The 57671-nt window shown below is 38.7% G+C and carries 53 protein-coding genes (2 of these 53 running past the window's edge); 33 read left to right on the forward strand and 20 right to left on the reverse strand.

Going from position 1 to position 57671, the window contains the following annotated elements; translation table 11 throughout:
* A protein-coding gene (locus tag MED217_RS10130; RefSeq protein WP_262494761.1) for a lysophospholipid acyltransferase family protein crosses the window boundary here: on the forward strand, positions 1–435 show its 3' portion. The gene continues 453 nt to the left of window position 1, outside the view; the window shows 435 of its 888 coding nt (coding positions 454–888); its start codon lies off the left edge, out of view; it ends in the stop codon at positions 433–435.
* A 3-nt stretch (positions 436–438) separates the two neighbouring features.
* On the opposite strand, the gene glmM is transcribed toward MED217_RS10130, so the two are convergent.
* Complete coding sequence (glmM, locus tag MED217_RS10135) at positions 439–1827, reverse strand: phosphoglucosamine mutase (protein WP_009780422.1); 1389 nt, start codon at positions 1825–1827, stop codon at positions 439–441.
* 156 nt (positions 1828–1983) lie between these two features.
* Between glmM and MED217_RS10140 the strand changes: the two genes are divergently transcribed.
* From MED217_RS10140 to MED217_RS10160, 5 genes are all read left to right on the forward strand, one after another.
* Positions 1984–2613 carry an acyloxyacyl hydrolase gene (locus tag MED217_RS10140; protein ID WP_009780423.1) on the forward strand — a complete coding sequence of 210 codons (630 nt, stop codon included), beginning with the start codon at positions 1984–1986 and terminating at the stop codon, positions 2611–2613.
* A 53-nt stretch (positions 2614–2666) separates the two neighbouring features.
* Positions 2667–3278, forward strand: a complete 612-nt coding sequence (locus MED217_RS10145; RefSeq protein ID WP_040532739.1) for an acyl carrier protein phosphodiesterase — start codon at positions 2667–2669, stop codon at positions 3276–3278.
* A 4-nt stretch (positions 3279–3282) separates the two neighbouring features.
* On the forward strand, positions 3283–5037 hold the full coding sequence (gene ggt / locus MED217_RS10150; protein ID WP_009780425.1) for a gamma-glutamyltransferase: 1755 nt from the start codon (positions 3283–3285) through the stop codon (positions 5035–5037).
* 104 nt (positions 5038–5141) lie between these two features.
* Positions 5142–5735, forward strand: coding sequence for a SatD family protein (locus MED217_RS10155; RefSeq protein WP_009780426.1), 594 nt, complete (start codon positions 5142–5144; stop codon positions 5733–5735).
* On the forward strand, positions 5732–6481 hold the full coding sequence (locus MED217_RS10160; protein ID WP_009780427.1) for a DUF3307 domain-containing protein: 750 nt from the start codon (positions 5732–5734) through the stop codon (positions 6479–6481). The genes MED217_RS10155 and MED217_RS10160 overlap by 4 nt, the downstream gene beginning before the upstream one ends.
* On the opposite strand, the gene MED217_RS10165 is transcribed toward MED217_RS10160, so the two are convergent.
* Complete coding sequence (locus tag MED217_RS10165) at positions 6478–9024, reverse strand: ABC transporter permease (protein ID WP_009780428.1); 2547 nt, start codon at positions 9022–9024, stop codon at positions 6478–6480. The two genes, MED217_RS10160 and MED217_RS10165, sit on opposite strands and share 4 nt — an antisense overlap.
* Positions 9021–9707: an ABC transporter ATP-binding protein gene (locus MED217_RS10170; protein WP_009780429.1), complete on the reverse strand. Its 687-nt coding sequence runs from the start codon at positions 9705–9707 to the stop codon at positions 9021–9023. The genes MED217_RS10165 and MED217_RS10170 overlap by 4 nt, the downstream gene beginning before the upstream one ends.
* Positions 9708–9825: 118 nt before the next feature.
* Between MED217_RS10170 and MED217_RS10175 the strand changes: the two genes are divergently transcribed.
* From MED217_RS10175 to MED217_RS10195, 5 genes are all read left to right on the forward strand, one after another.
* On the forward strand, positions 9826–10524 hold the full coding sequence (locus MED217_RS10175; protein WP_009780430.1) for an arylesterase: 699 nt from the start codon (positions 9826–9828) through the stop codon (positions 10522–10524).
* A 2-nt stretch (positions 10525–10526) separates the two neighbouring features.
* Complete coding sequence (locus MED217_RS10180) at positions 10527–11840, forward strand: MFS transporter (protein WP_009780431.1); 1314 nt, start codon at positions 10527–10529, stop codon at positions 11838–11840.
* A 354-nt stretch (positions 11841–12194) separates the two neighbouring features.
* Positions 12195–12794 carry a YdeI/OmpD-associated family protein gene (locus MED217_RS10185; protein ID WP_009780433.1) on the forward strand — a complete coding sequence of 200 codons (600 nt, stop codon included), beginning with the start codon at positions 12195–12197 and terminating at the stop codon, positions 12792–12794.
* A gap of 1 nt (position 12795) precedes the next feature.
* Entirely contained in the window at positions 12796–13215 is a 420-nt protein-coding gene (locus MED217_RS10190) for a DUF1801 domain-containing protein (protein ID WP_009780434.1), read from the forward strand.
* 84 nt (positions 13216–13299) lie between these two features.
* Positions 13300–14127: an alpha/beta hydrolase gene (locus MED217_RS10195; RefSeq protein ID WP_009780435.1), complete on the forward strand. Its 828-nt coding sequence runs from the start codon at positions 13300–13302 to the stop codon at positions 14125–14127.
* Between the two features lie 150 nt (positions 14128–14277).
* Here the strand turns inward: MED217_RS10195 and MED217_RS10200 are convergent, their stop codons facing one another.
* Positions 14278–15573: an NAD(P)/FAD-dependent oxidoreductase gene (locus tag MED217_RS10200; protein WP_009780436.1), complete on the reverse strand. Its 1296-nt coding sequence runs from the start codon at positions 15571–15573 to the stop codon at positions 14278–14280.
* A gap of 124 nt (positions 15574–15697) precedes the next feature.
* Here MED217_RS10200 and MED217_RS10205 point away from each other — a divergent pair, with 124 nt between their 5' ends.
* The 7 genes from MED217_RS10205 (at position 15698) to MED217_RS10235 (ending at position 22748) form a co-directional block, all read left to right on the forward strand.
* Entirely contained in the window at positions 15698–16192 is a 495-nt protein-coding gene (locus tag MED217_RS10205; RefSeq protein ID WP_009780437.1) for an RNA polymerase sigma factor, read from the forward strand.
* A gap of 4 nt (positions 16193–16196) precedes the next feature.
* Positions 16197–16838: a hypothetical protein gene (locus MED217_RS10210; protein WP_009780438.1), complete on the forward strand. Its 642-nt coding sequence runs from the start codon at positions 16197–16199 to the stop codon at positions 16836–16838.
* 183 nt (positions 16839–17021) lie between these two features.
* Complete coding sequence (locus tag MED217_RS10215) at positions 17022–19931, forward strand: PEP/pyruvate-binding domain-containing protein (RefSeq protein ID WP_009780439.1); 2910 nt, start codon at positions 17022–17024, stop codon at positions 19929–19931.
* 41 nt (positions 19932–19972) lie between these two features.
* Positions 19973–21265, forward strand: coding sequence for a serine hydrolase (locus tag MED217_RS10220; RefSeq protein WP_009780440.1), 1293 nt, complete (start codon positions 19973–19975; stop codon positions 21263–21265).
* A 131-nt stretch (positions 21266–21396) separates the two neighbouring features.
* Positions 21397–21822: a DoxX family protein gene (locus MED217_RS10225; protein ID WP_009780441.1), complete on the forward strand. Its 426-nt coding sequence runs from the start codon at positions 21397–21399 to the stop codon at positions 21820–21822.
* The gene (locus MED217_RS10230) at positions 21822–22295 is read left to right on the forward strand and encodes a glutathione peroxidase (protein WP_009780442.1); all 474 of its coding nucleotides are present in this window, start codon (positions 21822–21824) and stop codon (positions 22293–22295) included. Before MED217_RS10225 ends, MED217_RS10230 begins: the two co-directional genes overlap by 1 nt.
* Positions 22296–22748 (forward strand): MarR family winged helix-turn-helix transcriptional regulator, encoded by a 453-nt coding sequence (locus MED217_RS10235; RefSeq protein ID WP_009780443.1) that lies wholly within the window; start codon positions 22296–22298, stop codon positions 22746–22748.
* Here MED217_RS10235 and MED217_RS10240 read toward each other — a convergent pair.
* The 4 genes from MED217_RS10240 to MED217_RS10255 form a co-directional block, all read right to left on the reverse strand.
* The gene (locus MED217_RS10240) at positions 22745–25516 is read right to left on the reverse strand and encodes an NTP/NDP exchange transporter (protein ID WP_050759325.1); all 2772 of its coding nucleotides are present in this window, start codon (positions 25514–25516) and stop codon (positions 22745–22747) included. The two genes, MED217_RS10235 and MED217_RS10240, sit on opposite strands and share 4 nt — an antisense overlap.
* 58 nt (positions 25517–25574) lie before the next feature.
* On the reverse strand, positions 25575–26513 hold the full coding sequence (locus tag MED217_RS10245; RefSeq protein WP_009780445.1) for a serine hydrolase: 939 nt from the start codon (positions 26511–26513) through the stop codon (positions 25575–25577).
* Positions 26514–26691: 178 nt separating this feature from the next.
* Positions 26692–27507, reverse strand: a complete 816-nt coding sequence (locus MED217_RS10250; protein WP_009780446.1) for a lysophospholipid acyltransferase family protein — start codon at positions 27505–27507, stop codon at positions 26692–26694.
* A gap of 70 nt (positions 27508–27577) precedes the next feature.
* Positions 27578–28219, reverse strand: a complete 642-nt coding sequence (locus MED217_RS10255) for an NUDIX hydrolase (protein WP_009780447.1) — start codon at positions 28217–28219, stop codon at positions 27578–27580.
* 2 nt (positions 28220–28221) lie between these two features.
* Between MED217_RS10255 and MED217_RS10260 the strand changes: the two genes are divergently transcribed.
* Positions 28222–28947, forward strand: coding sequence for a peptidylprolyl isomerase (locus MED217_RS10260; protein ID WP_009780448.1), 726 nt, complete (start codon positions 28222–28224; stop codon positions 28945–28947).
* On the opposite strand, the gene MED217_RS10265 is transcribed toward MED217_RS10260, so the two are convergent.
* The 3 genes from MED217_RS10265 to MED217_RS10275 are packed head-to-tail and all read right to left on the reverse strand — an operon-like array spanning position 28944 to position 30875.
* Positions 28944–29489 carry a pyridoxamine 5'-phosphate oxidase family protein gene (locus tag MED217_RS10265; protein WP_009780449.1) on the reverse strand — a complete coding sequence of 182 codons (546 nt, stop codon included), beginning with the start codon at positions 29487–29489 and terminating at the stop codon, positions 28944–28946. The genes MED217_RS10260 and MED217_RS10265 overlap by 4 nt on opposite strands.
* A 43-nt stretch (positions 29490–29532) precedes the next feature.
* Positions 29533–30153, reverse strand: a complete 621-nt coding sequence (locus tag MED217_RS10270) for a trimeric intracellular cation channel family protein (RefSeq protein WP_009780450.1) — start codon at positions 30151–30153, stop codon at positions 29533–29535.
* Complete coding sequence (locus MED217_RS10275) at positions 30153–30875, reverse strand: RDD family protein (RefSeq protein ID WP_009780451.1); 723 nt, start codon at positions 30873–30875, stop codon at positions 30153–30155. Before MED217_RS10275 ends, MED217_RS10270 begins: the two co-directional genes overlap by 1 nt.
* Before the next feature lie 174 nt (positions 30876–31049).
* Here MED217_RS10275 and MED217_RS10280 point away from each other — a divergent pair, with 174 nt between their 5' ends.
* The 10 genes from MED217_RS10280 to rplT all read left to right on the forward strand — a co-directional run bounded on the left by MED217_RS10280 (position 31050) and on the right by rplT (position 40647).
* The gene (locus tag MED217_RS10280) at positions 31050–32039 is read left to right on the forward strand and encodes a stage II sporulation protein M (protein ID WP_009780452.1); all 990 of its coding nucleotides are present in this window, start codon (positions 31050–31052) and stop codon (positions 32037–32039) included.
* The gene (locus MED217_RS10285) at positions 32017–32874 is read left to right on the forward strand and encodes a YciC family protein (RefSeq protein WP_009780453.1); all 858 of its coding nucleotides are present in this window, start codon (positions 32017–32019) and stop codon (positions 32872–32874) included. The genes MED217_RS10280 and MED217_RS10285 overlap by 23 nt, the downstream gene beginning before the upstream one ends.
* The gene (locus MED217_RS10290; protein WP_009780454.1) at positions 32874–33617 is read left to right on the forward strand and encodes a DUF4129 domain-containing protein; all 744 of its coding nucleotides are present in this window, start codon (positions 32874–32876) and stop codon (positions 33615–33617) included. Before MED217_RS10285 ends, MED217_RS10290 begins: the two co-directional genes overlap by 1 nt.
* Positions 33614–34834, forward strand: a complete 1221-nt coding sequence (locus MED217_RS10295) for a DUF4350 domain-containing protein (protein ID WP_009780455.1) — start codon at positions 33614–33616, stop codon at positions 34832–34834. The genes MED217_RS10290 and MED217_RS10295 overlap by 4 nt, the downstream gene beginning before the upstream one ends.
* A gap of 2 nt (positions 34835–34836) precedes the next feature.
* The gene (locus tag MED217_RS10300; protein WP_009780456.1) at positions 34837–35880 is read left to right on the forward strand and encodes an AAA family ATPase; all 1044 of its coding nucleotides are present in this window, start codon (positions 34837–34839) and stop codon (positions 35878–35880) included.
* Positions 35880–37220 (forward strand): DUF58 domain-containing protein, encoded by a 1341-nt coding sequence (locus MED217_RS10305; protein WP_009780457.1) that lies wholly within the window; start codon positions 35880–35882, stop codon positions 37218–37220. The genes MED217_RS10300 and MED217_RS10305 overlap by 1 nt, the downstream gene beginning before the upstream one ends.
* 136 nt (positions 37221–37356) lie before the next feature.
* The gene (gene thrS, locus MED217_RS10310) at positions 37357–39303 is read left to right on the forward strand and encodes a threonine--tRNA ligase (RefSeq protein WP_009780458.1); all 1947 of its coding nucleotides are present in this window, start codon (positions 37357–37359) and stop codon (positions 39301–39303) included.
* Between the two features lie 22 nt (positions 39304–39325).
* Positions 39326–39877 carry a translation initiation factor IF-3 gene (gene infC / locus MED217_RS10315; RefSeq protein WP_088124385.1) on the forward strand — a complete coding sequence of 184 codons (552 nt, stop codon included), beginning with the start codon at positions 39326–39328 and terminating at the stop codon, positions 39875–39877.
* A gap of 117 nt (positions 39878–39994) precedes the next feature.
* Entirely contained in the window at positions 39995–40192 is a 198-nt protein-coding gene (rpmI, locus tag MED217_RS10320; protein WP_009780460.1) for a 50S ribosomal protein L35, read from the forward strand.
* Between the two features lie 110 nt (positions 40193–40302).
* Positions 40303–40647, forward strand: coding sequence for a 50S ribosomal protein L20 (gene rplT / locus MED217_RS10325; protein ID WP_009780461.1), 345 nt, complete (start codon positions 40303–40305; stop codon positions 40645–40647).
* 114 nt (positions 40648–40761) lie between these two features.
* Here the strand turns inward: rplT and MED217_RS10330 are convergent, their stop codons facing one another.
* The 3 genes from MED217_RS10330 to guaA form a co-directional block, all read right to left on the reverse strand.
* Positions 40762–41166: an OsmC family protein gene (locus MED217_RS10330; RefSeq protein ID WP_009780462.1), complete on the reverse strand. Its 405-nt coding sequence runs from the start codon at positions 41164–41166 to the stop codon at positions 40762–40764.
* A 4-nt stretch (positions 41167–41170) separates the two neighbouring features.
* A complete protein-coding gene (locus tag MED217_RS10335; protein ID WP_009780463.1) occupies positions 41171–43147 on the reverse strand; it encodes a LysM peptidoglycan-binding domain-containing protein in 1977 nt (658 codons plus the stop codon).
* An 81-nt stretch (positions 43148–43228) separates the two neighbouring features.
* Entirely contained in the window at positions 43229–44761 is a 1533-nt protein-coding gene (gene guaA, locus MED217_RS10340; RefSeq protein WP_040533464.1) for a glutamine-hydrolyzing GMP synthase, read from the reverse strand.
* 393 nt (positions 44762–45154) lie between these two features.
* Between guaA and MED217_RS10345 the strand changes: the two genes are divergently transcribed.
* Positions 45155–45889 (forward strand): XRE family transcriptional regulator, encoded by a 735-nt coding sequence (locus tag MED217_RS10345; RefSeq protein ID WP_009780465.1) that lies wholly within the window; start codon positions 45155–45157, stop codon positions 45887–45889.
* A gap of 75 nt (positions 45890–45964) precedes the next feature.
* On the opposite strand, the gene MED217_RS10350 is transcribed toward MED217_RS10345, so the two are convergent.
* From MED217_RS10350 to MED217_RS10370, 5 genes are all read right to left on the reverse strand, one after another.
* Positions 45965–46807, reverse strand: a complete 843-nt coding sequence (locus tag MED217_RS10350) for an anti-sigma factor (protein ID WP_195891560.1) — start codon at positions 46805–46807, stop codon at positions 45965–45967.
* Positions 46808–47129: 322 nt separating this feature from the next.
* Positions 47130–49394, reverse strand: a complete 2265-nt coding sequence (locus MED217_RS10355) for an aconitate hydratase (protein ID WP_009780467.1) — start codon at positions 49392–49394, stop codon at positions 47130–47132.
* 247 nt (positions 49395–49641) lie between these two features.
* Positions 49642–50595: an AAA family ATPase gene (locus MED217_RS10360; protein ID WP_009780468.1), complete on the reverse strand. Its 954-nt coding sequence runs from the start codon at positions 50593–50595 to the stop codon at positions 49642–49644.
* 3 nt (positions 50596–50598) lie between these two features.
* Positions 50599–52023 carry a peptidylprolyl isomerase gene (locus tag MED217_RS10365; protein WP_230199258.1) on the reverse strand — a complete coding sequence of 475 codons (1425 nt, stop codon included), beginning with the start codon at positions 52021–52023 and terminating at the stop codon, positions 50599–50601.
* Positions 52007–52840 carry a peptidyl-prolyl cis-trans isomerase gene (locus MED217_RS10370; RefSeq protein ID WP_230199259.1) on the reverse strand — a complete coding sequence of 278 codons (834 nt, stop codon included), beginning with the start codon at positions 52838–52840 and terminating at the stop codon, positions 52007–52009. Before MED217_RS10370 ends, MED217_RS10365 begins: the two co-directional genes overlap by 17 nt.
* Positions 52841–53100: 260 nt before the next feature.
* Here MED217_RS10370 and MED217_RS10375 point away from each other — a divergent pair, with 260 nt between their 5' ends.
* Both MED217_RS10375 and MED217_RS10380 read left to right on the forward strand, forming a co-directional pair.
* Positions 53101–53337, forward strand: coding sequence for a hypothetical protein (locus MED217_RS10375; RefSeq protein WP_009780471.1), 237 nt, complete (start codon positions 53101–53103; stop codon positions 53335–53337).
* A gap of 182 nt (positions 53338–53519) precedes the next feature.
* Entirely contained in the window at positions 53520–54065 is a 546-nt protein-coding gene (locus MED217_RS10380; protein ID WP_009780472.1) for an OmpH/Skp family outer membrane protein, read from the forward strand.
* A gap of 169 nt (positions 54066–54234) precedes the next feature.
* Here the strand turns inward: MED217_RS10380 and guaB are convergent, their stop codons facing one another.
* Positions 54235–55707, reverse strand: coding sequence for an IMP dehydrogenase (gene guaB, locus MED217_RS10385; RefSeq protein ID WP_009780473.1), 1473 nt, complete (start codon positions 55705–55707; stop codon positions 54235–54237).
* 180 nt (positions 55708–55887) lie between these two features.
* On the opposite strand from guaB, the gene MED217_RS10390 reads away from it, so the two are divergent.
* A protein-coding gene (locus tag MED217_RS10390; protein ID WP_009780474.1) for a TonB-dependent receptor family protein crosses the window boundary here: on the forward strand, positions 55888–57671 show its 5' portion. 445 nt of this gene lie beyond the right edge of the window; 1784 of the gene's 2229 nt are visible here — the first part of the coding sequence; its start codon is at positions 55888–55890; the stop codon falls past the right edge of the window.

Raw genomic sequence — 57671 nt, forward strand, 5'->3', positions numbered from 1 at the left:
AACCCATATTTTGATAAACTCATTCACGAAATCAGAGAAAAATGGAATTCAAAATTAATCGCCAATAAAGAAGCTACCTTCATTATTAGAAAACAACAACGCGCCGGTAAAATGGCAACCTATGCATTTATAGCAGATCAATCGCCAAAGACTAGAAAACATTATCACTGCACAGATTTTTTAGGACAGAATGTACCGTTCTTTTCGGGAGTTGAACGCCTGGCAAAATCTGAAGATATGCCGGTTATCTATCTTGCTGTAAACAAAATAAAAAGAGGCTATTACACAGCCTCTTTTAAAGTAATCACCGAAGATCCTAACACACTCCCTGATCATAAAATCACAGACGTTTTTGCTAAACTTCTCGAAGCTCAGATCAAAGAAAATCCGGAGTATTATTTATGGACGCATAAACGCTTTAAACATGCGCTTTAAAATTTAGATACCTGCTATCGTTTTGATCGCTGCGATCATACCATCAGCAACTTGATCTGCTTCAGATTGACTTCCTGCTTCGGTATAGATTCGAATGATAGGTTCTGTATTTGATTTTCTGAGATGTACCCAATGGTTTTCAAAATCAATTTTCACTCCATCAATGGTGTTTACTTCTTCCTCCTGATAGCGCTTTTCAATTTCTTTTAGAATACCATCAACATCTAAAGTTGGTGTTAATTCTATTTTCTTTTTACTCATAAAATAAGCGGGATAGCTTGCACGCAACTCACTTACTTTAATCTTCTTTTTTGCCAAGTGTGTTAAAAATAGTGCGACGCCAACTAATGCATCTCTTCCGTAGTGTGATTCAGGAAAAATGATTCCGCCATTACCTTCTCCTCCAATCACCGCGTTCACCTCTTTCATTTTGGTCACTACATTCACCTCTCCAACTGCAGCTGCGTGATACGTGCCGCCGTGCTTTTGAGTGACGTCGCGTAAGGCTCTAGATGAACTTAAATTAGAAACGGTGTCTCCGGGGTTTTCACTCAACACATAATCTGCACAAGCGACAAGCGTATATTCTTCACCAAACATTTCGCCGGTTTCATCAATAAAAGCAAGACGGTCAACATCTGGATCAACTACAATTCCTAAATCGGCATTTTCTTCAGGAACCAATTTACAGATATCAGAAAGATGTTCTTTTAAAGGCTCTGGATTGTGCGGAAAGTTTCCAGTAGGCTCACAATATAATTTTTCTACATAAACACCCAAACGTTCCAGAAGCATTGGGATCGCAATACCTCCGGTAGAATTTACACCATCTACTACAATTTTAAAATTTGCTGCCTTAATTGCATCTTCATCAACCAATTCAAGGTCGAGCACTTCGTCAATATGAATGTCGATATACGCATCATTTTTATGTATCGCTCCCAATTGATCTACTTCTGCAAAGGAAACCGAAGCCTCACTTGCTATTTTTAGAATTTCGGCACCGGCTTCAGCATTGAGAAATTCGCCATTCTTATCAAGAAGTTTTAAAGCATTCCACTGTTTAGGATTGTGAGATGCGGTTAGGATAATTCCACCATCGGCGTGTTCTAGCTTTACTGCCAGTTCAACGGTTGGTGTAGTTGAAAGGTCAAGGTCTACAACGTCTATACCTAAACCTACTAAGGTTTGCATCACCAACTGTTGCAGCATCTCACCACTCAAGCGCGCATCGCGCCCCACGACAATTTTATACTCGTCCTTATTTCGTTGCTTTTTGATAAAAGTACCGTAAGCTGCTGCAAATTTAACCGCATCAATAGGTGTCAAATTATCTTCGGGCGTTCCTCCTATGGTACCACGTATTCCTGAAATAGATTTTATTAGGGTCATTTCTTTATTTCATTTTAATTAGACAGAATTACACTTTGCAGATGCATCCTGTATTACTTTATGCAAATATAGCATTAAACTATCTCCTAAGATTTTTTAAACTTTACACCTCCCAACACACCCCTATTAAATTGAATAACAACGCAATATCAGTTTATGTGGAGGTATTTTACACTTATTTTTCTTCTTTTCGGTCTTACTTTTGATACTTGCGCTCAAGAAAATGTACAAGGTCGGTTTTATCAACTAGGCTTCAATTTTGGATATGCTTCGGTAGACAATTTTATTTTTAAAGACGACGATTATTATTACGAAGTCTACCTGCACAAAATTCAAATACTCTACCGAATTAAATCAGGAAAAATAGACTATGACTTTATCTTTCAGCCTGAGATTAATAGAGCGCACCATAAGCTTTACAATCCTTGGTTTGCCGGTCATCCCGATGTTTTTAGTGCGTACAGAACGCAATTGATGACCCTCAAAACCATCAACGAATACATCATGAATTGTGGTGTGATCTTACGAACATCAATTACAGAAAATCTAAATATGTATGGTTTGGCCAGTATTGGTCCGGGTTATTTTGACAAAGGTTCAGAGCGTATGGCTAAAGGTATTGGCTTTTCTGATAATCTTGCTTTAGGATTGAATTATAACTTTTTAAAAGAACTTGTGCTGGATTTACGACTTGGTTTTAGGCATGTTTCTAATGCCGAAATCAAACAACCTAACGAAGGTTATGATGCTATAGAGTTCAATATAGGCTTAGCATACAGGCTTTAATTTTTCAGAAAATCTATAGGCAGGCTTATCCTGATAATTTGTAATTTAAGCCTGTGAATTTTTTAGCCCATATATACCTCTCCGGCAATGATACGCTTTTAAAGCTTGGCAATTTTATGGCAGATGGTATCAAAGGAAAGCAGTACCAGACCTATAGACCACAACTTCAAAAAGGTATTTTACTGCACCGTAGTATTGATAGCTTTACTGACTCGCACCCCATCGTAAAGCAAAGCACAAAAAGACTGCATCCTAAATACAGTCATTATAGCGGTGTCATAGTAGACATTCTTTATGATCATTTTTTAGCTAAAAACTGGAAAAAATACCATCGCAAACCACTGGCGCCATATGTAGAAGACTTTTACGATTTACTCGATGAACATTTTGAGTTGCTTACGCCTTCAATTCAACGTATGGTACCACATATGATCGCAGACAATTGGTTATTGAGTTATGCCGAAATCAGTGGAATTGCCACCGTATTATACAATATGAATCGACGGACCAAAAATATAAGTGGAATGGATCGTGCGGTTGAAGATTTACAATTACATTACCACGACTTTGAAAATGAATTCACCTTGTTTTTTGACGAATTAAAAGCTTTTTGCTCCAATCGAATCAAAGAACTCGATATTCAATTTAGAATTAAAAACACCTGACCATATGCTTTTAAAAAATTACACCTCTCATATTTTGGCTTTTTCAAAATGTTTGATCCTGAGTTTTTTTATCGTCTTAACAGCCTGTAAAACTGAAACTCCGCATGAACGCACTATTGAACGTGGCAAAATCGCCGATAGTATTATGGTGGTTTCTGCCCGCGAAGAAGCCTCAAGAATTGGTGCCGAAATTATGCGTAAAGGTGGAAATGCTTTTGACGCTTTAATTGCTGTAGATATGGCGCTTAACGTGGCATATCCTTTTGCAGGAAGTTTAGGCGGTGGTGGTTTTATGGTGTATCGCAAAGCAAATGGTGAAGTTGGTAGTATTGATTATAGAGAAAAAGCTCCTATAGCCGCTACTCACGATATGTATCTTGATGCTGAAGGAAATCCTGTTGATTCCTTAAGCCGCCAAGGACCTTTAGCTGTAGGGGTTCCCGGGAGCATCGCCGGTATGTTTGCTATTCACGAGAAATTGGGATCCTTACCTATGGCAGAAATTCTACAACCCGTGATTGAGTTGGCAGAAAACGGATACCAGATTACCGATAATCAATTGGCACGCTTTCAATATTATGCTTCGGTTTTTGATAAAGTAAACGAAAAGGAAACCTTGTATTCTATTGGGTTTCGTGAGAGCGATTCTACTAAAATTAAGTCTGGAGATTTGGTTAAAAATCCGCAATTGGCTGAAACCTTAAAGCGAATTGCTGCAAATGGAAAACAGGAATTTTACGAGGGAGAAACTGCCCAAAAGCTTGTTGAATTCATTCAAAACCACGGTGGAATAATCACACTTGATGATTTAAAAAGTTACGAAGCGGTATGGCGAAAACCAATTATCTCAAACTATAAAAATTTACGTGTGATCGGGATGCCTCCTCCATCGAGTGGTGGCGTGTGTCTTGCTGAAATTTTAAAAATGATCGAGCCTTACGATCTTAAATCTTTCGGTCACAATTCTGTAAAAAGCATTCAAGTAATTACAGAAGCAGAACGTCGCGCGTATGCAGATCGTAGTTTCTTTTTGGGCGATCCTGATTTTAATGACATTCCAATTGATTCACTTACTAGCAAAGATTATGCGGTGAAGCGTATGACAAACTTTAGTTTTGATAAGGCTACACCTTCTTCAGAAGTTAAACACGGAGTGATCTCCGGTTATGAGTCTATGGAGACTACGCATTTTTCGCTAATTGATCAATATGGTAATGCTGTGGCGCTTACCACAACTTTAAATGGTGCCTACGGCTCAAAATTGTATGTTGATGAATTGGGCTTCTTTTTAAATAATGAGATGGATGATTTTAGCGTAAAACCTGGCGAGCCGAATATGTTTGGACTTATTGGTGCTGAAGCGAATAAAATTGAACCTCAAAAACGAATGTTGAGTTCTATGACTCCCACCATTGTTGAAAAAGAAGGCAAGCTTTGGATGACTGTAGGTACTCCGGGAGGATCAACTATTATTACTTCGGTTTTACAGACGATTCTTAATGTCGCTGTTTTTGACTACGGAATGCAAGAAGCAGTTGACGCGCCTCGTTTTCATCACCAATGGCTACCTGATGTAGTTACTTTTGAACCTGATGCTTTTGGTAAAGAGCTTTTAGACACCTTAAGTAATAAAGGATATGAAATCCGTCAAGAGAACAGTGTCATATTAGGGAAAGTAGATGGTGTGCTTGTTTTACCTGATGGCTCTCTAGAAGGTGGCGCAGACCGAAGAGGTGATGATACTGCTGTTGGATTTTAACAGCTATAACCTTATGAGTATATATTTAAGATTATAGCTCATTTAATATATATTTCACTTTATACTCTTTTTAATATATATTTACTATACGTATTTGAGTTTATATGAAAGCAGTACTTACAGGCGATATCATAAATTCTAGAGCAGCTACGGGATGGCAAGAACAACTCGTTTCGGTTCTCGAGATGTATGGCACAACCCCAGAAAACTGGGAAATTTATCGTGGTGATAGTTTTCAGCTTTTACTGGATGCCAGCCACGCCCTAAAAGCTGCATTGCATATTAAAGCCACAATAAAGACCAATAGCGCTCTTGATGTACGTATCGCTATCGGGATTGGTGACTATACTTACAAAGCTAACCATGTAACACAAGCAAACGGAAGCGCTTTTGTACACTCGGGAACTGCTTTTGATGCTATTAAAACAAACACGCTCGTCATACAATCTGACTTTAAATCGGTTGATGAAACGCTCAATATTATGTTTTCTCTAGCTTCCCTAACGATGGATAATTGGCCGGCGGTAACTGCACAAATTGTAAAAGCGCGTTTTGAAGAACCTCATCTCAATCAAACCGAACTCAGTCAAAAACTAGACAAAGCACAAAGTGCTATAAGCAAAGCGCTATCTCGAGCCGGTTATGATGAAATCTCAAAAATGCTCAACTTTTACACCGACCAAATCAATAAGCTATGATCGTACTTGCGCTTAAATTAATACTCGCCCACATTTTAGGTGATTTTGTGTTACAACCCACAAAATGGGTGAACCATAAGCTCAAGCACGGCTGGAAATCCAAGTACTTAGTGACGCACGTAGGCGTTCACCTCTTAGCTTTACTGTTCTTGCTTCAGTTTGAGTCTAAATATTTCTTGGGGATTTTGGTCATCATTCTAACACACTATGCGATAGATGCGCTCAAGATCAAGTACACGACTAAGAAGAACAGTCGTAAACTTTTTATCGCAGACCAAATTGCGCATCTGCTCGTCCTTAATCTCGTGTTGTTTTACTACACGCCTTATCAAATTGATTTCAATGAAATCTTTCATCCGAAGGCACTTTTACTCATCACCTTACTATTTTTTGTGACTTACGTTGCCGGAATTCTTATGCGTATCGCGCTTCAACCTTGGCAAAACGCCATTGAACCTAAATCTAAAAAAGAAGGATCTAAAAGCACTTCTCTTGCGGGCGCAGGCAAAATAATAGGAATTTTGGAACGTCTTTTCGTTTTTACATTCATCCTACTCAATACCTGGTCTGCCATCGGTTTTCTCATCACTGCAAAATCAGTATTCAGATTTGGAGACTTAACCGAAGGCAAAAACAGACAACTCACAGAATATGTACTCATTGGTACCTTATTGAGTTTCGGGATTGCAATAGGAACAGGCTTACTCTTTCAGTATTTAAAAACACTAGACATCTTTAATATCTAAACGCCTTCTTTGCGTAATACTTCTAGCGGCGAACTTTTAATCACACTGCGACTGTTGCTCAATCCAATGGCTAAAACAAGCGCTGTAATTCCCGGAAGTAGAACCAAAAATGGAATTGCCGATGGAACAAAAGCGGTATCAAACGCAAAATAAGCGAGTAGTAAACTGCCCAAGAGGGATAGCAAAATACCAGACAGCGTCCCCAAAAGTCCTAGATACAGATATTCTAAACCTTGAATGCGCAATATTTGCTTGCTCTTAGCTCCCATCGTACGCAACAATACACTCTCTCTTATACGTTGAAATTTACTCGTGCGTACCGCTCCTAACAATACAATAATCCCAATAAGAATACTAAAAAACGCCATGAAGTTGATGATGTAGCTTATTTTGGTAAGCAACTCTTCAACAACGCTAAGCACCTGTCTTAGATCAAGGATCGAAATATTTGGAAATGCTTTCACCAAAACCTGCTGAATGGCTGCCGAAGTTTTTGCATCAGGAACCTGCGTGGTGATCACACCAAATTGTGGCGCACGCTCTAAAACACCTGCCGGAAATACAATTGAAAAATTCAGTTGCATTCTACTCCAGTCTACGGTGCGTATGCTTCCTATTTCGGTTTCTAGAAGTCGGCCCTGTACATTAAAAGTCACCCGGTCTCCTACTCCTACCTTTGCATCTTCAGCAAAATTGTTGCTTACAGATATTGGAACAACCTCAGCTTCTTCAATAAGGTTTCCTGTAAATGTTCCTGCTTGTAAAACTTCCGAAGCAATTAAAGAATCCCTATAGGTCGTTCTAAATTCGTGGTTTAAGATCCATCGATTTATATGCACTGTGGTGTCTTTCTTCAAATCGGCATTATCGCGACCGTTAATGCTTTGCACGCGCATCGTCACAATTGGAATTTGATCTAGCGGTGGTAATTCATTTGAAGATAGTGTTTGTGCAACTTCAGTCATTTGATCCTTTTGCACGTCGAGCAAGATCATATTGGCTTGATTGGCTTCACTATCTAAATTGGCCTGAGCGAGCAAAATATCCTTAGTAAAGTAAAGCGTACTTATCAAAAATGAACCAACGCCTATCGCAAGAATCAACACCACCGTTTGATTCTGAGGCCGGAACAAATTACGTAAGCTTTGCCGCGAGGTAAAACTCCAACTCTCGGGAAAATATTTCCGAAGCATACGCATAAATGCGCGCGCGATTCCACCTAGTATACTAAAAACAACGAGAATCCCGCCTAAGAATGATGCGGCATATTTCCAATCTTCTAACAGCCAAAACGCGAATAAAAACACAAAAGTGAGTATCGCAAACGAAACTGCTATCGCTGTTTTTGATGACTGTTGATTGTCTGAAGCACTTACGCGCAAGGTTTGTAGAGGAGAAACCTGCAACGTACTCAACAGCGGATAGAGCGCAAATAAAACCGACATAAAAGCGCCAATGAAGATTCCTAAAAAGATAACCGGCCAAGATAATTTAAGTGCAACATCTACCGGTAATAATCCTTCTAAAAGAATAGGGAATAACTGCTGCAACAACAAACCGGCGATGGTTCCTAGAATTCCACCAACGAGTCCTAAAACACCAATCTGGATCAAATAAATAAGAAATGCCTGCTTACGGCTCGCTCCCAAACATTTTAAAATAGCGACCGATTTGAGTTTGTCTTTGATGTAAATGGTTGTCGCACTTGCAATGCCCACGCATCCTAAAAGTAAGGCGATAAAACCTACCAAATTCAAAAACTTTCCAAAATTTTCATAGCGTCGGCCAAGACGCTCGCTGGTTGACGTGTGCGTATCGAGATCGGCGTCTGCCTCGTCCAACCGATTATCAATTGCTTGATCAAGAAGTTCCATATCTTGATCAGGTGCTTCAAAATAAAACTCATAATCGATTCGGCTTCCCAACTGAACCAAACCGGTTTTTTCTATAAATGGATACGGAATGACCACCGGCGGAGCGATCGCGCTAAAAACTGCATTGCTTCCGGGAAGCGCTTCAACACCACCCAAAACAGGCAATTTTACCTCCCCTATTTTTATCGTATCACCCACCTGCACATCAAGCTGAAGCATCACCGTTGCATCTAACAAAGCGCCTTGCTTTTCTTGAAAATCTTCTGTAGCTGATTCTGGCTGTGTTTCTAATTTTCCATAAAATGGAAATCCGTTACTGATCCCCCGTACTTGCAACAATTTGGTCGCTTGATTTTTTGGAAACAATGCCATAGAAGAAAACGAAATTTCTTCAGCATCTGCTCCTCCTAAAGAATCTACGATAGCTCGCGCTTCTTCAGTTAGTGGATGGTCGCTATCAATTTTAAAATCGGCACCCATCAAGGCTTTTGACTGTAAGGCAATATTATCTTTTAAAGTCTCTCCAAAAGATTGAATCGACACAATGGCTGCAACTCCCAAAATGATCGAAACCATAAAAAGGCTCAACTTCCCGGCACTGGCTTTAAAGTCGCGCCACGCCATTTTTCTCAACCAGCCTAAGCGCAAAGAACTTTTCATACTACTCATAAGCTCGCTTTTGTGAGGTCTGCTATTCTGCCTCCTTTAATGGTGAGAATATTCTGTGTTTTCTGAGCAAGTTCCATATCGTGGGTGACCAAAACTAAAGTGGTCCCCAATTCTTTATTCAACTCAAAAAGCAAATCAACTACGGTTTCTCCGGTTTCAGCATCCAGATTTCCTGTGGGTTCATCTGCGAATAAAATTTTAGGATCATTGGCAAAAGCTCGTGCAAGTGCTACACGCTGCTGCTCCCCGCCAGAAAGTTGCGATGCGTAGTGATTACCGCGATCTCCAAGACCTACTTTTGTGAGTAATTCCGCTGCTTTTTTCATCGCATGCTTAGCCCCTTGCAATTCTAAAGGAACCGCAACATTCTCGAGTGCAGTAAGCGTAGGTAATAATTGAAAATCCTGAAAAACAAAACCTACATCTTTATTGCGCAATAAGGCACGTTCATCTTCAGTCAGGCTACTGAGTTCAACACCATTTAAAGTCACTGTACCTGAATCTGGTTTATCAAGACCGGCACACAAACCGAGTAAGGTGGTTTTTCCACTTCCCGAAGGACCAACTATAGAAAAGGTCTCCTTTTCTGTTATACTAAAGTTAATATCGTCAAGTACCTTGAGCGTTTTTGAGCCACTGGTATAGCTTTTTGCTAAATTTGAGATTTCTAAAATTGATGCCATAAATGGGTGTTGCTAAGGAGAATCTTTTTGGACGCTTTTTTGAACCAAAGCTTACGTAAAACCTATGGTGGCGCCAATAAATGCTTAAAATAATCATTTACCTTTTAAATCTACAATCTTGAAAAATAGAATTCCTTTTTACCTCCTTTTTGTTTTCTTGATCCTTGCTGCGTGTAAGGATGCTAACACCACGAATGCTGAAGAAAAAGAATCCCAAAGCACTTCTGAAACCACTAATGCAGAAGATTTAAATTCCACTTCAAACAGTATTCTATTCTTTGGCGACAGCCTAACTGCCGGTTACGGTCTGGAAGATCCAGACAATGCATTTCCCGGTTTGATTCAGGAGAAATTAGACAGTCTCGGACTTGATTATAATGTGATCAATGCCGGTCTAAGTGGCGAAACCACCGCCGGAGGTAGAAACAGATTAGAATGGGTACTGGAACCTGATGTAGATATTTTTGTTTTAGAATTAGGAGCCAACGATGGTTTACGTGGTGTTTCGGTAGCAGAAACGCGTGAAAATCTGCAATGGATGATTGATAAAGTAAAAGCTGAAGCGCCGCAGGCGAAAATCGTTCTTGCTGGGATGCAGCTTCCGCCTAATTTGGGAAAGGAATACACCACCGACTTTAAAAATATGTTTCCGCAGTTAGCTGAAGAAAATAACATTGCGCTCATTCCATTCTTACTACAAAACGTAGGCGGTATAGAGCGTCTGAATCAAAATGACGGTATTCATCCTACCGAAGAAGGTCATAAACTTGTAGCTGCAAATGTGTGGCCTGTTTTAGAACCACTTGTTCAAGAATAGCAATGGCGCAAAAAGAAACCAACCTCGAGCAGCTCTACGATTACCTCAACGACGAGGAAGATGCAAGGAGTTGCAAGGCAATTGATGAGGAATCCTGCAGAGAAACACCAAAAAATTATTTTCTCATCCTCATAAGTAATATGCTTACTTCTCTGGGTGACACCTTGAGTAATCCTAAAACGGTGCTCACTTGGATTATGAGTTATGTGAATGCTCCTGTGATGCTCATCAGTTTTATTGTTCCTATTCGGGAATCGGGATCGATGTTACCCCAATTGTTTATTGCGCATTACATTAGAAAACGTGCCGTGCGCAAGTACGTTTGGGTCCTAGGTTCGTTTTTGCAATTTCTTGCTATTGCCGGTATCGGGTTGATCGCCTTATCTTTTGAAGGAAGCATCGCCGGTTGGTTAATCATACTATGCTTGATTGCTTTCAGTCTTTCTCGCGGCTTGTGTTCTATCGCTTTTAAGGATGTTCTTGGGAAAACGATTCCGAAGAAAAAACGCGGTAAATTAAAAGGCTATACCTCATCCGTAAGCGGAATATTGGTCTTAGCAGCCGGCTTATTTATTCTTTACCGATCTAAGGGTGATGTTGGTATCGAATTTTACAGCTACCTCATTTTCTTTGCTTCAGCATTATGGCTTATTGCAGCATTGATTTATGCCAACATCAAAGAATTTCCAGGTGCAACCGAAGGCGGCAAAAACGGGCTTAAAGAAGCCTGGAATCGCCTTAGTTTACTCAAGGAAGACAAACCCTTCAGAAATTTTATCATTACCCGTTCCTTACTGCTTTGCTCCGCCTTAACTGCTCCATATTACATTTTGCTTGCCCAGCGCTATGTAGGTAAAGAAGCTTATTTATTGGGTTTGTTCATTATTGCAAATGGCGTCGCTTCAATCATTAGTGCGCCGGTTTGGGGTAAAATGGCAGATAAATCCAGTAAAAAAGTAATGACTTATGCTGCGATGCTTACCGCCGGTTTAGGTTTAATTGTGGTTGGATTAATTCAATTTGTACCCGGTTTGAGTGATCAGGTTTGGTTGTATCCTGTGGCGCTTTTTGTCTTGGGAATTGCCCATCAAGGAGTGCGCTTGGGACGTAAAACCTACATCGTAGATATGGCAGAAGGCAACCGCCGTACCGATTATGTTGCAGTAAGCAACACGCTTATTGGTTTTATCCTGTTAATTACCGGAGGTTTGAGCGCGCTTGCTTCGCTATTTTCTGTTGAAGGTGTTATTGTTTTACTTTCGGTTTTAGGCATTATTGGTGCCTTTAAGGGTTCTACGCTACCCGATGTAGAATAAATGCTTTAAAAATATTCATTTACTAATCAGCAAAAAAAAAAAAACGCCACGTTTTAAGTGGCGTTCTTTCCATAGTTGGATAATGTTATATCGGCTGCATCCTGGATGCCCTTAGATATCAAAGATTACTTCTTTTTAGAAGCAGTCTTCACCGGCTTAACAGCAGCAGGTTTTGTAGCCTGTTTAGCTGGAGCAGCCTTTTTAGATGACTTGTTTTGTGCCATTGTTTGACTCATTTTATAGTACTAATGTATGCCGAAATTTGACACGTTTCACAAAGTGTATGGCGTATTTTAGTTAAATTTATAGTTAATATTTTGATGCTCTTTTGAAGCACTTTTTAACCAATAAATTATGAGTAATCCCAGTAAAATAGAGGCTTATTTTAAAACGGAGCATCCTTTTAAAGATGCTATTTTAACACTTCGATCTATAGTAAACCGAACTGCGCTTGAAGAAACCTTTAAATGGAGTGCTCCCGTGTACACCCTAGACGGCAAAAACGTCGCAGGACTGGGTAGATTTAAACATCATTTTGGAGTTTGGTTTTTTAATGGCTCACTGATAAATGATAAATATGAACGCCTGCATAATGCTCAGGAAGGAAAAACTAAAGCCTTACGACAATTACGGTATACCGATGTTTCAGAGATTAAAGAAGACGAACTTTTATACTACCTCAACGAGGCGATTAGCAATCAAAAAAAAGGATTAGAAGTAAAAGCGGCAAAACCTTCTAAAAATATAGCACTACCTGTTGAACTCACTCAGGCATTCTCAGAAGATCAAAACTTAGAAAAAGCATTTAAAGCCCTTACTCCAGGAAGACAGAAAGAGTATGCCGAGCATATTGCTTCTGCCAAACAAGAAAAAACCAGAATATCCAGACTAGAAAAGTCCACACCGCTCATTCTTGACGGCAAAGGCTTACACGATAAATATAAAAATTGCTAAGATGGCGGCTAATAAAACACAACCCACAGATGCTTCTGTGTTAGATTATATCAATGCTGTGCAACACGAGCAACGTAAGAAAGACGCATTAGAACTCTATGCCATTTTCAACGAACTTCTCCCCGAACCGGCTGTACTCTGGGGCGATAGTTTGATCGGCTATGGAACGTATCATTATAAATACGATAGCGGCCGTGAAGGTGATTTTTTCCTTACAGGATTTTCACCGCGAAAGCAGAATCTTTCGGTTTATATTATGCCGGGTTTTAAGCGCTATACAGAATTGCTTCAACAGCTTGGCAAACATAAAACCGGTGCTTCGTGTCTGTATATCAATAAACTTGCAGACATTGATATTGAGATTCTCAAAAAGCTGATTATCGAATCTGTGGCTTATATGCGTGAGAAATATAAAGTATAAAGTATCTCAACGTATTTACATTTATACTATGCCAATAAAGCAGCTATTTGCACGTTGACCTACCTACAACTATATAATTTAACTATGCGTTTATCCCTTTCTATTCTTATTACAAGTTTAATTTTAGCTAGCTGTGGTTCGGTGAAGAAAGAGAACATCGAGTATTTAGATACGGACTATGAAGCTTCCGCAGAAGCTCCTGAGCTTAATATTTTTCAGCCTAAAGATTCTCTTGTGGCTCACGATGTGCTGATTTTTGTTCACGGTGGAAACTGGAACAGCGGAAATAAAAACACCTACTCGGTACTCGGGCGCAACTTTGCAGGCAAAGATTACCTCACCGTCATTCCCGGCTATACGCTGAGTCCGTATGCGAATTATGATCAGATGACTCAAGAAATTGCCAAAGCCATCAAATGGACGCACGACAACGCCGAAAAATATGGAGGCGATCCCAACCGAATCTTTTTAATGGGGCATTCTGCAGGTGGTCATCTTGCTGCACTGGCTGCTATGAATCCTAAATATTTAGAAAACACAGATTATATAAAAGGAATTATTCTCGACGATGCAGCCGGACTCGATATGTATTCTTATTTGCAAGAAAATCCTCCAGGTGAAGAGGAGTATTACAATGTGACTTGGACCACCAATCCCGAAGAATGGAAAAACGCTTCGCCTTATTATTTTTTAGATGAAAATACACCGCCTATTTTGACCTTGTTGGGGACTAAAACCATTCCGTCACTTTATTATTACAATGATTTATTTCATAATAAACTGCTCGAGTTTCAGCCTGAAGCGCCACTGCTCATTATGAATAAAAATCATACGGCGATGGTGACGCAATTCTTCAATCCGTTGAGTAAGTATTTTAAAGAAATTCAAAATTTCACCTCAAGTATTGAGTAAACTGCCTCCGGGCAAGCCTATCTACCGACAAAGGCAGGCCCACAAGACATTGGTTGAAAACGAATTTTTAATTTCGAGACAAGCCGTGGAGTATCAAATCGTTTTGGTGGCGCCAATAAAAAAGGGACAGTAAAAACTGTCCCTTTTTTATTAATCTTCTTCTGCGATGATCTTGTTCTGTTTAAACGGCCGCACGATAAGTCGGGCTGCTTTATCATAATTGAGATAACTGTAGGTCCAGTTGAAGAAAGTCACCACTCTATTTCTAAAACCTACCAAAAACCATAAGTGTACAAACATCCAAATAAACCAAGCAAGGAATCCACCAAAGTGAATTTTTCCCATATCGACGACGGCTTTATTTCTACCTATGGTCGCCATAGAACCTTTATCAAAATACTTAAAAGGTTCTAGCTCCTCTTTACGCAACATTTTTTTGAAGTTCTTCGCCAGATTTTTTCCCTGCTGAATTGCAGGTTGCGCCAATTGCGGGTAACCTTTTGGGAAATCTTCTGTTTCCATTAATGCGATGTCCCCAATGGCATAAATATTCTGAAAACCGGCAACGCGGTTGTATCGATCTACTTTATAACGATTCAGTTTAGGTAAAAGCGAAGTTTCTTCAAAACCATCAATAGAAGCTCCGGTAACCCCGGCAGACCATATAAAGGTTGCGGTATCTAAAACAAGATCTCCTTTTGTGGTTACGGTATTATTCTCATAATTTCCCACAAAGGTTTCTAAATGAATCGTCACGCCCATATCCTCTAAAAACTTCTGTGCCTTTTCTGAAGACTGCGGACTAAATGGCGGCAAAACGCGATCTGCACCTTCTATAAGGTGTATTTCGATCTCACTGGTATCCATATCAGGATAGTCTGCTTGGAGCACGTTAGAGCGTAATTCTGCTAGAGCACCACTAAGCTCAACACCTGTTGGTCCTGCACCGGCAATAACAAAACGTAAAAGTTCTTTTCGTTTTACGGGATCTTCGGTTCGATTTGCTTTCTCTAGATTTTCAAACATCAAACTTCTAATATTCAATGCCTGTGGAAGACTTTTCATCCAAATCGCATTTTCTTCAATAGTTTTATTTCCGAAGAAATTAGTACGCGTTCCAGTGGCGATCACCAGATGGTCATAATGCAAATCACCAATATCGGTACGCACTTTTTGAAGTTGGGTATCTATGCGGTGCACTTCAGCAAGCCTGAAATGCATATTTTTTTGTTTCCTTATGATCTTCCTCAAAGGATAAGCGATGGACTCAGGCTCTAGCCCAGAAGTTGATACTTGATATAAAAGCGGTTGGAATGTGTGAAAATTTCGCTTGTCGAGTAAAACTACTTGATAATCTGTTTTTTTAAGTTTCTTGATCAGGTTCATGCCTCCAAACCCCCCACCAATTATAACGATGCGCGGTTGGCTAGTTTCAGGAATATTCATGGTAGTTAATTTGTATCAAAGTTAGCTTACAGCCCTCAGACGATTTAATCTTTATCATTATTTTAGCAATAGCTGTAACATATTACCTCGCTTATGTACAAATAAGTCAACTAACAATTTAATATTGGATCCGCAACTTGAAAAACAATTTGTAACTCAGCTTGAAGCCAATCAAAACATTGTGCATAAAATTTGCCGATTGTATACGCACGATCAGGAATCGCACAATGATTTGTTTCAGGAGATAACTATTCAATTATTTAAAGCATATCCAAAATTTAGAGGTGACTCTAAGTTTACCACCTGGATGTATCGTGTGGCGCTTAATACAGCAATCACCCTTTATCGTAAATCTAAGAGAAGGATTAAAACTCAAGATTACGACAATGTGATGTTCAAAATAGCCAGTACCGATTATGATGATACTATAGAAGAACAATTAAAATTAATGTACTCGGCTATCCGGCAGCTTAACGATATTGACAAAGCGCTGGTGTTTCTTTACCTGGAAGACAAACCGTATAGCGAAATTTCTGAAACTTTAGGTATTACTGAGGTGAATGCCAGAGTTAAAATGAACCGGGTTAAAGGAAAGTTGAAAGACTTATTAAAGGTGTAGTACGATGGATGAATTAGATTTTTTAAAAAAAGACTGGAAGCGCCAGGAGGCCGAACTTCCTAAGGTTAGTGTAGAAAGCATCTACACTATGATACATAAACGCTCATCCTCTTTGATGAAGTGGATTTTGTACGTCTCTATTTTTGAATTTGTCTTATGGACAATTCTCAACGTGACAACCGTCAACGCTGAAACCTTAGAGACCTTAAGACAGATACATTTATATGAGTTTGAGATCGTAGGTATCGTTTTACAATATGCCGTTTTAGGTGTTTTTATATTCTTGTTCTATAAGAATTATAAAGATGTACAAACAACAGACAATACCAAGCAGTTGATGCGTCGAATTCTTAGAGTAAGGCGTACCGTAAATTTCTATGTAGCGTACAATCTTATTCTTTTCTTCATCATAGGTATGGTTGTGTTTATCGCTATGCTGAATTTTGATCCTAAGTTTAATGATATCATGATTCAGGCTGAAGACGGCAGTGAGACCATTCCTCTGAGTTTTGTCGCTTTATTTGTCGTATGCCTGCTGGTATTAGTGGCTATGCTTTGGGGCTTTTACAAATTACTTTACGGCATTCTATTAGGGCGTCTAAAACGCAACTATAAAGAATTAAGCAAACTAGAATTACGGGATTAGATCTCGATTAAATTCAGTTAAAACAAAAGCCTGTTTCTACCGAGACAGGCTTTCTTTATGCTCAAAGGTTTCCAAAATCAAAATTTACATTGCCTCAAGGCCACAAAGATTTAAGAAAATCATAATCTTTTTTAGCGCACCTTTAACAAGGCCTCGACTTATTTTTGTGACAAACAACCTATTATGCCCAAAACACTACCTGCGCTGTATTTTTTCCTTTTTGTAGTAGCTTCATTTTCACTTCAAGCTCAAGAATATACTACATCAACAATTAAGCAAACGATACAGGATTTTAAAAAGGATCCTCGTGGTCCCTATTTGCGTATCCGTTGGTTTTGTGAAGATGGTACGATGCGTGAACCCAAAGATCCTTGTCCAGAGGGTGTTGACGGCATACAGCACGCAAGCTACAAGAGCATTACAGAGGATTTAGCCGAAAAAAATCATCTATTTTTTGGTGAAATTTTAGCCGCCGCAGAACATAACGAGTTTTGGGACGAGGCCAATCAACAAAGCAGATTGAAACAATACCAGCTTAATAAATATTTACAAAGTGTAGATAATGGTTGGATTCTGGAAAAAGCACAATATTACCGTGGTGCAATTCAATCTGAAGATGAAGAAGCCTGGGGCATCGAATTTTATGAATGGCTTTTGAAAGATGACGCCCGCTTAGAAAAAAATTATTACCTCATTAGACAATCGCTAAAAGACATTCCTCATTCTGGTGACGACAATATCGCACAGCGTATGCGCAGTGAGTCAAAAGTGATCGCGGAAGAATTTCCTGAGTTTATGGATGTTCGCGTAAAAATTCACGGCCAGCCCGAAGTAAGCGACCTTGCTCTTGTGCAAAATTTCCGTCAGGAATATAACGACGAACTTACTCCGGAGCTTAAAGAGCAATTTGATGCGCTTGTCGCTACACTGAATGAGTACTATTCTCCAATCAACTTAGAGCGCTTAAAAAATGAGGTTTCAAGTATTAAAGGAGAATTTGACGTTAAATCGCAATTGCTTGATTTTACTACAGATTTTGACAACAATACACCCGCATACAACATCATCCCCGAGATCAGTGATCTTTTGTGCAACATTAGAACACAGATCACTCAGGTAAAAAAGGCTTCAGAACGCCTCACTCTTTTAGATGTATCCTTAAAACTAGAAGAAATGCTGCTGAAAAAAACAGCCGACTGGGAACCTGAAGACCTTCGTGAGTTACTAGAAAAAAACTATTATTTGAGTTATGCTACTGCCGGCACCGGACTTTTAGAAGTTTGGGAATGGGAAGAAGTAGCTTCGGTTATTGCTCCTATAAATTACACTACGGTTTCCTTGGCAGAATTGAATTCCATTTTAAATACTTCGCGTAGCATTGTGCAATGGAGTGCTGCGATGGCTAAAGCAAATTACGACGAAGTGGTAGCAAAATACACCGAATTTGAACCGCTTGCCGCGGGCTTTATTGATGATCGCGTGCGATCGTCGGTAGCGCTTCCGTTAGGAAAAACCGTAAGCGAGTTGGGTGATTTTATTTCAACCAAATCAAACCTAGAAAACGATGTGATGCAAATTGATGAGCAAAGCGCTATTCACGGGTTGAATCCGGGATACGCGATGGGCGAATTGGTTGTCGTCTCAGGAAATCCGGATGCGGTCGAAGTTTCAAATAAAAAGATCTACATCTTCAAGCGTCCACCTTCAGACCTAAAACCTGTGGCAGGAATCGCTACGGTAGATGAAGGGAACCTAGTTTCTCACGTACAGCTGCTCGCGCGTAACTTGGGCATTCCTAACGCAGCTGTAAGCGATAAAAATTTAGAAGATCTTGAAGCCTTTAATGGGAAAGACGTATTCTATGCCGTTTCAAGTAAGGGAACCGTGATCCTAAAACTCGCTGCTGCAATGACTTCTGAAGAACAAGCTTTATTTTCTACCGAAGAGCGCAATCAATCTAAAATTGCCGTTCCTATCGAAAAAATACAGCTAGACAAAAAGAGCATTCTCAATATGCGTGATATTGATGCTTCGGCCAGCGGAATCCTTTCTGGGCCCAAAGCTGCTAATCTGGGGCAACTCAAACAAATGTTTCCTGATCACGTGGTTGAAGGGCTCGTGATTCCTTTTGGAATTTTTAGAGATCACATGAATTTACCAATGCCTGGTCAGGGAAAAAGTTACTGGGAGTTTTTAACTGAAATGTTTCAAACTGCCGAAGCAAAACGAAAAGCAGGAACTCCAGAGTCGCAAGTGGTCGATTATCAACTCGCCAAGCTTGCTACTTTAAGAGAGGCGATCAATGCTATGGAATTGAAACCTTCATTCGTTACTGAATTGCGCAACGCCTTCTCTTCTATTTTTGGAAAACCTATAGGGCAAGCCCCTGTGTTTTTGCGCAGTGACACTAATATGGAAGACTTAGAAGAATTTACCGGTGCTGGTTTAAATTTGACGCTTTTTAACGTAGTTGAAGAACAAAAGATCTTAGATGGTATCAAAAAAGTATGGGCATCTCCGTACACCGAGCGAAGTTTCAAATGGCGCCAGGTTTACCTTTCAAATCCTGAAAATGTATTCCCTTCCATTCTTGTGATTCCAAGCGTAGATGTAGATTATAGTGGTGTGATGATCACCAAAGGAATCAATGAAGGAACTGAGAAAGATCTTACCGTTGCCTTTAGTCGTGGTGCCGGTGGAGCCGTAGATGGTCAGGCTGCCGAAACCCGATTGGTAACCTCAACAGAAAGCAAGTTACTCGCACCTGCTCGTCAACCGGATTTCATTCGTTTACCCGCATCAGGCGGAACTAAAGCCTATCAAACAGCTTTTGAATCTTCAATTCTCAACGAAAAAAATATTCAAAGCCTAAGAGAGGTCGCAGAGGAAATTCGTACCAAAATACCGCAAGAGACCAATAGCAATCCCAATTCAGCCTATGATGTAGAATTAGGGTTCCAAAATGACAAATTGTGGCTATTTCAAATACGTCCTTTTGTTGAAAATAAAAATGCTTTGAGCAATGGATATCTTGATTCTATAGCTCCAAAAACAAATCCAGACGAATATATAGAGATGGACAGTAAACTCTAAGTTTTCTGCAATCTCTTCAAATATTCTTATAAAAATCAACTATGAAAAAATTATTATTCTGCATACCGGTAGTACTTTTAGCATTAGCATTTGCCACGCCTAAAAGCTTCTACCCTATTGATGGCTATGAACGCACTGGGATAGATCGCCTTGCTTATTTGCAAAAATTGGTACAAGATAGCGTCGCCTATAATCGCATTCCACCCGGAGCTTATTATTCTATAGATGATATCAAACTGCGACTTACTCAAAAAAGAGACAGCGCTATAACCTATATGCAGGATGATCCAGAACTTCAGAAGAAAATTGGCGGATTGTTTTACGGTTTAGATCAAAGCTATTCGATTTCGGTATTAGATATGACAGACAGTACCAATCTTAAATACGCTTCGCGCAACGAAACCCGAGGATACCAACCTGGAAGTGTGGGAAAATTAGCTATTCTTATTGCAATGTTTGATCAGCTTGAAAAATTATGTCCGGATGATTGGGGAGCTCGATTGAATTTACTCAAGTACAAGCGCGTAAAAGGTGGACCTTTTGCTGTTTACGATCACCATACCATTCCTGTTTATGATATTGAACAAGATAAATTAACACGCAGAACGGCACGCGAAGATGATGTTTTTAGCCTTTATGAATGGATCGATCATATGGTTGCCGTAAGTAATAACGGCGCTGCCAGTGTGGTGTATCGCGAAGCATTATTGCTGAAGGTTTTTGGTGAAAAATACTTTGACCTTACCGATGAAGAAGCTATGCAGTGGTTTAAAGATACAGACCGTGGCGAAGTAACCCGACTGGCCAATGAGGTTGTTAACGAACCCTTGAGAGCCATGGGCATCACCGAAGATGAGTGGAGACTGGGTGGCTTTTTTACTAATGGAGGTGAACGTTATGTAGGTCGTATGGGAGGTAGCATTGGCTCTCCTAAAGGCTTGATGAAGTTTTTAATAAATCTGGAACAAGGGAAAGCCGTTGATTCGCTTTCTAGTCTTGAGATGAAACGCATTATGTATCAAACCGAACGTCGTATACGCTATGCTTATTCGCACGATCTGGATTCAGCTGCTGTTTACTTTAAAAGCGGAAGTTTTTATAAATGTGATAAGAGCAAAGGTCCTTGCGGCGACTATGCAGGAAACGTATTTAATTATATGAATTCGGTGATTATTGTAGAGCATCCTGATGATGGGCCCAAGTATATCGTATGTCTGATGACCAATGTTTTGGGTAAAAATTCGGCTACAGATCATATGTATCTGGCAGGACGTATTGATAAAGCCTTGCAAGAACAAGTTGCTCAAAGCAGAGCGACAACTACAGGTCAATAAAACTAATTATATTTAAAATCTCGAAAACCGACGGTGTGTAACTGTCGGTTTTTTTATATCGGCTTTAACCTTTGTCATCTGATAAATAGCTACATTTACATCGTGTGCGATTTAATCGTAAAAGATATATTATGAAATACACTATTACCCAAAAAGTCTTTAGAATTATTCTAGGTGCTTTGATGGCCTTGGCCGGAATTGGTCATCTAACCTTTCAACGGCAGGAGTTTCAAGCTCAAGTCCCGCGATGGCTGCCTGACGATCCTGCTTTTATAGATTTTGTAGTTTTGGCATCAGGAGTTACCGAAATTCTGCTCGGTCTTTCGATGATCTTTCTTACAAAACACCGTATTAAAGTCGGTTTGATTCTAGCGATTTTCTATGTGCTCATATTTCCCGGTAATATTTCGCAATACACCAATGGCATTGATGCCTTTGGATTAGATACCGATCAAAAACGACTCATTCGCCTATTTTTTCAGCCGATACTAATCATATGGGCTTTATGGTCAACCGGTGCCCTCACTTATCTCAAAAACCTTAAAAACAAAGACTAATGCATTTTTATGATTTAGAAGCAAAAACGCTTCAAGGGAACACTATTCCTATGGCTACCTTTAAAGGAAAAACGGTAATTGTGGTAAACACTGCAAGTAAATGCGGCTTAACCCCGCAATATGAGGGGCTGGAAAGCTTATACCAAAAATACAAAGACGACGGACTCGTAATCCTTGGATTTCCTTGTAATCAATTTGGTAATCAAGAACCCGGTGCAGCTGAAGAGATAAGTGAGTTTTGTCAAGTAAACTATGGGGTTAGCTTTACCATGTTTGACAAAATTGAAGTAAATGGAAGCAATACACATCCTATTTTCAAATACTTAAAATCTGAATTAGGAGGTATCTTAGGCAGTAAAATCAAATGGAACTTCACCAAGTTTCTCCTTGATAAAAAAGGGAATCCGGTAAAACGATTCGCTCCAATAACCAAGCCTGAAAAGATGGAAGCATCGATAAAAAAGCTACTTTAAATGGAAGATGCTTCAGTATTACATCTTAAAAATCAGTTTTGTTTTCCGCTTTATGCAGCGTCAAGACTTACCACAAAGCTTTATGCGCCAATACTCAAAGCTCTAGAGCTCACCTATCCACAATATTTGGTGCTTATGGTGCTGTGGGAAAATGATCAACAAACTGTAAATGCAATAGGTAATTGCTTGCTTTTAGAATCTAATACGCTTACTCCCCTGCTCAAACGTTTAGAACAAAAAAAGCTTTTACAACGTACGCGCTCTAGCAAAGATGAACGTGTGGTTACCGTTGCGCTCACTCAAAAAGGGATTGACCTAAAAAAAGAGGCGCTTTGCATTCCACAGCAAATAACTGCTTTGTTTGAAGACACAACACTAGAACCTAAAAACTTAGAAAATTTTCATCAAACACTGTATAAATTGATCGATGTTTTAAAAGAAAAAACTGCTTAGCTATGCTTTTGCGTTTCGATAAGTGAAGGCTGTAATTTCTTTAAAGCTAAAGACGCAAAAGAACGCACATCTCTGTTTTTTGCGGTGATCTTCAATTCGGCTAACAGTGGTAAGAAGGAAGTATCTCCCAAAAACTGAATCAAATAGATCACGGGCAGTCGTAAATTACCATCCCCCACTTCAATGAGTTTAATAAGCGCTTTATTAAAGCTGATGTCATCGTCTTCTAAAATCTCGTGATATACATCTGCATCCTCAATGATCGCTAGTTCTAATAAGGGTAAAAGGCTATGCTTCAGTTTTGGTGAAAGAATGTTATCTAAAAATTCTATAGCGTTGGCACGGGTATCTCGATCTTCACTTAAAAACCCTTTATACGCTACATCAAGATCTTTACGATCATAATACACGGCAAGCATTTGAAAAATAGTTTCTACCCGTAATTTCAGTTGTCTATCCAGAACTTCGAGAAGTCCTTCCCGAGCCTGAATCAATTCGGTATGATCATCTTCTGGCAGACGTTTATACGCTTCCGCCTTAAAATTATTTCTAATCACTTTTTTACTGCTCACGATATCTCGATACTCAAATGTAAAATGCAGTAATTGCCTGAAAACCGTTTTTGGAAAAAAGTTAAGCTTAGGATTCTTCCCTTTCAATTTGTAAAGCGATTTTGCTGAAGCACGCCTGATGAGGTTATCACGACTTTGCAAGAGCCGTAATAAAATACGTACTGAAGCCTGTGTCTCAAAAGTCTGAATAACCGTAGGAATGTATTTTTTAGCACTGTTTCTTATTCTTTTCTCTGCCTCTCGAGCCAAAAGAATTTCGCTTATTGCTTCTCCATAATCAATAAGCGCAGCGATTGCATCTTTACGATATTGTTTTACCGTGATAAACTCGATAAGTGCGTCAATAAACATCGGTTCTTTAGAGATACCGGCAGCAATAATCGCCTGACTTACAATAAGCGGATTTCTATTATTGAAGTTGGCCGAAATAAAGGAATAAAACTGAGGTATTTTTGCATAGCCAATTGACTTGAGTAAAAAAGCCAATTCCTCGGGCCTGTGATCACTGTCTGGAAGTTCAAGCTCTGCCAGCCACAGCTCAATGCGCAATTCTAAATTATATCGTGCAGCGATCTTTTTATTACGCTGTGACTCTTTGGCAAGGCACAATAAAGCTGCGTGAGCGATATAATCACTACTATGATTAAGATAGCTGTCAAAGATTCGGCTATCGTTAAGCGAGGTATGCAGAATTAGATAATTCATCGCCGCAAAAACAACATCATCATCTTTTAAATGTACCATATTACGCACGGCTTCAAGCGCAGTACCTTCTGGGTAATGATACAATTGATTGATTGCTGCAATCTTAACGGCATCATTATCGTGCTCTAATAAAGGAATAATTTTATCCTTCAGTATCTTGGCATTTCTAGGATTCAAATGATCGAGATAATTTGCAATCTGATCAGGATCTCCTTCGCTTAGAATACGCCTTCCTATCTCAAGGGGCGACTTCCGTTTACGTTTTGTTCCGCCAGAAACTTGTACGGCTTGTTTCAGGCTCTGTCTAAAACTTTTAAAATAAGATTCTCGCACTTTGAAAATTCCGACAATCCAAACTAAAATTAAAAATAGAATGATTACCGTCACATAATTTGAAGAAAGTGATAATCCCTTGATAACAAAGATCAACAAGCAACCCGCAATTCCCGTAGCTACACTGTCTACTACGACATCAATGAATGATTTTGTGCGGTTTTTAACCTCCAGAGATACAGGAACCATGGCAAGTTCTGTCGCTGCTTTATTTACCGACTGTTTTAAACTTCCGTCTAAACCTTTTATGATAATGAGCACCCAAAGTTCTGGGAATGTCAAAAACAGTAAAGAGCCTAACGCAATTCCCAATGGAAGAATTAGTAACGAACTATTAACTCCTAACTTTTCTACAACTCTATTGGTTAGAAATAATTGAATCCCTAAAGAAACTAGATTGAATGTTGAAAACCAAAACCCAAAAAAGGATGCTAATTGATCGGCATCAGGTATCGCTTTACTTGCAAAATCACTGAATTGATAATCAACAAGCTTTGCTACAATAACTCCTAAACCGATGATTAACGCGAGAAAGGTTAAGTGCTTTGATTTTAATAAAATTTTGAACGCAGTATCTCCTAAAATCTTTTGCGATCCTATAGATACCGAACCTCTGCTTACATAGCCTTTTTTATAAATTAAGCTAAGAAGCGGGATACATGCAATTATAAATAAGGCGGCGACCAGTAACATATTTCCGTTACCAATTAAAGGTACGAGCAATGTGGTTAGGTAACCACCAAAAATTCCACCTGCAATTGCTCCAGAACCAATAAACCCAAACAAACGTTTGGCTTCACGTGCATTGAAAACCATATTTGCCAGTAACCAAAACTGACTCGTGGTAAGCACGGCGAAAATTCCGCTAATTACATAAAACGTATAAAGTACCGCACCACCAATAGCATTTACTTTATATAATATGCACAACAAAATAAATGCTAAAGCAAAAAATACCAGAGACACAATAATGATGCGTCTCAGCGAATAGCGCCGTACCGCTTGATTGTAAAAGTAAGACGTAACAATTGCTGTAGCTGCAATAAGTAAATAACCAAAAGCTAAATTATCGGCACCTAAGCCCTTAATGAATAAGGCATTTACCGTAGGTTTTACAATTAGAAGAATGGTTATAATCAAAAAGACGTATAACTGCATGAAAAAAGAGATGGTTATCTCACCATCTCTTATATTAAACGTCTTTTTAAGAAATTTTCTAATCACCTACATTGCCAGCACCCTTTGTAGCACTTGCAAGTAAAGTTCGAGATTTTTGAATAGCTTTTTCTACAGGAAATACTAAATTTCTTATAATTTGTTCTCCATTAGGATCTTCAACAAGAGCTACTAAAATATATCTGCGACCATTATCTCCCCATACAAGAATAGAGTCTGAGTGATATTGCTTCCAAGAACCCGATTTTCTAAACAAACGCGCATTAGGTGCAATACGCTCTAGCGTGTTTACAAACTTGTGATGAAGCGAAGGATTCTCCATAATATCAAGCATCGCTTTAGAACGCTCTGGGCTAACCAATTTTCCGGTTACTAATTTGTAATAAAATCTACAAACTTGCTCTGCAGTTGCGGCGTGACTTAAACCTTTCATAGGATCAGGTCTACGCTCTCCGGCAGCCGCATAGCGTTTTCCTACCCAAAGACCACCACCTTTGTTCTGATCGTATAACTTATAACGGTCACTGGTAAGTACACTAGAAATTTTATCGTAGCCTAAACGATCGATCATACGCGTACTAGCCTGGTTGTTTGATTTACTAATCATCAACCACATGTCTTTTTTGATTTCTGCTGTTTCTTTCAACTCACCTTTTTCAATAGCATCCATCGCCGAAAGCAAAATAGCGATCTTAGGTAAGCTCGCAGCATACATCATTTCTTCACCATTAAGACCAGCATACTGAATCGCATTAGGATCATCAAGACTTACGATACCCACTGCCATACGTTTTTGATCTACAAGACGCTTCATCGTAGGGTCTTTTGAGATCTGATTGTATAGTTGTGAGGTTAATACAGAACTATTGAAATCTTCGAGCGGTGCATCTACACATTCTTTGAAGGGAAGTTCTTGAGCATTTATTTTTGAAGTTATTGCTACTACTAGCAATATTAGGGCTAAACTTAGTTTTCTCATAAACAATTTTGGGTCTGATTGATTTTGGGCTTTAACGCAAAGTTTACATTAATAGTATGCAAAGGTTAAAGAAAAATCAACACAAATTCAACATTTAACATTCTTTACTTTAAATAGTTGCAAGCGCTATGCCAAAGAAATGTTAAAAGACAACTTTTTGTAAAACTATAGTCAAAAACTAAGAATCACCCTGATAGCCCCAGCGTCGCGTTTGATTGAGCTCTTCTTCTTTTTGAAGCTCTTCTTGGGGTATTACTTTTAAAAAAGATGGATGTTGCTCGATCGCATATTCTATCATCTCTACAATATCTTCGACACTATCATTTTGATAATCGATATCCAGAGGTTTTTTGATTTCCATGGTTTGAAGAATTCCACGTTTTTTGATACGAATGCCCTTTTTATCAAAAGATCTTCTAAAACCATCAATTACAATTGGAACCACAACAGGCTTGTACTGTTTTATAATGTGCGCGGTACCTTTTCTAATAGGTTTCCAAGGTTTTGTGGTGCCTTGCGGAAAAGTAATCACCCAACCGTCATGGAGAGCAATTCCTATATTTTCGGTATCACTTAAGTTTACGGGACGGTCAATTTCTTTCCCTTTTGAGCGCCAGGTACGACTTACTGAAACAGCACCGGCATAAGCCATAATACGCGGTAATAAGCCGCTACGCATGGTCTCACTTGCCGCCACGTAATAAATATTCAATTTGGGCTGCCATAAATAGCCCACATTTTTTATGCTATCTACTCTCCCACTCAAGCTGGCGTTAAACACGTGAAACATCGCAACCACATCTGCAAAATAAGTCTGGTGATTGGATACAAACAGCACATTGGTCTCCGGTAAATCTTTAATAATTTCTGAGCCTTCTATTTGCAGCGCATTAAAACCACGGTAGCGCCTGTGCGACATCACACCGGCGACGCGGATTAACCACTTCTTAATGAAGTCGTAATGCCCAAAGGGATTGGTTTTAAAAATTGCCATAAGTTATGTTCTGTAATATGCTGATTATTGCGGAATATAAAATTAATACTTCAAATTCTACTCCTCAAACTTAATCTAATTGTTGAAGCGCCCATTTTACCTCACTCAACATCATAGCTGTCGCTCCCCAAACTACGTGCTCTGCGAGATAGAAAGCCGGGACATTGAGCATCGTGCCGTAGGAAGTGTCAATACGCTGTGTAATCACACTTTTATCATCTAAAAATTGTTTCAGCGAGACTTCTAAAATTGCCTCTACTTCAGCTTCTTCTTTAATAAAACGCGGAGTTTCTTTTACATATCCTATAAACGGCTGAACCCAGAAATTACTTGGTGGTATATAAAGTTTAGTGAGTTTTTTCACCACTTCTATTTCACTTTGCGCGAGACCAACCTCTTCTTCAGTTTCCCTTAAGGCTGTATGTTTAATGCTTTGGTCAACAGTTTCGGCTTTACCACCAGGAAATCCTACTTGATTACTATGTACTCCTTTATAGGTCTTTCTCAAAATAAGCACCAGAGTAGTCTCTCCTTCAGCATTAGGATAAAAGACCGCCATTACTCCGGCCCAACGCGGTTTTTTTGCCTCAATATCCATTTCACTCAATGCGCGAATGCGTTCATCAGGAGCCATTTCAAATTGCGCCTCTTGCCCAAGTAATTGCAAATTGCTTAATTTTGGCATTCTTTTTAAAAACTCATCAAACTGCATATATGCGTACTTCTGTTTACTTATTCCTTAGTTTTTTAATGCTGATAGCAGCCGGTTGTGAAGATAAAAAAACAAAAGAAAAACCTGAGGAATCGCAAACCGTTGAAAAAGTAATAGATAGCACTCCTGAGCAAAAAGCAAAGGCAGAAAATGAGCGTTTAAAGAAAAAAGCCGGATCAATAATCGAGTCTCAGGCAGAGTTAATTCCGTTTTTAACCGAATACGGTAAAAACAATCCGGAGACACGAGCTCGAATTTCTACAGAGTTTGGAGATATAGACATTCAGCTTTATAGAGATACTCCTTTGCATCGTGCTAATTTTGTGCTGCTAGTAAAGCAAGGCTATTTTGATGATACGATGATTCATCGTAACGCAATAGATTTTGTTGTGCAAGGCGGAAACAGTGACGGTTATGAAACTCCCAAAAAACGCCAGCGTATAGGAAATTATTTAATTCCCAATGAAGCTAGCCCAAATCACACTCACGTGCGTGGAGCGTTTTCTGCAGCAAAATATCTAGAGCAAAATATTAGTGACGCTTCGTCTCCTTTTGAATGGTTTATTGTCGTTCCTGAGCGTGGCGCGCATCACTTGGATGGAGAACATACGGTTTTTGGTCGTGTTACCAGCGGAATGGACGTAGTTGACGAAATCAATAAACTGAAGACCGATGATAACGAATGGCCAATTAAAAATGTCTATCTCGAAGTGAAGTTGCTGGATTAATCCTTAAAAATCCCGGTTTCTAACCCATCTAAACTGGTTTGGTTTTTATCGGTCCAATATTCTTTGATGCCACTTTCTCCTTTTTGTTCTGCCCAAACTTTCAGCGTTTCGCGCTCCCCTTTATAGTCCATAAATGGAACACCAAAACCGCAAGAAGTTTGAACAAGGTCAATGTTCAGTTTGAAGATTTGTCTGGAGCCTGCTGTTTCCTCAAAATAGTTGATGTATTCTGAAAATGCTTGATCGCGCTCGTGAAACACTTCAGCCTCGCCATATAAACGTAGAATAAGTGGATTTTTCTCAAAAGAGCAAAACATAATCGTCATGCGTGAATTTTCTAGCATATGCGCTGCGGTCTCATTTCCGCTTCCGGTAAGATTAAGCCAAAGTACTTCCTGATCATTTAGTACATAAAAAGTATCCATTCCTTTAGGCGAAATATTCACGCGCCCTTTTGCAGCGGCGGTGCCTACAAAGAATATTTTTTGCTGCTTTATAAAATCTTGTAATGCCTGCGTAAGTTGCGGAAGCTTTTTGCCCATGACTCGATGTTTTTATAAAACTACAAAAGTAATGCGTAGTCTGTTACAGTTCTGACTTGCTATAAATTGAGGGTAATTGAACCTCATAGATAACCGCAAGCGTACGTATAATTACGACCAAAAGCCCTGAAAGAATGGCATTAATTCCGGGAGCTATACCATAATGATGTAATATTACATACAGCGCTCCTCCTGCGATACAAGCACTCGCATAAATTTCCTTTCTAAAAATCACCGGGATTTCATTACATAGAATATCGCGTATCACACCGCCAAAACAAGCGGTTATGGTACCCAAGGCTACACAAATTACCGGATCAAGATTGATGAGTAAGGCAATTTCTACACCAGTCACCGTATACAGCGCAATCCCTATGGTATCAAACAAAAATAAAGAGCGGCGTACGTAGCGTAACTGCTTTCTGAAGATTATACCTACGATTGTGGTTAAAACAATGATGTAGACAAAAGTCGAATCAAGCAACCAAGACACCGGAGATTTCCCAATTAACAAGTCTCGCAAAGTACCACCACCCACTGAGGTTACTGTAGCAATTATAAGAATCCCAAAAAGATCCATGCGTTTTTTAGTCGCAGTGATCACCCCGGAAATCGCAAAAGCAATAGTCCCTAAAATGTCTATTATGCTTGCAATATTTTCCATTACTCCTGAGTATAGTAATTATAATCTTTGAGTACGCGATCAACAAAACTTAACGGAGTTTCTTCAGGTGTTACTTGCATCGTAGTTGACAACTTTTGACTCAGTTTAAGGATAACATTATGCTTACCAAATCTGCGTGCCTCGGTGTAGATCGTTTTTATTTTTTGCATATCGGCATCAGTAAAAACAGTGACCTGAGGATATTTTGGCACATAATCTTCTTCAATTGTCTCTAGAATAGTATGACTCAATTGCACTTTTTTACGCTCTGTGATTACGGTAGTTCCGGCAGCGATATCTCCTAAACGTTGCCCTTTTCCATTTAAAAGAATGGTAAAAACAGCTACTCCGCCAGAGGTAAGAGTGATGTCTATTGTACGCATCAACCAGCGCACAAAGTAACTACCGAAGCCTGGTTTTGATCCGTCAATTTTAACCACCCGTAAACCTAAAGCTGCTTTTCCCGGAGTACGCCCGTCCCAAAAGGATTCTAACAATAAAAAGTATAGAAATGAAGGAATCCCGATAAGCATAAAGTAGATATTGATCGATCCATTTGTATTAGAATCCAAGCCGAAGGCAGAAAGCAAATAGATAGAGGCGATCCAGTATGCACCTAAAATCAAAAGGTCTATCAAGTAGCCTAAAATACGATCACCAATTCCTGCAACTTGCTGCTGAATGCTCACGTTTTGTGCAGTTTCTATTTGAAAATTATCCATTAAATTGCTTTCTTTACTCGGTAAACGAGGTTTAAAATACGTTTAAGATGGCCTCAATATAAAATTACGCAGAGAAATAACTTTGCATAATCTACTATTCTTTTATCTTTGAACGATACCCCTCACTAAAAACGGTACTACCGCAATTTTGGTGAGATTTCAATATTTCAGTATATGCGCGAGGCGGCTTTCGTGAAGCAAAATAAGGACAAATGGATAAGATTTGAAAACGTTCTGTCTGGGAATCAAATAGATTTATCACCAGACGAACTTTCAGCTTTATATCTTGAAGTTACAGATCATTTAAGTTTTGCCAAGACCTTTTATCCGCAAAGTAAAACCACGCAATACTTAAATCATCTCGCTTCACAATCCCATCAAAAAATTTATAAAACCAAGCGCGAATCCAGTACCCGCTTTATCACTTTTTTTACTGAAGAGTTTCCGTTGCTGATGTTCAACTATCAGAGACAGCTTTTGATTTCTTTTTTAGTTTTTGCCCTGTTTTGCATTGTAGGTGCTTACAGCGCTGCTACAGACGGCGCTTATGTACGTACCATTCTTGGTGATGCCTATGTTAATATGACTCTTGAGAATATTGCCGATAATGACCCGATGCGCGTGTATAAAGAAATGAATGAGGTCGAAATGTTTATGGGGATTACGGTAAACAATATTAAGGTAGCCTTAATGGCATTTATTTTCGGAATTCTATTGAGTTTAGGCTCGCTTTATATTATGATGCAAAACGGAATAATGCTGGGTTCCTTTCAATATTTCTTCTACGATAAAGGCTTGCTTTGGGAGTCTATGCGCACGATATGGATACACGGTACCATTGAGATTTCGGTTATTATTATTGCCGGTGCCGCGGGCTTGGTTCTAGGAAATGGAATTTTATTTCCAGGCACGTATTCGCGGCTCGAGTCTTTTAAACGCGGTATGAAAGACGGCTTAAAAATCGTGGTGAGTACGATTCCGTTTTTTATCATTGCCGGTTTTCTCGAAGGATTTGTCACCCGTCATACCGAAATGCCCGATTGGTTAGCGATCTTAATTATCTCAATTTCTTTGTTACTAATTTTATTTTACTACGTCGTATACCCTAGAATACGTTATAAAAAACAACTACACGCTTTAGATGAAAGAACTGATTACCTTTAAAAAACAACGCGAGTTAGGCGACATCATTACAGATACTTTTAAATTCATTCGGCTAGAATACAAACCTTTATTTAAAGCGCTTTTGCGTAATGCTGCTATTCCATTTTTGATATTGATAGGTATTTCGGCATATTACACCGGCGTTACTACAGATATTTCAATACTTGATAACGGGTCTTTTAGTTTTGTAAGCTTCTTTCTACCTGCCCTTGCCATGTTTATTGCGATGTTTTTTTATTATGGTGTACTTTACGGGACCGTTTTGAACTACATCAAATTATATATAGATCATCAAGGCACGGTGGATCAAGACGAACTTAAAACACATGTGAGAGCCGATCTGGGGAGCTTAACCGGACTTACCTTTTTAATCGTAATTATGATTTCTTTTGGTATGATGCTTTGCTTCTTACCCGGTGTTTACGTTGCTGTACCTTTATCACTAACCTGGGCCATACTTGTATTTGAAAATAAAGCTGTGGGAGACTCTATTTCAGACAGTTTTAAACTTATAAAAAACGAATGGTGGATCACCTTTGCGACAATGTTTGTCCTTGGTCTTTTGCTTTATATCGCGAATATTGTGTTTTCACTGCCGGTAATCATTTACAGTGTTGCCAAAGGATTTCTTTCGGCTGAGACGATCTCACAAGGCGACATGTCTAGTATGTTTGATTGGGTTTACGTTTCACTAAGCGTGCTTTCTTCGGCAGTACAATATATTTTGGCAGGGATTTTTGCCGTGGCTGTCGCTTTCATTTATTACAATCTGAATGAAAAGAAAAACCAAACCGGTACTTTTGAAGCCATTGAAAGTATTGGTTCTGACCATTAATGATCAAAAAACTAATTTACATACTCGTTTGTTTTTTTTCTTTTGCAGGTTTTGCTCAAACCCCGGGTGATTCTACCGCAACAGAAAAGCAAATAATCTATGACGATAGCCAGGTGGCTCCGGTTTATTTTGATGAACAAGCCATCGATGAATATCGGCAAGATGACTCCTTTGATTATGTAGCTTTTGTTCCGCCAGATACTATTTGGACACGTTTTAAAACCTGGTTAAACGATCTTTGGTCTTCTTTTATTGAATGGATTTTACAAGGAAGCGAAGCCACAGGTATTTTAGGCTTTTTAGTTTCTGCCCTACCCTATTTGATCATTCTTGCGGTTGTAGGTTTACTCGTGTGGTTGTTTATGCGTATAGATCTCGCCGGATCACCGCTTAAAAAAGACAGTTTAAATAAGGTTATACTTTCTGATGAACAAGAGATCATTGAGACTCAAAATATTCAAGAGCTCATAGATGCTGCCCTAAAAGCGCAAAATTATCGCCTTGCGGTGCGCTTTTATTATTTACTCTTACTACAAAAACTGGCACAAAAAGACATCATCGACTGGCAAGTACAAAAAACAAATGCCGACTATGTTTACGAGATTAAAAACGAGGTACTGCGCACAGATTTTACCAGACTCACGCGTATTTATGATTTTATCTGGTATGGTAATTTTGAAGTAAGTCAAAACGCCTTTTCAAAGGCAGAACAAGAATTCAAAAAAACAACTTCGAGTCTATGAGCAAGCGCTATAAGATAATGGCCGGAGTTTTAATTGCATTTCTTGCAGTTCTAATTTTAGCTGAAGCTTCACAACCCGAGCCTATAAATTGGTTTCCGGGTTATGGAAAACAGGATAAAATTCCTTTTGGAACCTATGTTTTCTATGAGCAGCTTCCTGAGGTTATCGACGCAGAAAGAATTGAGGAAGTCAACATTCCGCCTTTTGAGTTTTTGCTAGACACTACGATTCCTAAAGGAAGCTCTTATTTTTTCGTTAACGGAAACGTATATAACGATGCTTCAGAAAGCAATAAAATACTACAATGGGTAGGTGAAGGAAACACCCTTTTTGTTTCGGCTAAATCTATAAGTCAAACAATTTTAGACAGCCTTTGGTTAAACCTCAGTTATTACAGCGAGACCGCTAATCTGAAGAAAAGACCTCTAGTGAATTTCACAAATCCACGGTTGAAAGCAGCGCGTCCCTTCCGCCTTAACAAGGATGTAGGAACGGTTTATTTTGATGAAATCGACACCCTTAGAACTACAGTACTTGGTGAATTTGATTTAATACGAGACGATGATTCTTCGCAGATCAAAAAGCCTAAAATCAACTTTATAAAAACACCTTACAAAGAAGGAACGGTGATTTTACATACTTTTCCAGAAGCTTTTACCAATGTTTTCATGTTAGACAGTCTTAACGCTAATTACACAGCAAAAGTCTTGTCTTACCTCCCACAACAAGGAAAGGTTTATTTTGATCAATATTATAAAAACAGTAAATCGTATGCTGTTTCACCATTGCAACTTATCTTGACCAATAAATACCTCAAATGGTCTTGGTATTTGCTTGCACTCGCTGCTTTGCTTTGGGTAGTTTTTGAAGGTAAAAGAAAACAACGCAGCATTCCTATTATAAAACCGTTACCCAACAAGACCTTAGATTACACCAGAACTATTGCCGGAATGTATCTTGACAAAAAGGACAACAGGCAAATTGCGATGCATCAAATCAATCATCTGCTGGAATATATTAGGAGCTCCTATTCGTTAGCTACAGAACGTTTGAATCTTGAATTCATAGAAAAGCTAAGTGCAAAAAGTGGCAGAGATCAAAATCAAATAAAAACACTCATAGATTACATGGTCCTGATACGACAGAAGGCTGAAGTGAGCGAAGACGAACTTATAAAGCTGAATACGCTTATAGAAAATTTTAAAAACACCCATTAATTATGGAAGACGAACATAAAGAACCTGAAAACCAAAATCTAAATACACCACAGGATTCCACAGATGAAACTTCAGAGAATTTAGAGTTTCAGAGCAGAATTCCGCTAGAAGAGTTACGTGATAACGTAGCTGCTTTAAAAGCTGAATTGGCTAAAGTAATCGTGGGGCAGCACGAGTTTATAGAACTATTGATCGTTGCCTTGCTTTCTGATGGTCACGTTTTGATCGAAGGTGTACCGGGAATTGCAAAGACAGTTACAGCAAAACTTTTTGCAAAAACCTTAAGTACCGGTTTTAGCCGAATACAATTCACACCAGATTTAATGCCCAGTGACGTCTTGGGAACTTCGGTATTAAATATGAAAACCAGTGATTTTGAGTTTAAACACGGACCTATTTTTTCAAACATTGTGCTTATTGATGAGATTAACCGCGCGCCGGCAAAGACACAAGCAGCACTTTTTGAAGTGATGGAAGAACGCCAGATCACTATCGACGGGCATCGTTATGATCTAGAAAAACCCTTTATGGTTTTGGCCACTCAAAACCCTATTGAGCAAGAAGGAACTTACGCCCTGCCAGAAGCACAGCTTGACCGTTTCTTATTTAAGATCAAAGTGAATTATCCCGACCTTGAAGACGAGATCGAGATTCTAAAATCACAAAACGAACGTACGGGCACACAAGCCGAAGCGATCAATAGTGTGCTGTCTCCAGAGAAACTTCAAGAATACCGTGAACAAACCCGTAAGATTCTTGTAGAAGAAAAAATCCTTAATTACATCGCATCGATTACAGTCAAATCACGTACCCATCCGCATTTATATTTAGGTGGATCTCCTCGTGCTTCGTTGTCGATTATGAATGCTGCAAAAGCATTCGCCGCGATTGCCGGTAGAGATTTTGTAACTCCTGAAGATGTAAAGCGATCAGTAACTCCGGTTATGCGGCATCGTGTGATTCTCTCCCCAGAACGAGAAATGGAAGGTATGACACCGGAAACAGTGATCGACATGCTAGTTCAATCTGTTGAAGTCCCTCGTTAGTGCGCATCATCAACTTCATAAAACACTTATATCTCGGCAAGCGTGTATTTTTTATACTCGCTGCCCTTATTGTGCTGTTTCTTTTTTCCTATTGGTGGCACAGCCTTTTCAGCATTGCTCTCTTAGGTGCCTTTTTCCTGAGTATTGCTTTCCTGTATGATGTGATCATTCTTTTCAGAAAAAAAGACGCAGTTAGCGCTTCGCGAAAACTTCCCGAGAAATTTTCTAATAGTGATCTTAATGAAGTTCCCTTAGAAATTCAAAGCAAGTACAGCTTCAATACACGTTTTTCTGTGATTGATGAGATTCCTGTTCAATTTCAAAAACGAGATTTTTTAAAAATCGGAAGCATTCCGCCCCGCGGAAAAGCCATATTAAACTATCAACTAAGACCTGTAGAACGTGGGGTCTATACTTTTGGACGTCTTAATATTTACATTTCCTCTCCATTAAAACTTGCCAAACGCAGGTTTACCTTTGGCAAAGATCAAGAGGTCAAAGTATATCCTTCATTTATTCAAATGAAGAAATATGCTTTTCTGGCTATTGACAATAAGCTGACACAATTTGGTCTCAAAAAAATCAGACGCATCGGTCACACGATGGAGTTTGAGCAAATTAAAGAATACGTGAGTGGAGATGATGTGCGCACCATAAACTGGAAGGCAACAGCAAAACGCGCAGAACTGATGATCAATCAGTTTCAAGATGAAAAATCGCAACCGGTTTACTCGATCATCGATGCCAGCCGGGTAATGAAAATGCCTTTTAATGGCCTTACCCTACTCGATTATGCGATAAACAGTTCGCTTGCCTTTAGTAATATCGCTTTGAAAAAAAACGATAAAACCGGATTGTTAACCTTCAGCAATACCATACACAATCATCTTTCTGCAAGTAGTAAAAAAACACATTTAAATACTATTCTTGAGGTACTTTACTCCATCTCTACAAACTTTTTAGACAGTGATTTTGGAAGACTTTATGCCGAAGTAAAACGTAAAATCACGCATCGCAGCCTCCTGCTGTTGTACACTAATTTTGAACATAGCAGCGCAATGCAGCGCCAATTGCCTTATCTCAAAGGTATTTCGCGAAAACATGTTTTAGTTGTTATCTTTTTTGAAAATACAGAACTTGAAGATCTAATTGCTAAAAAAGCGCAAAACACACCGGAAATCTATCATAAGACGATTGCTCAAAAGATGGATTATGAGAAAAAACTTATGGTTAAAGAACTTGAAAGAAACGGAATTCAAGCGGTTCTTACTAAACCGAAAGATTTGACTGTAAATACCATCAACAAATATCTCGAGATTAAAGCACGTGGTATACTGTAAACCGGTTTGAAAGAACAATTACTTTTTAAGAAATCATCTTACACTTTTTAGACTAAAAAATAGCTTGTAAATTTTTGATTTACTCCTATCCTATTTTCTACTGAAACCCCTTATCTTTGCAGCCTAAATTTTTACTATGATCCAAGTTACTTTGCCAGATGGCAGTGTAAAAGAATTTGAAAGCGGAACAACGCCTTTTGATGTTGCAAACAGCATAAGTGCCGGACTTGCCCGCAATGTTATTTCTGCCAAATACAATAATAAAACTATTGAAATTACCACGCCACTTACCGAGGATGGCGCACTGGTATTGTTTACTTGGAATGATGATGAAGGTAAAAAAGCCTTTTGGCATTCTTCGGCGCATATACTTGCACAGGCGTTAGAAGAATTATATCCTGGTGTAAAACTCACTATAGGACCTGCGATAGATAAAGGATTTTATTATGATGTAGATCTGGGAGACCGTTCGCTTAGTGAGAATGATTTCAAGAAGATCGAAAATAAAATGCTTGAAATCGCTCGCGGAAAGCACGAATTCTCAATGCGCAGTGTATCTAAAGCAGATGCGCTTGAGATGTACAAGAAGCAAGACAATCCTTATAAAGTAGAATTGATCGAGAACCTGGAAGACGGTACGATCACCTTCTGCGATCACGATACCTTTACAGATTTATGTCGTGGTGGGCACCTGCCAAACACCGGCTTTGTAAAAGCGGTAAAATTGATGAGTGTTGCGGGAGCATATTGGAGAGGAGATGAAAACAAACCGCAGCTTACGCGTGTTTATGGAATTTCATTTCCGAAGCAAAAAGATTTAAAAGAATATTTAGAATTACTTGAAGAAGCAAAAAAACGCGATCATAGAAAACTAGGAAAAGAGCTTCAGCTTTTTACTTTTTCGCAAAAAGTTGGTCAAGGTCTGCCATTATGGCTGCCTAAAGGTGCCGCTTTGCGTGAACGCTTAGAAAACTTTTTAAAAGCTGCTCAGAAAAAAGCAGGTTACGAGATGGTCGTTTCTCCACACATTGGCCAGAAAGAGCTTTATGTAACTTCTGGGCATTATGCAAAATATGGAGAAGACAGTTTTCAGCCTATTACTACTCCGGCAGAAGGTGAAGAGTTTTTACTAAAACCTATGAACTGCCCACACCACTGCGAGATTTTCAATGCCACGCAGTGGAGTTATAGAGACTTACCTAAGCGCTTTGCAGAATTTGGTACGGTATACCGCTATGAGCAAAGCGGTGAATTACACGGACTTACACGAGTACGTGGATTTACGCAAGATGACGCACATATTTTCTGTACTCCAGATCAACTGGATGATGAATTTATGAAAGTGATCGATCTTGTTCTTTATGTTTTTGGTTCATTAGGTTTTGAAAACTTTACTGCTCAAGTTTCTTTAAGAGACCCTGAGAATAAAGAAAAATATATTGGTACTGACGAAAATTGGGCAAAAGCCGAAAATGCGATTATCAATGCAGCAAAGGCTAAAGGTTTAAACTATGTTGTAGAAACCGGAGAAGCTGCATTCTACGGACCTAAACTAGATTTTATGGTAAAGGATGCCTTAGGTCGCAGTTGGCAGTTAGGAACCATTCAAGTAGATTATAACCTTCCTGAGCGTTTTGAACTTGCTTATAAAGGCAGTGATAATGAAGAACATCGTCCGGTTATGATTCACCGTGCACCTTTTGGAAGTATGGAGCGTTTTGTAGCCATATTGTTGGAGCATACCGGTGGAAATTTCCCATTATGGCTTATGCCTGAACAAGCTACAGTGTTAACACTCAGTGAAAACTATGAGAATTACGCGCAAAATGTATTAACTTTGCTCGAGAATCACGATGTTCGCGCCACGATTGATGATCGTGGAGAAACCATGGGGAGAAAAATTAGAGAAGCAGAAATGCAAAAAACTCCTTACATGTTAATTATTGGTGAGAAAGAAGCTAATGATGGTACGGTTTCTGTACGTAAACATGGTGGAGAGGATTTAGGAACAATGACCGTTGCAGATTTTGCCAAAATTATTGAAGCCGAAATCGCTCAGACATTAAAAAAGTTTGAAGTTTAATTAAAATTTTATAGCCATAGCAATACGTAGAAAAAGATCAAGAGGACCAGCAAGAGTCCAAAAGCAAGACCAACACAATATCAACCAAAAAATTCGTGCACGTGAGGTGCGCCTTGTTGGCGATAATGTAGAAATGGATATTTATCCTACCAGTAAAGCACTGGAAATCGCTCAAGAATTGGAGCTTGATTTGGTGGAGATTTCACCAAATGCAAATCCTCCAGTTTGCAAGGTAATGGACTACAAAAAGTTTGTTTACGAGCAAAAGAAACGTGAAAAAGCCATTAAGGCAAAAGCGTCTAAAGTTGTTGTAAAAGAAATAAGATTTGGTCCTAACACAGACGATCACGACTACGAGTTTAAAAAGAAACACGCGATTAAGTTCTTAGAAGAAGGAGCAAAATTAAAAGCGTATGTATTTTTTAAAGGGCGTTCAATAATATATAAAGATCAAGGTCAGATTTTATTGCTACGTTTAGCACAGGATCTTGAAGAGTATGGTAAAGTTGAGCAAATGCCAAAATTGGAGGGTAAACGTATGATTATGTTTATGGCTCCTAAAAAGAGTAAATAGAAGTCCTTAGACTTGATAAAATATAAATCCCGACCTTTTTTAAAAGGCCGGGATTGTTTTGATTTATAAAAATCATACAAACAGCAATAAGCGGAATAATTAAATAAACTAGGAATTATGCCTAAAATGAAAACAAAAGGCAGTGCTAAAAAGCGTTTTAAGCTTACAGGTACTGGTAAAATCAAAAGAAAGCACGCGTTTAAGAGTCACATCTTGACTAAAAAGTCTAAGAAACGTAAGCTAGCGTTAACTCACGATACTTTGGTACACAAAGCTGACGAGAATAACGTGAAAATTATGTTACGTCTTAAATAAGCACGTAACCGGTTAAATTATTTTATAAACCCTGGAGTTGGGCAAAACCAAAAATATAAGAGTTTTGAAAGTGGTGCTTGTCACCCGCCTGCTACAAAAACAATTAAATTATGCCAAGATCAGTAAATTCAGTTGCTTCTAGAGCCCGAAGAAAAAAGGTAATGAAGCAAGCCAAAGGTTACTTTGGAAGACGTAAAAACGTCTACACAGTTGCTAAAAATGCGGTGGAAAAGGCTATGCTTTATGCATACCGTGACCGTCGTCAAAAGAAAAGAAATTTCCGTACATTATGGATTACTCGTATCAATGCGGGTGCTCGTATGCACGGGATGTCTTACTCTCAGTTTATGGGTAAAGTTAAAGCTGCAAACATCGAACTTAACCGTAAGGTACTTGCAGATTTAGCAATGAATCACCCAGAAGCTTTTGAAGCAATCGTAAATAAAGTAAAATAAGGCTATAACGCCTAATTAAACAATACTCCGCTTAGAAATGAAAAGCCCGATCAATTCGATCGGGCTTTTCTATTTTTTAATATCAGCGTTAAAGGATTCAATAATTTACCTTTCTTACTTCCAATTAAAAATGATTTCCTTTTCCATATCTGGATGAAGACTGTTCAACACAGGGCAAGTTTTTGCAGTGTTCTCCAAAATTTTCTTTTCCTTTTCAGTCTGCACTCCTTGTAAATTGAGTTTAATTTCTACCCTTGCAATTCTTCTAGGCTCTGCCTTCATTATTTTGGTAACTTCTGCAGTCGAACCTTTAAGTTCAACGCCTTTCATCTGCTTCGCCTTAATCCCCATCACTGTAAGCATACAACTAGCTAATGCAGTCGCTACCGTATCTGTGGGCGAGAAAGCTTCTCCTTTTCCATTATTATCAGTAGGAGCATCAGTTATGAATTTGTCACCAGATTTCACGTGTTCACATTCGGTACGCAAATCACCAAGATAAATCACTTTACTCGTCATAATTCTAATTTTTTAAATAAGAAGATTCGCTTGATTCTACCGGAAGCTCCACCACAATCTCTTCTAAATTCTCACCGTATTTTAGAATATAGGCCGCGGTATTAAAATATCCTGCAGATACCGGATCTTGCACATAATTGAACTTATTTTCTACATACTGCGTCAAATAACCTGCATCTGCTGCGTCGTACAAACTCTCAGAGGCTGCCAGTCTTAAAATAGTATCAAAAGTGATATCGTAGCCACGTACTGCATAACTATTAGGTACATAACCGTATTTATTTGAGTACGCCTCAACAAAAGAAGCGTGCTTTTCATTGTAAGAACGATCAACTGATGGGAAATGAAAATTAAGTTTCATCAGGGTAATATTTGAAACATCATCACTCTCATATGCTGAACCCTTATCTGTGGTTAATAAGGTAATCTTTTTATCTGCAAGCTGGGTAGATAAATTGGTCGTTGTATTACTTATAAGTGCAACATCATTTGACTCAAGAATCACCCAGTTTTCGATTGTTTCTGAAAGCTTATCTGTCAAATCACTCGCCTTTAAATAAGATCCGTTATCAGAAGATTCTGGATACACGATACGAGCATCAGGATATAAAGCTGTTAGCTCATTTCGTTCTTTAAGGTGCTTGGAATCTGCAACGATTACTATATTTTTCCCCTTACCTTCCAGTTTGATGAACTGCATCATCTGTTGCTTTAAAATCTCATCGTCAGGTCTGGACTGAAACATGTTTGATCGCATCGCCACGTCAGGTACGATTGGAGAAACTACAGGTATTGCGCGTTCACGAAGTAATTGACTCGCTTTCTCCACGTTTGAAGTCAAAAGCGGGCCAATAACCGCATTCATGTTAGAAAAGTCATTAGAACGTATGATATCCTCAACTTTTCGATCGTTACCGGCTTTACCGTCTGCTCGGGAATATTCGGTATCAAACGCTACTAGCTTTGTTGATATTCCAAGTGCTTTTGCCGAGTCTACAGCCATAAGAACACCGCTATAAAAATCTAAAGCTATATTCATCACCCGGTCGTTTTTTAAAACCTGTTTGCGAACATCACCGGTATCTACTACTGTTTTACGTAAATTAAAGGGTAGCATTACCGCAATATTTTTGGTAGATCTATTTACCAAATTATCTGCTAACTTCACAGCTTGCCCTTCTACAGTCACTGCCGATGCACCTGTTAATTTTTCTTTTGGTAATTTTAAAATCATTCCGCTTTTGAGACCATCAACCAATGCAGGATTCAATGCAATAAGTTCTTCTTCGGTCATATTCCAGCGCTCTGTAAGTCTGTAAAAATTTTCCTTCGGCTTTACTTCATAAAACCCATATTTACTTTCTTCAAGAACAGCATCCTTAGCATAAGATTTGTCTGGAACATTAATGATGTCACCTATTTGTAGACCATCAGAAATCTCCGGATTCATCTGCTCCAATTCTTCAATAGTAATCCCATACATAGAAGCCAGACCGTATTTGGTTTCCTTTGGTTTTACTACGTGTTTTCGCTTCGTTAATGCAGGCTTTGCAGTTTCATCAGCTGCAACTTCATTCTTGTTGGGTATTTTAACGATCTCTCCGTTTCTCAATTCGGCACTATACAAATGCTTATTGTAACGCTTAATTTCAGATTCACTTACGTCATATTTCTTTGAAAGCTTGTAGAGCGTTTCGCCCTTTGCTACGGTATGCAAAACAAATTTACCGTCTGCAGAAAGTTCTGAACCACCGGGAGCTGATTTGCCTCCTGGTAAAATAAGAACTAGACCAGGGTACAATTTAGCTTTAGCTTCAGGATTGAGCCGATAAATCTCGTAAACAGTAACATTATATTTATTGGCAATAGTAGATACTGTCTCCCCTTCACGCACTTGATGACTGGCATATTGCTGCTGCCCAATACTCGAACAGCTAAAGACCACGAAAATAAAAACGAAAAGAATTGTGATGTTTTTCATTGTAGTTATTTTTTACATCAATACCTCATAAGATTATGAGGTATTGATGTATAAATGTTTAAAGCAAATCAAAAAAGTTGACTATTCCCACTCAATCGTAGCCGGTGGCTTAGAACTGATGTCATAGACTACTCTATTAACGCCTTTAACCTTATTTATTATATCATTTGATACTTTTTGCAGAAAATTATAAGGTAGATTTACCCAGTCTGCTGTCATACCATCTGTACTTTCTACTGCTCGTAGCGCAACACATTTTTCATAAGTACGCTCATCTCCCATTACACCAACAGAGTCTACAGGAAGTAACATTGCTCCCGCTTGCCAAACTTGATCATAAAGCCCCCAATCGCGTAATCCGTTAATAAAGATTGCATCTACTTCTTGTAAAATACGCACCTTTTCTGGAGTAATATCGCCCAAGATTCTAATGGCAAGACCCGGCCCCGGAAAAGGATGTCTCCCCAATAATGCAGGACTCATATCCATACTAGCTCCTACACGACGTACTTCATCTTTAAAAAGCATACGTAAAGGTTCAACAACCTTTAACTTCATAAAATCTGGTAAACCTCCTACGTTATGATGCGACTTGATCGTTGCTGAAGGCCCTCCTGTAGCAGAAACAGACTCAATAACGTCTGGATAAATGGTTCCTTGCGCAAGCCACTTTGCATCTTCAACCATATGTGCCTCATCATCAAAAACTTCAATAAATACACGACCTATGGTTTTACGCTTTTCTTCCGGATCACTTTTTCCTGCAAGCGCATCTAGAAAACGTGCCGAAGCATCCACACCTTTTACATTGAGCCCCATTCCTTCATACTGCTTCAAAACGTCTTCAAACTCGTTCTTTCGAAGCAAACCGTTATTAACAAAAATGCAGTGAAGGTTTTTACCAATAGCTTTATGCAATAACATCGCTGCTACAGAACTATCTACACCTCCTGACAAGCCAAGAATGACTTTATCTGTACCTACTTTATTTTTGAGTTCATCTACAGTGCTTTCAACAAAACTGTCTGGTGTCCAGGTTTGTTCAACCTGAGCTATATTGATAAGAAAGTTTTCTAAGATTTTCTTTCCGTCTGTAGAATGATAAACTTCTGGATGAAATTGAATCGCGTAAGTTTCTTCCCCGCCTATTCGGTATGCTGCATTTTCTACATCGTGCGTACTCGCCAACCGCACAGAGCCTTCCGGTAAAGATTTAATAGTATCACTATGACTCATCCAAACCTGGCTACCCACCTCTACACCTTCAAAAAAAGCTTCACCTTCTTTGATCATAGAAAGATTAGCTCTACCATATTCTCTGGTATTAGATTGGCCAACTTCTCCTCCGTGAAAATGTGCCAAATACTGCGCTCCATAACAAACCCCAAGTAATGGTTTTTTACCACGTATTTGAGATAAATCTGGATGAGGTGCATTTTCTGCACGCACAGATGATGGAGAACCCGATAAAATGACCGCTTTATAGCTGTTCAAATCTTCAGGTAAGTTATTGAATGGTTTAATTTCGCAGAAAATATTGAGTTCCCGAATACGTCTTGCGATCAATTGGGTATACTGCGATCCGAAATCTAGAATGAGTACGTTATTTTGCATAGGCAAAAATAGCATTTCTATCTTTTTTCAAAACATCAATTTTAATAGTTCTTATACACAAATTAATAAACATTTTAGGCGCCTAAAAGAAGCGCTATGAAAATCAAAGTGCTAACTTTAAAAAAACTCAATTTGCGGTAATTAGACGACTGTTCGCTCTTCTTCGACTAATTACTTATCCTATAAGGATTTAAAACGTATTATCTTACACAAACAAAAAGCTTCAATGTTAAATAAATATCATATATTTAACTGAATCATTAAATTATAAATAATTTTAGTGGCTTTTTTTGATTTAAAATAAATTTCACGAAAAAATATAATTATAAACAATACAATTTGTTTTAATCTTTATATTTGAAATTAATAGATGTTCCCTAAACCTTATCTATAATGTCAATATCAAAACAACTTAAAACCCTTCGGGAAAGCTCCTCGCTTTCTCAAAAAAAAGTTGCCGAAGAACTCGGCATTACTCAAGGCGCTTATTCATTAATTGAAAATGGTCAAAACTCGATCACCACAGAGCACCTTTTAACCCTTAGTAAACTTTATAGCGTTCCTACAGATCGTATTTTAAAAGGCTCTCATAATTCTATAATGATGAGTTCTTCTAACGGATTTGTACCGCTCATTAACGTTGAAGCACGTGCAGGTTTTATCGAGAACCGTGATAATGAGCAATGGATGTCTACCTTAGACATGTTCAAATTGCCCGGTTATGAGCCTGCTCAAGGTCAAAAACTCTTTGAAGTTGAAGGAGACAGTATGGCCCCCACTTTAATGCACGGTGACATCCTTATCACACAACACACAGATGATTTAAATGAGATTCTGGACGGTTCTGTTGCGGTAATTGTTACCACAAAATCAGTTTTAACAAAACGGATTAAGAAGGATTTACCCAACAATGCACTCATTCTTATAAGTGATAATAGCAAATATGAAAGTATAAGCTATGACATGGAAAATATTCTTGAAGTTTTAGTCGTTCGCGGTAAAATTACAAGTTCGCTAAATGTTGTAGATATGGACGCTAATAAACGCGTACAGCACTTAGAGAGTCAAGTAGATAAGCTACAAAGCGATATGAGCAAGCTTATAGAAAAAATAAACAAGCTTGTATAAAAAGCGTAATCAATATCAAACAAAAAAATCCTGGATAATGCCAGGATTTTTTTATTTGATAGATTTTAGACTTTCTTATTTAGTAACTCTTCCAACTGGAAAAGAAGCCGTATTGATCTGCATTGTATTTGTTATGCCAGAACCTGCTTCTTGAGTAACTGTACCCACTAATGGACGCAGTACAAAAGGTGCAATTGAAGCTCCAGTACTGCTATTATCAAATATAGGCTGAATGGTTATAAACACCTGTTTATTCAAAAGATTAGGCAACGTATTCACACCGTAAGCACTAAGCACATTTTCATTGATAAAATCTTCTCCCGGAAAATCCGGAGCTGGATTTATGTTTAGACTGAATGGATCTGATTCATCTGCGTTATTTACATTGGTAAATCTACCTGTCGACAAATTGACATCTCCACTGGCTCCCGGTACAGTAACCCAGCCTTCGTACTTCCAACCTGAAGGTAATGTTGGTAATTTTAATCCCGGCTGACCTGTAGAAGGAATATACCAATACAAACCACTATTTTCGTTAGTAGAGACATTATCTGTAGGTGTTTGTAATACAAATTGACCAGAAGCGCTTGTGTAAGAACCAAACGTCTGTGTAACATCAACCGTCGCAGCATTACCCACAAAATTTCCACTTAATAAAATAGACTCACTAATTGCCGGACTAGAATCATTTCCCGGCTCAACACTCAAGAAAAATTGAGTTGCATTATCTACTTCGCCAGTTAGTGCTTCAAATGTTTTAGGAAAATCCACATCTGTAAAACGTCCCAAAGGAGTTAGATCAACTCCGTCACTGATCCAAGCCTGATACTGAGCTCCATTCTCCAAACGTTCTAGACCAGAAATATCAACAGTCACTGTAGATCGTGCAACCGTATCATCTCCTGAACATGATGACAAAACTGCTAAGCAAGCAGCCAATAGTATTACATTAAATTTTCTCATAGATTTTTTTAGTTAATGTTGTTTCTAAAATGCATAACGCAAATAGACTTCAAAAATTTTAAATGAATAGTTAGGACTATACTGAAATCTAAATAGCATTTCTTTAATAAAAATAGAAAAACTACCTAGATACAAAGAAGCCTTCGTGAGAAACAAACTTTTTATTTCAAGACATCCCGATAACTATCGGGACGCAGTATTAAACTCGTTGAAGTTACCAATAAAAAAAACCAAACCACGAGTAGTGATTTGGTTTTAATTCAACTTAAAAATAAGCTTATGCGTTTTGCTTCTTTATAAGATTTAAAGCAGAACCTTCACGATACCATGCAATTTGAGCATCATTATAGGTATGATTTGCCATAATAGTATCCTTGCTTCCGTCAGCGTGAGTAACTTCGATAGTTAATGGCTTATCTGGAGCAAATTCTTCGATATCTAAGAAGCTGAATGTATCATCTTCCTGAATCAAATCATAATCATTTTCGTTAGCAAAAGTCAATCCTAACATCCCTTGTTTTTTAAGGTTTGTTTCGTGGATACGTGCAAAAGACTTAACGAGTACAGCTGCAACCCCAAGATGACGAGGCTCCATAGCCGCGTGCTCACGAGAAGAACCTTCACCATAATTGTGATCTCCCACAACAATTGTTTTAATTCCTTTGGCTTTATACTCACGTTGTGTATCTGGCACACCACCGTATTCTCCTGTCAACTGACTTTTTACAAAATTAGTTTTCTTATTGTATGCATTTACTGCACCAATTAAACAGTTATTCGAAATATTGTCTAAGTGACCTCTGTAACGTAACCAAGGTCCCGCCATAGAGATATGGTCTGTAGTACATTTTCCAAAGGCTTTGATAAGGAGTTTAACCTCTTTCAATTCTGAGTCTTTAATCGGAACGAAAGGCGTTAATAACTCTAGGCGCTCGCTATCTGAAGCAACAATTACTTCTACAGAACTACCATCTTCGGTAGGTGCTAAGTAACCGTTTTCTTCAACAGCAAAACCTTTTGTAGGAAGTTCTAATCCTACAGGTACATCCAATTTAACTTCTTCTCCATCTTCATTAAGAAGAGTGTCATTAAGTGGATCAAAATCCAAACGACCAGAAATCGCTATTGCAGCTACCATTTCTGGTGATCCTACAAAAGCATGTGTATTTGGGTTTCCATCTGCACGCTTTGAGAAGTTACGGTTGAACGAGTGAACGATCGTGTTCTTTTCTTCCCCTTTACGGTCGCTACGATCCCATTGACCGATACAAGGTCCACAAGCATTTGTAAATACCGTTGCACCAAGATTTTCAAAAACTTCTAATAATCCGTCGCGCTCTGCAGTGTATCTAATTTGCTCAGATCCCGGGTTGATACCAAAATCACTCTTTGGCTTTAATTTTTTATCGATGGCCTGCTGTGCGATCGAAGCTGCTCTTGATAAATCTTCGTAAGATGAGTTGGTACAAGAACCAATCAATCCCCAATCCACTTTAATTGGCCAATCGTTTTTAGCCGCTTTTTCACCAAGCTCTCCAACTGGAGTAGCTAAATCTGGTGTAAAAGGACCATTAAGGTGTGGACGTAATTCTGAAAGGTTAATTTCAATTACTTCGTCAAAGTACTGCTCAGGATTAGCATATACTTCATCATCACCTGTTAAGTATTCTTTGATCTCATTTGCTGCATCTGCAACATCTGCGCGGTCTGTAGCACGTAAGAAACGCTCCATAGACTCATCGTAACCAAATGTTGAAGTTGTAGCACCAATTTCAGCACCCATATTACAAATGGTTCCTTTACCAGTTGCTGAAAGGTTTTTTGCACCAGGTCCAAAATATTCTACAATAGCACCGGTACCACCTTTAACGGTAAGAATACCTGCCACTTTAAGGATAACATCTTTAGAAGCAGTCCATCCATTTAATTCACCGGTTAATTTAACACCGATCAATTTTGGAAACTTAAGTTCCCAAGGCATTCCTGCCATAACGTCAACAGCATCTGCACCACCAACACCAATAGCGACCATACCAAGTCCACCAGCATTTACGGTGTGACTATCAGTACCAATCATCATACCACCAGGAAAAGCATAGTTTTCAAGAACTACTTGGTGAATGATACCTGCACCCGGCTTCCAGAAACCAATTCCGTATTTGTTTGAAACAGATTCTAAGAAGTCAAATACTTCATTACTTGTTTCATTTGCACGTTTTAAATCCTTTTGAGCTCCTTGCTTCGCTTGAATAAGGTGATCACAGTGAACCGTAGTAGGCACTGCAACTTCTTTCTTACCTGCTTGCATAAACTGCAAAAGCGCCATTTGAGCTGTAGCATCCTGACAAGCGATACGATCTGGAGCAAAATCTACGTAGTCTTTACCACGTACAAATGCCTTATCAGTTTTACCATCCCAAAGGTGAGAGTATAATATTTTTTCTGCCAGTGTTAAAGGCTTACCGGTAATTTCGCGAGCAGCATCAACACGCTCTGCTACTTTACTGTAAACCGATTTGATCATATCGATATCAAATGCCATATCTAAGTTTTAGTTAATTGAATTTGTAAATTAATTGCGCTTTGAAGCGGCGCTAAAATTACGAAAAACCGCAGAAAATAAGAAGACTATGTATAGATTAAGGCAATTAGAACAAAAGCTAAATTTATTGCAAATTCAACTTGATATATATCGATTTCGTTGCTTAATTATGATAATTAGGTAGTTACAAGACAAATGTTAATAAAAATCTCTTCTTGAAAATTATTTAGAGCCTTTCTATATTAGCTTAAAGCAAACTTTTTATGATTTCTTTAAGGGTTAACCCCTCTGCTTCAGCCTTGTAGTTCTTGATCAGACGATGCCCTAAAATGCCCTGAGCAACAGCTTGTACATCTTCGATATCGGGGGAATACTTTCCATTGAGGGCTGCGTGCGTTTTAGCTGCTAGGATTAAATTTTGAGAAGCTCTTGGCCCAGCTCCCCAATCAATATAGTCTTTCACTATTTGTGGCGCAGCGTCTTCAGCAGGTCTGGTTTTTCCTACGAGAGCTACTGCATATTCAACCACATTATCAGCAACCGGAATACGTCGTATTAACTGCTGATAAGAAACAATATCTTCTGCTGAAAAAAGCGCCTCAACAGCTACAGATTTTTCAGTAGTCGTTGCTTTTACAATCGCAACTTCTTCTTCATAAGTTGGGTAGACCAAATTGATCGCAAACATAAAACGATCTAACTGGGCTTCCGGTAAAGGATAAGTCCCCTCCTGCTCGATCGGGTTTTGGGTTGCTAATACAAAATACGGTTTGTCAAGTGGATATTGCTTTCCGGCAACGGTGACCGCTTTTTCCTGCATAGCTTCTAAAAGCGCTGCCTGGGTTTTAGGTGGGGTTCTATTGATCTCATCTGCTAAAACAATATTGGCAAAAACAGGCCCTTTTAGAAATTTGAATGTTCGCGATTCATCAAGAATTTCTGCCCCTACAATATCACTAGGCATAAGATCTGGTGTAAACTGAATGCGTTTAAAATCTAATCCTAAGGCCTGAGCAATGGTATTTACCATTAACGTTTTGGCCAATCCCGGAACACCGATCAATAATGCGTGCCCTCCAGAAAAAATTGAAATTATAATTTGGTCTACAACCTCATTTTGCCCAATGATTACACGGCCTATTTCTTTCTTTAGATCTTTATATCGAGTTACAAGCGCATCAATTGCCTTAGCGTCTGACATATATTATTGTTTTACCCAGTTGCTACTATACTCGCAATTTCTATAATCTCCGTTTAATTTGATATAGGTTTCAGCAATTTTTTCATCTTGCCATTTCTCGATGGCTTTGATGCGTTTTGCCTGAAGCGCAAAGTTTTTAATCTTCACATAATCGATAGCAAAATCTGCCTCGTGCTCTTCGATACGATCTGAAACCGTATAAATCTCATAACGTGTTTTACCAGTACGCGTTGGATTGTTGAACGCAATTGAAACCTCACCCTCTTTTAAGTTTTGAACCTTAGGATATAATTCTGGAGGCAGGTTTTTAAGCTCAAACATTCGATCCTGAGTGGTTGGATTGATCATTATACCACCATCGCTAGCTGTTTCCTTTTCATCTGAAAATTCCTTAGCAGCTTCTGCAAAGGTGATCTCTCCATCTTCAATGCGCTTTCTAATCTTTTCAATTTTATCTTTGGCTGCTGCCTCTGCTGCTGAAGTCACTTTCGGAATTCTTAAAATGTGTCTCAAATCGATTTTTTGACCACGAATTTTTTCCACCTTAATGATATGGTAACCAAATTCAGTCTCAAAAGGCTTACTTACTTCACCTTCCTGAAGGCTGAAAGCTACGTCTCTAAATTCTTTTACAAACTGAGATTTACGATCAACGTCTCTAATAAGACCTCCATCACCACGTGTAGATTCATCTTCAGACCATAACACCGCTTTGGTAGCAAAACTGCTTCCGTTTTCAAGAATGTCGTTACGATAACCGTTTAATTGATCGATAACCTTTTGCTTTTCTTCTTGTGGAACCTCTGGGATAATTTGAATTTTTGAGATTTCTAATTCCACACCAAACTGTGGCAAACCATCTTCTTCTAATTCTTTATAATACGATCTGATCTCTTCTGGGGTCACTTCGATCTCTTCAACAATATTTTGTTGCATTGCCTTAGCCAACTCTTGATTTCGGTTCAATTCTAAAAGCTCTTTTTTCAAATCGCTCATTTTTTCTTTTCGATAGAATTTTAAAACCTTCTCTTCTGAACCCAACTGGTTGACAAAGTAATCTATTTGCTGTTGCGTGTATGAGCGTATTTGCTCTTCGTTAATCATTACACTATCAATAACCGCGTGGTGTGCATACAACTTATCTTCCATAAGTTTATCCATCACACTACAAGTTGATAAATCTTGACCTTCTACTTTTTGTTGCTTTAACGACTCAATAGATTGTTGAATATCGCTTTCTAGGATCACATATTCACCAACAACAGCTGCCACCCCATCTACTTTAAAAGTAGTACCTGAAGTAAGCGGCTGCTCTTCTTCTTGCGAAGTATTTTCTGAAACCGAAGTATCTATAATTTCTTGTGCATTTAACCCTGCCCACGCACTGCAAAAAAGAAGCAGGCTACATGCTTTAGTTATAAAGTTCAAATTGTTTGTTTTTAATTGCATCCTTAGTAATGTCTTTTTCTAACTGTTTAATCAATTCTAATTTTCTTCTGTTGAGAAGAATTTGCTTTACCGTAGGTAAAACGTAATCTAGCGGCGCATCATCATTGCGATCTAAGCGATCTTTTACAGCGATCAAATATAATCCTAATGAATCACGCAGTTGCGTAAATTCGGTTTTATTTAAAAGCGGCGCACTATTTTCTATGGTTACCGGAGGAATTCTCGCGATCACTTTATCTAGACTTATCCAAGTCGAATCGTTCAAATATTGTGCCTTAAACTGAACCGAAATAGAGTCTAAATAACGTTTATCTTCAGCATCAAACCGGGTAAAGCGCTTTTTTATTTCGTCTATATTATAATCTGCATCACCCATTTCCAGATACCGAAATTTGAGCAAGGCTTCATTCAATTTAAAATTCTCTTTATTCTCTAAATAGAATTGCTGTGCTTGCGCATCAGAAATCGTACTGTCTAAACTACGAGCAACCAACGCATCTTTGTAGGCCTGTGAAAATAGATCAAGTTTATATTGCTCAACAAGATTATTAAGACGGTCTTGTTCTGCAAGTGTAATATTGCGCTGCGCATTGTCTACAAGTAAACGCTTTGTAGCCCAGCGATTGATGTAACTATTCACCAGAGTCGTGCTGTCTTCTGCAGACATTTCAGGAGTTATGAGCTTAGCGATGTCTTCTTCGTACAAGAAAGCATTACCCACACGAGCAACAGGCTTACCAGTTGGCACCTTTGATCCTAAAAGATCACAGGAAACCGGTAGCGTAAGCAGGATCATAATCAAAAGAAAACCTCTTCGGAAACTCAACATAGTTTATTGCTAGGTATAAACGTCAACAACAAAGACTTCAGCTCATATCAAATGTTGCATCATTTTAAAGATTGCAAAATTAGAAAATATATAGGAGAACTTTTCAACCTACATACTTTGATGTAAAACCGAAGGATTGTAGCCGTTTCTAACTATTTACTCGATCTCTGCAAGTATCTTTGCAACTTAAAATTTTATTTTGGCACAAGAATTGAAAATTGCTTGATATGAATCAAAAAATTAAACTCATCTGGGATTTTAGAGGTCCTGATGCATTACAAATTGCAAAACACCACGTCATTCATTTAGAAGAATACACTGCAGCGCATCAACTAGAAAATAACGCGACCGGCGTAGAAAAGAAATCTGATTTATACAGTATTGCTTTTCTAATTGTTTCTAAAGAAGAAATGCCTGAAGTACGCGATGCTCTTAAACCTCATCGCGGTGAGTTTTGTGATTGATTGAAGTAAAAAGTTTTAAAGTAACTGCTTTTAGCTTAGGCTAAATTAAATTTGTAAACCAGCCAAGCCATTAAAAAATACTTTGATAGCTTTCAAGCTTTTATATCTTTGCGCGTAGTTTTTTGAAGAATTTAATTCAAATTACATTAATCGCCTCTTAAAAAGGCTAAACTAAATTGAAAATGAAAAAATTATTCTTACCCCTAGTAGCTTTTTTAATAAGCTTATCTGCTTTAGCACAAAATAAAGTAGGAACTATTGACAGTGATCTGGTTATTTCTAGTCTTGACGAAGTTGCCCAAGTACAAAAGGATCTTGAAACCTATGGTGCTGAACTGGATAAGCAATTTAAAGATCTTGTAAACAAGTATCAAACTGCTGTAAAAGCTTATCAAGATGCCGAAGCTACCGCTACTGAAGAAGATAAAAAAACAAAGCAAGAAGAAATCGTAGGAATGGAGCAAGACATTCAGCGTTTTAGACAAAACTCGCAAGGTTTAATTCAAATAAGACAAAATGAATTAATGCAACCCCTATATCAAAAAGTAGGACAAGCACTGAATCAAGTTGCACAAGAACAAAACTATTCTCAAGTATTTACACTAAGCTCTGGAGTTGCTTATTTTGATCCGGAACACGATCTAACACAAGCTGTAGCCGACAAACTAGGTGTTACTTTAAAAACACAAGGGCAGCAACAACAAACGCAATTGCCTACTCAAAACTAGATTTCAGAATCTTCGAAATAAACTACCTCAGGGCAAGTCCATGAGGCATTGCTTGGAAACAAATTTTCAATTTCGATGCAAGCCTCGGAGTATTAAACCCTTTGGCGGTGTCAATAAAAAAACCGGTAGCAAATGCTACCGGTTTTTTTTATTCTTGAACTCTAATTAATTATCTACTGTAATTAGGAGATTCTTTAGTAATTGTAACATCGTGTGGGTGACTCTCGTGAATACCACTTGAAGTGATTTTTACAAAGCGACCATTTTCTTTAAGCGCTTCTACATCTTTAGCACCACAATATCCCATTCCGGCTCTTAACCCACCTACAAATTGATGAATACTTTCAAACAATTCTCCTTTGTAAGGAACACGCCCCACAATACCTTCTGGAACCAATTTCTTAATATCGTCTTCAACATCTTGGAAGTAACGATCTTTTGAACCGGTTTTCATCGCTTCAACAGACCCCATTCCGCGATAGGTTTTATACTTCCTTCCTTCGTAAATAATAGTTTCACCCGGAGACTCTTTCGTTCCTGCAAGAAGCGAACCTAACATAACACAATCTGCTCCTGCGGCAATCGCTTTAGGAATATCCCCTGTATAACGAATACCACCGTCTGCAATAACCGGGATTCCTGTTCCTTTGAGGGCTGCTGCAACTTCTAAAACTGCGCTAAACTGAGGAAAACCAACACCGGCAACAACTCGTGTTGTACAAATTGATCCTGGACCAATTCCCACTTTTACGGCATCTGCTCCAGCTTCTACAAGATATTTAGCCGCATCGGCTGTAGCAATATTTCCTACCACAACATCAAGACCCGGAAATTTTTCTTTTACACTTTTTAATACGCGAACAACACCTTGGGTATGTCCGTGCGCTGTATCAACAACAACAGCATCAACACCTGCATTAACCAAAGCTTCAACACGCTCTACAGCATCTGCGGTAACACCCACAGCTGCTGCAACACGCAGACGACCATAAGTGTCTTTGTTTGCGATTGGTTTTTGCGTAAGTTTTGTTATATCTCTAAATGTAATTAAACCAATGAGCTTGTTGTCATTAGTTACAACCGGTAATTTTTCGATTTTATTCTCTTGAAGGATCACTTCAGCCTGACTTAAAGAAGTACCTTCAGCTGTAGTGATAAGATTCTCTGAAGTCATTACTTCGACAATCGCACGCTCGTTATCCTTTTCAAAACGTAAATCCCTGTTGGTCACAATTCCTTTTAGATGCCCTTCTTGGTCAACGATTGGAATTCCACCAATACTATGCTCAGCCATTAAACGCTTGGCATCTTTTACTTGTGCGTCAAGGTTTAAAGTAACAGGATCGATGATCATACCGCTTTCGGCACGTTTTACACGACGCACTTTAACCGCTTGCTGCTCAATCGTCATATTCTTATGCAGTACGCCAATACCACCTTCTCTAGCAATGGCAATTGCCATACTTGATTCGGTCACCGTATCCATCGCTGCAGATACAATTGGGACATTAAGCGTGATGTTTTTTGAAAATTTTGACTGAATATTCACTTCGCGTGGAAGCACTTCTGAATACGCCGGAACTAAGAGTACGTCATCGTAGGTAAGACCTTCTCCAAGTATTTTTGTTTCGTGAGCTGTCATTGCAATTAGGATTTAATTGCGTGCAAATATACTGCTAAAATCTGAAATAGACACTTGCTTATAGATTATAGTCACAGAATTAATAAAATACTATTTGAACTAAGTCTAAATAAATTTTGTCTATTTCCTAAGCTAGTATTAGATTTGCGTAATTTTTATATAGTTTAAATAATAATAATAATGAAAAAAAAGTACCTCATTTTTATTGGATTGCTAATAACGGGGATTAATACTCAAGGGCAAGTAACACCGACGAAGCAGCAAGATTCAACTGATAGAGAAGAACTTCAAGAGATTCTTTTGTCCAATGCTGTTCTAGGAAGCAAGTTTGAAGTAAAGAATAAAACAGGTTCAGCTTATTATTTATCCTCAAAGGATCTTCAAAAATTCAGCTATACTGACGTAAACAAAGTATTACGTGCCGTTCCTGGAGTCTCCATCTATGAAGAAGATGGTTTTGGATTAAGACCTAATATAAGTTTACGCGGTTCATCACCAGAACGAAGTGCACGCATCACACTAATGGAAGATGGCGTTCTTATCGCACCTGCTCCATATAGTGCTTCATCTGCTTATTATTTTCCAACTATCGGTAGAATGCAGGCCGTCGAGGTTCTTAAAGGTAGTAGTCAAATTCAATATGGTCCTTATACCACTGGTGGTGCGATCAATATGATATCAAAGAAAATTCCAACTGATTTTTCTGGAGCGGCACGCTTTTCAATAGGAAATTATAACAGTAGAACTACCGAAGCGACCGTGGGTGATAGTTACAAGAATTTTGGCTGGAACACAGAATATTACAACTACAATTCAGACGGTTTCAAATCACTTGACGGCGGAGGTAATACCGGATTTGATAAAAGTGATTATCTAGGAAAATTTAGATGGAATACTTCAGCTGATGCCAAAATTTTTCAAGCGATTACTGCTAAAATTCAATTTTCAGAAGAAACCAGTAATGAAACTTATCTTGGTTTAACTGACGATGATTTTTCCGAAGATCCCTTCCGCAGATACGCAGCATCTCAGAAAGATCAAATGAATGCTGAACACAGCCAATATCAGCTGAATCACATTTTAAAACTTCCCTCAGGATTTAAATTAAGTACAACTATTTATAGAAATAACTTTAAGCGTAACTGGTATAAACTAGACGATGTTACGTTAACTGACGGCGTAAGCATAAGTAAAATACTTTCTAACCCACAGGAGTATCTTGCAGAATACAATGCACTTCAAGGCGACAATGATACTCCTGAAGATGCATTTGGTGTCAAAGCCAATAATCGTAAATATTATTCACAGGGAATACAAACCGTAGGAAAATTCTTTTGGGGAACCCAAAATGTACAATCCTTAGAATTAGGATTACGTTTTCATCAAGATGAAGAAGATCGTTTTCAATGGGAAGACCGTTTTGCTATCCAAAATGGAGAAATGAAACGGACAACAGTAGCCATTAAAGGTTCTAATGCTAACAGAGTTGCAAGTGCAGATGCACTTGCCGCACACGCCTTGTATAAAATCACATTTGATAAACTTACACTCACACCCGGTTTACGCTATGAGTATATCAAATTGCGTCGCGAAGACTTTGGTAAAGAAGACGCTAATAGAACCGGAATTGATTTAGCCACACGAGAAAACACCGTTGATGTTTGGATTCCCGGAATAGGTGCTAATTATAGATTTTCTCAAAACCTTTCCTTTTTTGGAGGTATTCATAAGGGCTTTGCACCTCCAGGAAGTTCTGATGGTCAAAAACCAGAAGAAAGTGTTAACTATGAGCTGGGCTCTCGTTTTCTTATAGGAGGTCTGAATGGTGAAATTGTAGGTTTTTATAATGACTACAGCAACCTCCTAGGAAGTGATCTTGCAGCTTCGGGAGGTACAGGAACATTAGACCAGTTTAATGCAGGTAAAGTAATTGTAAACGGTTTAGAAGTTTTACTTAACTATGA

It is taken from the genome of Leeuwenhoekiella blandensis MED217, from assembly GCF_000152985.1.
In the GTDB taxonomy this organism is placed as follows: domain Bacteria; phylum Bacteroidota; class Bacteroidia; order Flavobacteriales; family Flavobacteriaceae; genus Leeuwenhoekiella; species Leeuwenhoekiella blandensis.

Bases quoted from the DNA above. Each gene is read 5' to 3' on its own strand.
- glmM (WP_009780422.1), bottom strand. From the start codon at position 1,827: ATGACCCTAATAAAATCTATTTCAGGAATACGTGGTACCATAGGAGGA.
- MED217_RS10280 (WP_009780452.1), top strand. From the start codon at position 31,050: ATGCGCGAGGCGGCTTTCGTGAAGCAAAATAAGGACAAATGGATAAGA.
- MED217_RS10250 (WP_009780446.1), bottom strand. From the start codon at position 27,507: ATGGCAATTTTTAAAACCAATCCCTTTGGGCATTACGACTTCATTAAG.
- ggt (WP_009780425.1), top strand. From the start codon at position 3,283: ATGCTTTTAAAAAATTACACCTCTCATATTTTGGCTTTTTCAAAATGT.
- MED217_RS10380 (WP_009780472.1), top strand. From the start codon at position 53,520: ATGAAAAAATTATTCTTACCCCTAGTAGCTTTTTTAATAAGCTTATCT.
- MED217_RS10335 (WP_009780463.1), bottom strand. From the start codon at position 43,147: ATGAAAAACATCACAATTCTTTTCGTTTTTATTTTCGTGGTCTTTAGC.
- rpmI (WP_009780460.1), top strand. From the start codon at position 39,995: ATGCCTAAAATGAAAACAAAAGGCAGTGCTAAAAAGCGTTTTAAGCTT.
- MED217_RS10345 (WP_009780465.1), top strand. From the start codon at position 45,155: ATGTCAATATCAAAACAACTTAAAACCCTTCGGGAAAGCTCCTCGCTT.
- MED217_RS10210 (WP_009780438.1), top strand. From the start codon at position 16,197: ATGGATGAATTAGATTTTTTAAAAAAAGACTGGAAGCGCCAGGAGGCC.
- MED217_RS10375 (WP_009780471.1), top strand. From the start codon at position 53,101: ATGAATCAAAAAATTAAACTCATCTGGGATTTTAGAGGTCCTGATGCA.
- MED217_RS10285 (WP_009780453.1), top strand. From the start codon at position 32,017: ATGAAAGAACTGATTACCTTTAAAAAACAACGCGAGTTAGGCGACATC.
- guaA (WP_040533464.1), bottom strand. From the start codon at position 44,761: ATGCAAAATAACGTACTCATTCTAGATTTCGGATCGCAGTATACCCAA.
- MED217_RS10275 (WP_009780451.1), bottom strand. From the start codon at position 30,875: ATGGATAATTTTCAAATAGAAACTGCACAAAACGTGAGCATTCAGCAG.
- MED217_RS10155 (WP_009780426.1), top strand. From the start codon at position 5,142: ATGAAAGCAGTACTTACAGGCGATATCATAAATTCTAGAGCAGCTACG.
- guaB (WP_009780473.1), bottom strand. From the start codon at position 55,707: ATGACAGCTCACGAAACAAAAATACTTGGAGAAGGTCTTACCTACGAT.
- MED217_RS10330 (WP_009780462.1), bottom strand. From the start codon at position 41,166: ATGACGAGTAAAGTGATTTATCTTGGTGATTTGCGTACCGAATGTGAA.
- MED217_RS10165 (WP_009780428.1), bottom strand. From the start codon at position 9,024: ATGAGTAGTATGAAAAGTTCTTTGCGCTTAGGCTGGTTGAGAAAAATG.
- MED217_RS10140 (WP_009780423.1), top strand. From the start codon at position 1,984: ATGTGGAGGTATTTTACACTTATTTTTCTTCTTTTCGGTCTTACTTTT.
- MED217_RS10235 (WP_009780443.1), top strand. From the start codon at position 22,296: ATGGAAGATGCTTCAGTATTACATCTTAAAAATCAGTTTTGTTTTCCG.
- MED217_RS10160 (WP_009780427.1), top strand. From the start codon at position 5,732: ATGATCGTACTTGCGCTTAAATTAATACTCGCCCACATTTTAGGTGAT.
- MED217_RS10355 (WP_009780467.1), bottom strand. From the start codon at position 49,394: ATGGCATTTGATATCGATATGATCAAATCGGTTTACAGTAAAGTAGCA.
- MED217_RS10220 (WP_009780440.1), top strand. From the start codon at position 19,973: ATGAAAAAATTATTATTCTGCATACCGGTAGTACTTTTAGCATTAGCA.
- MED217_RS10190 (WP_009780434.1), top strand. From the start codon at position 12,796: ATGGCGGCTAATAAAACACAACCCACAGATGCTTCTGTGTTAGATTAT.
- MED217_RS10240 (WP_050759325.1), bottom strand. From the start codon at position 25,516: ATGCAGTTATACGTCTTTTTGATTATAACCATTCTTCTAATTGTAAAA.
- MED217_RS10200 (WP_009780436.1), bottom strand. From the start codon at position 15,573: ATGAATATTCCTGAAACTAGCCAACCGCGCATCGTTATAATTGGTGGG.
- MED217_RS10225 (WP_009780441.1), top strand. From the start codon at position 21,397: ATGAAATACACTATTACCCAAAAAGTCTTTAGAATTATTCTAGGTGCT.
- MED217_RS10300 (WP_009780456.1), top strand. From the start codon at position 34,837: ATGGAAGACGAACATAAAGAACCTGAAAACCAAAATCTAAATACACCA.
- MED217_RS10360 (WP_009780468.1), bottom strand. From the start codon at position 50,595: ATGTCAGACGCTAAGGCAATTGATGCGCTTGTAACTCGATATAAAGAT.
- MED217_RS10255 (WP_009780447.1), bottom strand. From the start codon at position 28,219: ATGCAGTTTGATGAGTTTTTAAAAAGAATGCCAAAATTAAGCAATTTG.
- MED217_RS10180 (WP_009780431.1), top strand. From the start codon at position 10,527: ATGGCGCAAAAAGAAACCAACCTCGAGCAGCTCTACGATTACCTCAAC.
- rplT (WP_009780461.1), top strand. From the start codon at position 40,303: ATGCCAAGATCAGTAAATTCAGTTGCTTCTAGAGCCCGAAGAAAAAAG.
- MED217_RS10230 (WP_009780442.1), top strand. From the start codon at position 21,822: ATGCATTTTTATGATTTAGAAGCAAAAACGCTTCAAGGGAACACTATT.
- MED217_RS10270 (WP_009780450.1), bottom strand. From the start codon at position 30,153: ATGGAAAATATTGCAAGCATAATAGACATTTTAGGGACTATTGCTTTT.
- thrS (WP_009780458.1), top strand. From the start codon at position 37,357: ATGATCCAAGTTACTTTGCCAGATGGCAGTGTAAAAGAATTTGAAAGC.
- MED217_RS10265 (WP_009780449.1), bottom strand. From the start codon at position 29,489: ATGGGCAAAAAGCTTCCGCAACTTACGCAGGCATTACAAGATTTTATA.
- MED217_RS10195 (WP_009780435.1), top strand. From the start codon at position 13,300: ATGCGTTTATCCCTTTCTATTCTTATTACAAGTTTAATTTTAGCTAGC.
- MED217_RS10245 (WP_009780445.1), bottom strand. From the start codon at position 26,513: ATGAGAAAACTAAGTTTAGCCCTAATATTGCTAGTAGTAGCAATAACT.
- MED217_RS10295 (WP_009780455.1), top strand. From the start codon at position 33,614: ATGAGCAAGCGCTATAAGATAATGGCCGGAGTTTTAATTGCATTTCTT.
- MED217_RS10185 (WP_009780433.1), top strand. From the start codon at position 12,195: ATGAGTAATCCCAGTAAAATAGAGGCTTATTTTAAAACGGAGCATCCT.
- MED217_RS10170 (WP_009780429.1), bottom strand. From the start codon at position 9,707: ATGGCATCAATTTTAGAAATCTCAAATTTAGCAAAAAGCTATACCAGT.
- MED217_RS10215 (WP_009780439.1), top strand. From the start codon at position 17,022: ATGCCCAAAACACTACCTGCGCTGTATTTTTTCCTTTTTGTAGTAGCT.
- MED217_RS10260 (WP_009780448.1), top strand. From the start codon at position 28,222: ATGCGTACTTCTGTTTACTTATTCCTTAGTTTTTTAATGCTGATAGCA.
- MED217_RS10290 (WP_009780454.1), top strand. From the start codon at position 32,874: ATGATCAAAAAACTAATTTACATACTCGTTTGTTTTTTTTCTTTTGCA.
- MED217_RS10370 (WP_230199259.1), bottom strand. From the start codon at position 52,840: ATGATCCTGCTTACGCTACCGGTTTCCTGTGATCTTTTAGGATCAAAG.